The organism is Noviluteimonas lactosilytica (genome assembly GCF_020866925.1).
GTDB classification, from domain to species: domain Bacteria; phylum Pseudomonadota; class Gammaproteobacteria; order Xanthomonadales; family Xanthomonadaceae; genus Noviluteimonas; species Noviluteimonas lactosilytica.
On the sequence record NZ_JAJGAK010000001.1, the window covers coordinates 397,221 to 451,678 of the forward strand.

The following is a 54,458-nucleotide window of genomic DNA, read 5'->3' on the forward strand; positions in this document are numbered from 1 at the left end:
CTCGTGGCTGCCGAAGGCCGGCTTCGCGCTGCTCTTCGAGAACGGCGGCGCGCTCCACCAGGCCGAAGGCGAAGACTTCGACTCGCTGCTGGAGATCCTCGAAGAGTCCGCGCAGGACTGGGCCGAACGCGAGGTGCCGTTCTGGTCGTTCATCGCGCTGCCGGAGTCGGTGTTCGACGAGATCGATCAACAGGCGAGCGAGTAGTGCTTTTCCTCGGGTTCGACAGGAATCGTCGCTAGCTTCTTGAGTGGGCCGCTAATCGATCATCGATTCGAGACACTCGGCAAACACCCGGATCGGTTTGTCCCACATGAGCGCCATCGGCTCCTGCCGCCACGCGTTACAGCTCGCGGCGTTTTGTCTCGCACTTCTCCCGACACTGGCGCACGCCGACGATCTGGCTCCGATTCGCGTTCACCTTGAACAACGGGAGGAGAGAATCGACTACGCCGCAGTAAAAATGACCGTCGATTCGCTGACCGACCCAGCAACGGACCATTTGTCCGTCAATCGCCAGATCTCGCATTGGGAGCGCATGGTGCGAGCCAACGTTTCTGGCGACGCCGACGAGTGGAACACCTTCGCGGCGCTCATCAAGACGCTCTACGAGCCAGGTCCATGGAACGACAACAAGCCGTTTACGTACGACCTGGACGATCCAATGGGAGCGAACCCCGCGAACAAGCGGCTGTCCACGTACCTGGAAACCAGGAAGGGCAATTGCGTTTCCATGCCGATGTTCGTCTTGATCCTTGGGCAGAGGCTCGGTTTGCCGGTCACGCTCGCGAAGGCGCCGAAGCACTTTCTCGTGAAGTTCGGTGACGCCAGGCAAAACGCTTGGGTCAACTTCGAGGCCACGGCCGGCGGATTCAAAACGGACAGCAGCTACGAACGCGAGACTGGCATGACGGAGATCGCCGTTGCCAATCAGCTCTACCTCCGTCCGCTGAGGCCGCGCGAGAATGTCGTCGCCATCGCCAGCACGCTTGCAGAGGACTACTACAGGCGCAGGGACGGCGACGCGCTCATGGCGCTTGCCGACTTGGTGCTTGCCGAGAATCCGCGGAATCACAAGGCCATGCTCTGGAAGGGCACTGCCTATGCCTTCCAGATCGACGAGCGGATCAAGAAGCCCTACCCCAATATCTCCGACATCCCCATCCATTTGGTGGCGGAGTATCAACGCCTTGGCCGTTCGAACAACGAATGGTTCGAAAAGGCCGAGCAGTTGGGCTGGAAGGAGCAAACGCCAGAGCAAGAGGCCCAATACCTCCGGGCCATCGAACGTGAGAAAGCAAAGCGAGCGGCGCGGTAGCTCTTACGCCTTCAATGCCAACAGTCGATGACGATGTCCTTGTCGACCTCGAGCGTCACCCCATTTTCGATCGCCCATGGCTTGCATCGCTCCAGCAGATCGAAGGCGACGCGCGACGAATCCGGGTGAATGCAGACAATGAATTTCGTGTTGTCCACTGTGGCAACGCCGCTCTCGGCAACGAACTCCTGCGATTTCGTGAACCCGAAGTAGCGCTCGATTTTCAGCATCAAGCGCTCCAGCGATCGCACGTCGTCCTGCAACGGCGATGCGATGATGATCCTGAGGTCCGACCCGCCGCCCTTCTTGACGACCTGGATGTCCACCACCTCCAGGTTCGGTATCGGATGCTGGTCATCAAGGTCGAACATGCGCGTCGAGTCGAACGATATGGAAAGGGAAACAGCGAGGCGCAAGAGAAATGAGCTGCTTAGTGGGGCGGCGCGACGCCATTCGTCTCAACTTCGAGTACCACGTCGTTCTCGATCGTCCACGGCTTGCATCGCTCGAGCAATTCAAAGGCAACCGGCGAAGAATCCGGATGGATGTAGACGATGATTTTCGTGTTATCGATCGTCGACAATCCACTCTGCGCGCAAAACTCCGCGGATTTTGCGAATCCGAGGTACCGCTCGATCTTCTTCATGAGGCGTTCGAGGGAGCGAGTGTCATCCTGCAAGGGGGAAGCAATGATGATGATCAAGTCCGAGCCCCCGCCCTTCTTGACCACGTTGATGTCGACGACATCCAGGTCGGGGATGGGATGATCCTCATCTCGACGAAAGAAGTCGTCGGTTGGTGTCGAACTTGCCATCAGCAATGGTCCATTTGGACGCAGGTAATCGAACCTGCCATTTCGCCCAACGCGTCTTGGTACTTTTTGACCGTGTCCGAGGCGTTTTGCCGCGGCGATAGCACCTCCGTGACATCCACTTTTCCGTCCGTCCGAACGACTGCAACATCCGGCCGCACGGAGGCAGTTATTGTGCCTCCCGTGATGGTGGTCAGTGTCTGGTTCATGTGGACACTGCCCGCGTCGTTTCGTTCCGCATTCTCGTTGGCGACGCGCTGACTCGTTGGGGCGTGCGTCGTTTCCTTGCCGCCCGACCTGGTCACTTGCGGATTGCCGTAAACGGGCGCGACACCGAACGTGATCGCCCTGCCAAGTCCAACTGCGCGACCCGCCGGTAACGCACCGGAGAAGCCTTCGAAAGCATCGCCGGCCGACGTCGAGTACGTGGCACCGCCAGGCGCCGGCGCATTGGCATGCCCCGACGTGAGCATCCAGCCGATGCCCATGACGATCGGGATCGCGATGGGCAGTCGCCCATCCGGATCGACGTATCGATGGGGATTGTTGGCCGCGTAGGCGTAGCGGTTGAAGTTGCTGCCGCTCTGCGCATCCGGCGGCGCCGGGTCGACACTGACGAAGCGCGCATTCGCCGGGGCCGTCGTGGCAACCATGCCGACGGCCAGAACGAGCGCGGTCGCTCGCTGACAGAACTTGCGAATGAAGTTCACGTGCCGCTCCCTGACCCTTGGCCGGAGCGGGCACGCTATCTAGCGCTGTGATGTCGGTAATAGCGGAACGGTCGCTGCAATTCGCGGACCGTCGCGCTCAGAACGACGAGAATCTACGCCGTGGCAGGCAGATTCCTACCAAGGGCAATCAGCCCGCGTCGAGCTCCATCCACCGCGCATAGGCCACATCGAGCGCAGCCTGCGCTTCAGCGAGCTTCGTGTTGTGCGCGACGATCGCCGCGCTGTCGCGCTGATAGAACGCGGGGTCGTGCATGGCGTCGGTGAGCGTGGTGACTTCGGATTCGAGTTGCTCGATGCGCGCAGGGAGCGTCTCGAGTTCCTTCTGCTCCTTGTAGGACATGCGGCGCTTGGCGGGTTGCGCGGGTGTTTCGGCCTTTGAAGTCGACGGCTGCACGGCCTTCGCGGCCTGCGGCGCGGCTGGCGCAATCGCCGCCTGCGGCCGCTGCCGCAGCCAATCGCTGTAACCACCGACGTACTCGCCCACGCGACCGTCGCCTTCCATCACCAGCGTCGAAGTCACGACGTGGTCGAGGAAGTCGCGGTCATGGCTCACCATCAGCAGCGTGCCGGGATATTCGGCGAGCAACTCTTCCAGCAGTTCGAGCGTCTCGACGTCGAGGTCGTTGGTGGGTTCGTCCATCACCAGCAGGTTCGACGGTTGCGCGAACAGGCGCGCGAGCAGCAAGCGGTTGCGCTCGCCGCCGGAAAGGCGCGTGATCGGCGCGCGCGCGCGTTCGGGCGTGAACAGGAAGTCCTGCAAATAGCCGAGCACGTGCTTGCGCTTGCCGCCGATCTCGACGAAGTCCTGGCCGCCGGAGACGTTCTCCATCGCGTTCCAGTCTTCGCGCAGGCTCGCGCGTTGCTGGTCGAAGTACGCGATGTCCAGGCCGGTGCCGGGTTTCATCGTGCCCGATTGCGGTGCGAGTTCGCCGAGCAGCAGCTTGAGCAGCGTGGTCTTGCCGCTGCCGTTGGGCCCGATGAGGCCGACGCGATCGCCGCGCAGGATGGTCGTGGTGAAATCGCGAACCAGCACGCGATCGCCGTACGCGAAGTTCACGTCGCGCGCTTCGATCACCTTCTTGCCGGACGACTCGCCCTGCGCGACTTCCATGCGCACGCGGCCCATCTGTTCGCGCCGCGCGCCGCGTTCGACGCGCATCGCTTCGAGTCGCCGCACCCGGCCTTCGTCGCGCGTGCGCCGCGCCTTGATGCCCTGACGGATCCAGGCTTCTTCCTGCGCGAGCAGCTTGTCGAAACGCGCGGTCTCCTGCGCCTCGGCATTCGCGCGCTCCTCGCGGCGGCGCAGGTAGTTGTCGAAGTCGCCGGGCCAGCTCGTGACGCGGCCGCGGTCGATCTCGACGATGCGCGTGGCGAGCGAACGCAGGAAGCGACGATCGTGGGTGACGAAGACGAGCGCGCCGTTCCAGGACTTGAGGAACTGTTCAAGCCAGTCGATGGATTCGATGTCGAGATGGTTGGTCGGTTCGTCGAGCAGCAGCAGATCGGGTTGCGAGACGAGCGCGCGGGCGAGCAGCACGCGGCGCTTCATGCCGCCGGACAGGCGCGCGAACGCGGCATCGCCGTCGAGCGAGAGGCGGGTCAGCGTTTCCTCGACGCGCCGGTCGAGCGACCACGCATGCGCGGCTTCGACGCGCGCATGGATCGCGGCCAGCGCGCGCTGGTCGACGACTTCTGCGTGGCTGATGTGGTGGAACTCGGCGAGCAGTGCGCCCGCTTCGCCCAGGCCTGCGGACACGACATCGAACACGGTGCCGACCGCATCGCCGGGCACTTCTTGTTCCAACCGTGCGACGCGGCGGCCGCCTTCCAGGCGCACCTCACCATCGTCGGGCTTGAGGTCGCCGGAGAGCAGCTTGAGCAGCGTCGACTTGCCCGCGCCGTTGCGCCCGATCAGCGCGATGCGCTCGTTGGGTTCGATGGACAGGTCGACGTGGTCGAGGAGGAGCGGGCCGCCGACGCTGTAGTCGACGTTCTGGAGGGCGATCAGGGGCATCGCGACATTGTAAGCGGCGGATCAGGAGCTGCAGCTCAGCATCGAGCAACCGGCTTTCGTCTTCGCCCACTCCGGTCGCTTCGCCGCGAACCGCTCGCGGCCGGGCTGTTCGTCGTACGGCCGGCGCATCACGTCGAGCAATTCGATCACGCGGCTTTCGTCCCCCTGCTCCGCCAGGTCGATCGCTTCCTGCGCGAGGTAGTTGCGCAGGACGTATTTCGGGTTCGCGGCGTCCATGCGCGCGCGGCGTTCCTCCGCCGGGCGCGCGTCCTCGCGCAGGCGCTCGCTGTACCACTGGAGCCAGTCGGCGAAGCCCGGCAACGTCTGCGCGCGTTTCTCTTCGTCGTAGAAGGCGTGTCCGAACAGCACGTCGATCTGCGCGACGACAGGCGCCTGTGCATCGAACTTCGACAACGCGCGGAAGAACAGCGTCATGTCCACTTCGCCGATCTGCAGCAACGCGTTGAGCGTCTGCATCGCCTCGACGTCGGCGTCGCGCGCCTCGAGCAGGCCGAGCTTGGCCGCGACGTTGTCGCGATCGGCTTCGACGAAGCGATCCATGTAGCGCTGCAGGCCTTCCTCGAGCGGCAGCACATCGTTGAACAGGAGCGAGAGCGCGTGCGCCAGGCGCGTGAGGTTCCAGTACGCGATCTTCGGCTGCCAGCCGAAGCGGTAGCGGCGACCGCCGGCGTCGGTGGTGTTGGGTGTCCAGTCCGGATCGAAGGCGTCGATCCAGCCGTAAGGGCCGTAGTCGATGGTGAGCCCGAGGATCGACAGGTTGTCGGTGTTCATCACGCCGTGCACGAATCCCACGCGCATCCAGTGCGCCATCAGCACCGCGGTGCGTTCGGCGATCGTCGCGAACCAGTCGCCGTACAACGACTCCCCTTCGCCCTGCAGCTCCGGGAAGTCGCGCGCGATGCAGAAGTCCGCGAGCTTGCGCAGGCCGTCGGCGTCGTTGCGCGAATACGGCAGTTCGAAGTTGCCGAACCGGATGAACGACGGCGACACGCGGCACACGATCGCGCCGGGCTCTTCCTTCGGATGGCCGTCGTAAAACATGTCGCGCACGACGGGCTCGCCGGTCGCGACCAGGCTCAGCGCGCGCGTGGTCGGCACGCCGAGGTGGTGCATCGCTTCGGAACACAGGAACTCGCGGATCGACGAACGCATCACCGCGCGGCCGTCGGCGCTGCGCGAATACGGCGTCGGGCCTGCGCCTTTCAGTTGCAATTCCCAACGCTGCCCTTGCGCGTCGAGCGTTTCGCCGAGCGTGATCGCGCGGCCGTCGCCGAGTTGCCCGGCCCAGTGGCCGAACTGGTGGCCACCATAGTTCGCGGCGAACGGATCCATGCCGGGCAACAGCGCGTTGCCGCCGAACACCTGCGCGAACGCGGGAGAACGCACATCCGCTTCGCTGAATCCGAGGATGTCCGCCATCTCGCGCGAATACGCGACCAGGCGCGGCGCGGCGACCGGCGTGGGTTGCACGCGCGACCACGCCGCCTCGACCTGGCGGATGCCGGGCCCGGTCTCGGGATCGCCCGGCAGCTGCGCGAGGAATCGATTGTCGAACCGCAGGTTGTCGAAGCGCCGTTCGTCCATCGCGCCATTGTGCGCGAGACGGCGCGTGCGCGGCGTCAGAACGGCCGCGGCAGCCCCAGGAACGGCGCCGCGAGCCACCAAAGCCCGACGATCACCGCGCCCCACAACAGGACCTTGAACAACACGCCCACCACCTTGAAGGCCACCCAGATGCAGATGATCAGAAGCAGGATGCCGACCCAGGTCATGCGCGCTTTCGTGTGGTTGCGGGAGTGCCGTCGAGCTTAGCAGGTGGTTCCCATCCGAAGATGCTGCGTCCGCCGTAGTCGTGCGAGTGGCGGCGCTCCCCGGCGATGAAGTCCTCGACCGACGGGCCGGTCGCGGTGCGTTCGAGCGCGCGGGCCTGCGCATCGAGGCGGCGCAGCGCACCGAGTTCGTCCTCGCGCCCGAGCTTCGCGTTGCGCACGGCCGACTTCAGCACGCCGATGGTGTGGTCGTAGACCTTCGTCGGCACTGGGAACGGGTGGCGATCCTTGCCGCCGTGCGCGAGTGAGAAGCGCGCCGGATCGGTGAAGCGACACGGCGTGCCATGCAGCACTTCGGCGACCATTGCGAGTGCGCGAACGGTGCGTGCGCCGACGCCGGGCACCTGCAGCAGGTGTTCGAAATCCTTCGGGCCGTTCTCTTCGGCGGCGGCGAGCGCGCCGTGCAGGCGACGCGTGACGATGTTTTCGCTGCGCACGTCGTGGTGGTCGGGCATCGCGAGGTGCGGGAGGAGTTCGCCCTGCGCGGGTGTCGGCGCGCTTGCGCGGGTCGGCTCGGGTTGCTTGGTGCGCGCCTCTTCGTCGCGATACAGGCGTGCGTACTCGCTGGCGATCCTCGAAGCGCCGAGGTCCTGCAACATCGCGATCTGCGCATCGCGCGAGCCAGCGGCGCGACGATCGGCGAGATTCACGATGCGCCCCTGCCCCGGCCCGTCGATCGCGCTATGCGGCGCATCGACGAAACTCGTGAGGCCTTCCGACAACCAGTGGTAGCGGCGCGCCTGCCCGAGTTCGCCCTGCATGCCCTGCTGCACGACGGTCCACTTGCCGTCGTCGGCGACGATGAAGCCGTGCAGGTAGAGGTCGAACCCATCCTGCACCGCGGCGCTGTCGACTTTCGCGACGAGCCTCGACGCTTGCGCGAGCGCACCGCCATCGAACCCCACGCGTTCGCCGATCGCGTGCAGCTCCGCCGGCGTCGCGCGCGAATGCTTGCCGCGTCCGCCGCACACGTGCAGGCCGAGTTCGCCCGCCAGCGGCGTGAGCCCGCGCTTCAACGCACCGATGACGCTGGTGGTGATGCCGGAGGAATGCCAGTCCATGCCCATCACCGCGCCAAAGGACTGGAACCAGAACGGATGCGCCATGCGGCGCAGGAATTCGTCGCGACCGTATTCGTGCACGATCGCCTGCGTCATCACCGTGCCGAGCGCGGTCATGCGCGAGGCGAGCCATTGCGGGACGCGACCGCCGTGCAGCGGCAGATCGGCGGAGCCGCCGCGGCGCGTCATTCGTCGTCCATCGGCGGCCGCACGCGGAACGCCAGGCTGATGCGCGGACCGACTGCGTGCCTGGTCTTCGGGATGCCGTGGTCGTGCGAGTACTGCATCGCGTGGCTCATCGTCAGCAGGCTGCCGGATTCCAGGTCGATGCGGACGACGCGACGCGGCGGCTGCTTCTCGCGGATCTCCATGCGACGCGCATCGCCGAGCGAGAGCAGCACGATCGGATGGCCCGCGATCAGCGTCGCGAGCTTGTCGTTGTGCGGGGCGACGCTGTCGTTGCCGTCGCGGTAGAAGTTGCAGCCCACGTGCGTGAACGGCACGCCGGTGTGCGCGCGGATCGCTTCGCATGCAGCGGCAAGCGCAGGTGGCATCGCTTCGACGTCATTGACCGTGTAGCCGGACGTCAGCCGCGGCACGTCGACGACGCGGTCGTACATCGGTCGACTCCACTTGCGCCACTCGACTTCATCGCGCAACGCGGCGAACCACGCATCGGCGCGCGCGGCATCGATGAAGGCGGGGTGGTAGACGCACCCGCCTTCGTGGTCGTCGATGAGCGTGCGCGGCCCTTGGCTGAACAGGTCGGCGGCGAAGGAGACGGCTTGCATGCGCGCATTTTCGCGCGGCGCGTCTCAGGTCGTGCGATGCGGAGCTTGCTCGCGGATGAAGCGCGTGAACGGTTCAGCGTTGCGCGCCCCATGGACGCGCAACGCCTCGAACGTCAGCTGCCGTCGATCAGCCGCCCGCCGCCTTCTTCCGCGCCTCTTCCTTCTCGCGCTCGTCGCGGTCCTTCTGGAACGCGTCGACATGCGCGAGCTGGCGCAGCACCTTCGAGTGCGGATCGAGCGTGAAGCTCTGGTCCGCCGCGATCGGCACGCTACCGCGGCCGTTCGTCATCGCGACGGTCTCGACCTTGTTGCCGACGCGCACGTCGACCGGCATCGGGAACGGCTTGCCGCCGGTCTTCCACTCCAGGTTCAACTGTCCGTTCGCGCGCGTGGCGACCAGTTCCGGCAACGCGGGCTGGTACAGGTACACGTCGAAGAACCACTTGTAGTCCTTGCCGGTGACCTTGTTCACGGCGGCGATGTAGTCCTGCGTGTTCGCGTACAGCGGCTTGAAGTTGCCCGGCGCGGGGTCGGTGCGGCCGTACACGGCAAGGCGCGTCGCATCGAAGAACGCCTGGTCGCCGATCAGCTGGCGCAGCGTGTCCATCACCAGCGAACCCTTGTAGTAGATGTCGTGGCCGGGACCGCGCTCGTCGCTGTAGACGTCTTCTTCGCGCATCGACTTGCCGCTGACGACCGGATGCTTGTTGGCGAGCGTCGCGCGCTGCTTGAACAGGTTCGCGTGGTACTCCATGTCGCCGCGCAGCCACTGCATGTACAGCGGTTGCATGTAGGTGCCGAGACCCTCGTGCAGCCACATGTCGTCCCAGTCCTTGTTGGTCAGCTGGTTGCCGAAGTACTCGTGCGCGAACTCGTGCTGCAGCAGCCAGTCGTAGCCGTACTCGGACTTCTTGTACTCGTTGCCGTAGGCATTGATGGTCTGGTGCTCCATGCCCAGGTGCGGGGTTTCGACCACGCCCATCTTTTCGTCGGCGAACGGATACGGGCCGATGACTTCCTCGAAGAAGTCGAGCATCGGCGTGAATTCGGCGAACAGTTCCTTCGCCTTCGCGCCGCGGTCCTTCAGGTGCCAGAACTGCATCGGGAAGGTGTTGCCGTAACGCGACTTGTAGGTGCCTTCCAGCAGTTCGTACGGACCGATGTTGAGCGAGATCGCGTAGGTGTCGGGGTTCTTCGTGCGCCAGTGGTACGTGCGCCAGCCGTCCTTCTCGTCCATGCCCATCGCGATGCCGTTGCCCGCCGACACGAGCGGCGCGGGCACGGTGACGTGCTGGTCGACCTGCAGCGGCTCGCCCTGCGGATGGTCGATGCACGGCCAGAACAGGTCGCAGCCGTTGCCCTGGATCGCGCTCGCGACCCACGGCTCGCCGGTCGGCGCGGTGGCCCACACGAAACCGCCATCCCATGGCGCGCGCTTGGCGACGTGCGGCTTGCCGTCGTAGACGATGCGCAGCTTCGCGGCGTCGCCCGCGGCGAGCGGCTTGGCGAGCGGCACGGTCATGCGGCCTTCGGGGTTCTTCCAGTTGGTCACCGCTGCGCCGTCGACTTCGACGGAAGCGACCTTGAAGTTGCGATCGAGATCGACGACGAGCGCATCGACCGGCTTCGTCGCGCGGAACGTCAGCGTCGCGTCGCCGTCGAGGTGCTTGTTCGCCGGATCGACCTTGAACTTCAGGTCCGCGAGTTCGAACACGACGGCTTCCTGCTGCGGCGCGCGCGGCAGGCCCGTGTGATAGGTGAACTCGGTGAGCCCGGGCTGGTCGTCCTGTTGCTTCGGCACCGCAGCCTGGTCGGCCGCAAAGGCATTGGAGGTCAGGACGGCGGCCAGGGCGCAGGGCAGCAGGGCGACGCGGAAGGTCATGCTGGGGACTCGGTCGGCGAAAGGATCGCGCGACGATGCCACAGCGGCGGGCCGCGTGGCACCCTGCTTGAAGTCATTGCGGCGCGACGCGGGTCGCGCGTCGAGGGATTCAAACAAGGGCTGGTACTACGGGTCTTCCTTGCTCAATGCGCGAACAAGGCCGCCTGCGAGGCTTCTGCAGCGTCCACGTCGGCCTGCGTGCGCCAGCCGGTGGCGCCCAGCGCGGCGATCATCACGGCACACACCGTTGCACGGGCGGCAATGACGCGCAGCCGGCGGCGCAGTTTCCTGGTCATGATGGCGATCCCCCTGCATTGGAAGCGCAGCCTCGGGGAGCGACCGTCGCAGCGGCGTGAATCCGAGCCGCATCCGCACTACCCTCGCCCCCCATGAGTGGAATACGACGGATGGCGGCCGGGGCGGCCTGCGTTTTCGCGGCCCTCACGACTTCCCTTTGCTGCGGTGCGATGGCCGCGGAACGGCTGGAAGCGCGCGTCCCCACCCGCGCCGATCCCGCGCAGCAGTACGCCCTGTACCTGCCTGATGGCGCATCGCAACGCACGCCGCTGCTGATCGTGCTCGACCCGCGCGGCCGCGGCGAGATGGCGCGCGACCTGGTGCTCGATGGCGCGCGCGCACGCGGCTGGGCGGTCATGTCGTCGTGGCAGAGCCGCAGCGACACGCAGGAAGGCGTCACGCTGCGCGCGCTCGATGCGTTGCTGATCGAAAGCGCGAACGTGCCGCACGATCCGAAGCGCGTGTATCTGACCGGCATGTCGGGCACCGCGAAGACGTTGTGGGTCGTCGCGCCCGTGTTGCGCGGCAAGGTCGCGGGGTTGATCGGCAGCGCGGGTGGACGGCCGCCGGAGTTGCCGCCGCTGGCGTCCGATGCACCGCCCTTCTTCGGCTGGACCGGCACCACCGATTACAACTTCCAGGAAATGCACGCGCTCGACGAAGCGCTCGCGCGAAACGGCACGCCGCATCGACTCGAGGTGTACGACGGGCCGCACGGGTGGCCTGCGTCGCCGGGCTTCGCGAGGCGATCGCGTGGATGGACCTGCAGGCGATGCGTACGGGCGCGTTGCCGCGTGATGCGGCATTCCTCGACGCGTGCGTGGCGACCTGCGAGGCGGATGCGAAGGCGACGGCCGACCCGCTCGATCGCTGGCGCGTGTTCGACCACTGCGCGCGCGACCTCGACGGACTGCGTGACGTCGCGGCGTTCCGCAAGGACGCCGATGCGCTCGACCGCTCGCCCGAAGTGCGTCGGTTGCGTACGCTCGAAGCAAGGTTGCGCGACGAGGAAGCGCGCCATCGCAAGCGATTAGATGCGTGGCGCGAGCGATTCAATGCGCGTTACACCGAGGGGCGCGAACAACCACCGCCGTCGCATGCGACGACACTGCGCGAGTTGCGCATCGCATCGCTGCGCAAACGCGCGTCGGATACGGATCCACGCGTGGCGTGGTCCGCGCGCCGGCAACTCGCGTGGGTTCACGCGGGGGCGGCGTCGTATTTGCCGCCTGCCTTTGCAGCGCGCGGAGATACCGCGCGCGTCGAAGCGCTGCGCGCGCTGGCCGACGCGACCACCCCGCCCTGAGGAAAAGCAAAAACAGGGGTCAGAAAAACAGGGGTCAGAGCACCATTTCGGCCGAAATGGTGCTCTGACCCCTGTTTTTCTGACCCCTGTTTTTGCCCCTGTTTTTGCTCCTAGCGCTTCGTCGTGATCGCGCGGCGCAGGTTGGTGCGCGCCCGCGCGTCCAGGCGGCCCTGGAAGAAGTCGCTGAGGTAGATGCGTTCGCGGGACAGCAGCCCTTTCAGGAACCGCTTGCGATTGATCGCGAACAACCATCCCGGCACGACGCCGCGATACTCCGCCGCGATGCCGCGATCGTAGGCATCGAACACCGCCGTCTCCGCGCCGAGGATCGCCATGTCGCAATCGAGGAACAGGCGCGTTTCTTCATCGGGCACATCCTCGGGCGAAAGCGTGCCGTGTTTCGCGGTGAGTTCGATCAGCGTCGCCACGCGATCGGCGTCGACGCCGGCCATCGGCCATTGCGCAAGCTGTTCGCGCGCGAGCGCCGCCGAACGCGCTTCGTTGTCCTTCGCCCCCGCCACGTAGATCGCATCGTGGTACAGCACCGCGAACGCGACGTCGTGCGGATGCGTCCACCCCGGCCCCTGCGCGACGTCCGCGAAATGCCGCAGCACTTCGCCCACGTGGTGCAGGTCGTGGTAAGCGCGCGGCGGCGTGGCGTACGCGACGGCGATCGCCTCGCATTGTGCGGGTGGCAGGTCGAACGGCAGGTTGGCGAAGGGGTCGCTCATCGCGATGCACGATGCCAGCGCAGCACGGGGTCCGGCAACCAGGGCGCGAGGTCGATGTCCAAGGCGTCGAACGCGCCCAAGGCATCGCGCACGCTGCGCTGGGCCGGTGTCGCACCGAGGCCGCTCGGGCGCGGTGTGTCGAGGTCGTCGACGCTTAGCGCACTCGTCCAGTCGAACAACAGGTCGGCGCGTTTCGCCAACACCTCACGCAGCCACGGCCGCAGCGGCGCATGCACGCGATAACCCTCCGCTTCGAGCTCGCGCGCCGCCTGCGCAAGCGCGTCGTACGCGCCGCGATACCACTCGCGCGCGCCGCCCGCGTCGTCGCGCATCGTCAGCGGACGCGGCGCGTTGTGGTCTTCCAGCGCGCGGCGATAGCGCAACTCGAGCTTGCGCGCGTCGGGCACCGACTCGGTTTCGATCGCGAACGCGCGATCGAGGTCGAACTGTTCGTACCAGCGCGGATGCAACTGCTGCAGTCGCACCAGCGGATCGCGCGAGAACCCGAGCTTCAGCAGGTCCTCGACGACGACCGGCAGCACGTACAAGTGGCAGCGCCCACGACTCTGCGTGGGACCGGCGGGATCGCGGCGATCGACGGGCATGGCGCGATGCTCGCGCAGGCGGGATCGACGCGGCGTCAGCGCGTCCAGCGGTTCCGCCGGCGGTTCATCAGCGCGTCGCTTCCGCGCGACGCCGGAGGAATTCGGCTTCGCGTTCGTTGCGCGCGAGCGTGGCCGCACGTTCGAATTCCGCGCGCGCCTCGTCGAGGCGGCCGAGCTTTTCGAGCAAATCGCCGCGCACGCTCGGCAGCAGGTGGTACTCGCGCAGTTCGCGCGCGTCGACGAGCGCGTCGACGAGGTCGAGTCCCGCCTGCGGGCCGTAGGCCATCGCGAACGCGACCGCGCGATTGAGTTCGACCACCGGCGAGCCCATCACGCGCGCAAGCACGTCGTACAACGCGGCGATGCGCGGCCAGTCGGTGTCGGCCGCGGTCGGCGCGCGCGCGTGGCACGCCGCGATCGCCGCCTGCAGCGCGTACGGGCCTTCCGCGCCGCGCAGCTGTTCGGCGTGGCGCAAAGACGCGAGGCCGCGCTGGATATACAGGTGATCCCAACGCGTGCGGTCCTGTTCGAGCAGGAGGATCGGCGTGCCGTCCGCGCGCGTGCGCGCGCCGAGGCGCGAAGCCTGCAGTTCCATCAGCGCGAGCAGGCCGTGCACTTCCGGTTCCAGCGGCGCGAGCGCGACGAGGATGCGGCCCAGGCGCAGCGCTTCGTCGCACAACGCCGGGCGCATCCAGTCGCCGCCGCTGGTCGCCGCGTAGCCTTCGTTGAAGATCAGGTAGACCACGCCGAGGACCGTGGCGAGGCGCTCGGGCAATTCGTCGCGGCCCGGCGTTTCGAACGGCACGTTCGCTTCGCTCAGCGTGCGCTTGGCCCGCACGATGCGTTGCGCGATCGTCGGCTCAGGCACGAGGCAGGCGCGCGCGATCTCATCCGTCGTCAGGCCGCCGAGCAGGCGCAGCGTGAGCGCGACCTGCGCATCGACCGACAACACGGGATGGCACGCGGTGAACACCAGGCGCAACACGTCGTCGCCGATGACGTCGTCGGCCGCGGTTTCGGGATCGGCCGCCAGTTCCGCGGGTCGCCAATCGTCGTCGTGGTCGATGTCGTGCTGCCTGCTCGCATGCAACGCGTGCTGGCGCAGGCGATCGATCGCGCGCCGCTTGGCGGTGGCCACCAACCACGCGCCGGGCTTGTCGGGCACGCCGTCCTTCGCCCAGTGCTCGACGGCCGCGAGGAACGCATCCTGCGCGAGCTCTTCCGCCAGGCCGACGTCGCGCACCATGCGCGCGAGGCCCGCGATCAGTTTGGTGGATTCGATCCGCCACACCGCATCGATGGTGCGGCGGACGTGTGCGTCGGTGGTCGCCATGGGCGGCGATGACAACACCGCCGCCGCGCGATGGCAACCCGCTCCGCTTACCAGCAGCCCTGCGTGGCGGGCGTCTTGCGCGCGGTGTGGTTGAGGGACAGCGTCCCGCAGGTGTCCTTGGCCTGGCCGCCGATCGGCACCGCTTCCAGCGTGTACGTCGTTGCGGTCGGTTCGCCGGCGGCTGGGCGGATCGTGTAGTACGGCGTGACGTCCGATGAACACGCGGGGATCGCGGCGCCGAGATACGTCATCGTCGTCGTGTAATGCCGCTCCATCGCCTGCGCCTGTTGCGTGAGGCAACCGGTCGCCGCCGCGCGCCGCGTCTTGCGCGTCGCGAAGTCGTAACCGGCGAGCGCCAGCGAGGCGAGGATCGCGACGATCCCCACCGTGATCATCAGTTCGAGCAGCGTGAATCCGAATACTTTGCGCATTGGGTCAGTCCTGCAGGATTTCGCGCCACATCACGCGGCGCGGATTGCCGCCGGGCGCGTTGGTCTGGAGGCTCCCGCGCTTGCCGTCGGTCATGCCGTAGAAGAAGCGGTTGCCGACGAACACACCTTCGGTCGGGCTGCCGCCGCCGGTGCTCACCGAACCCGCACCCACCTTCACGGTCGTGCCGTCGGGCAAGGTGGCGGTGATCGTGTCGTCGTCGTTGAAGCTGCCCTCGCCCGTCTTGTCGAAGAACGGTTGGGGCATCGCGGTGCCGGTGAAGGCCTGGATCGCGTTGATGTAGCCCGTGCCGCCGGCGTCGCACGACAGCGCGGTCGGCGGCACCATCGTCGACGTCACCACCGCCCCGCCGCGCATCTGCGGACGCACGACCATGCGTTCGCCGGCGGTCGGGTTGTCCCAATCGAGGAACCAGCCCTTCTTGCCTGCCGGCAACGGCGCGGTGCGCTCGAACACGCGATACGTGAGGCCGTTGTAATCCTCGGTGGCCGCGATGTCGCGCGACTGCAGGTCGGCTTCGGTGAGCGTCGCGTTCTCGTCGATGATCCCGTAGAGCGTCTGGATCGTCATGTCGCTCGCATCGCCCAGCGTCATGTAGCTGCCGGTGCCGAAGTACACCCACGGCTTGTTGTCCATCGGATTGCGCGCGATCGCCAGGCCCGAGGTGATCGGCTGGCCGGTGCGCGTGCGATACAGCGGCTGGCCGCCCGCGCCGAGCACCCAGCTCGCCCGCGTGTCGCCGGCGAGGTCGAACTTCCACAGGTTGCCGTGGCGATCGCCCGCGTAGACGTAATCGACCGTGCCGTTGTTGTCGACGTCGCGGCCGCGCGGATCGAACAGCGCGTTGTCGGCGCCCACGCCCGTGTCGATCTTCTTGAGCAACTCGCCGGTCAGCACGTCGATCACGAACAGCACCGCGTTCCCGTTCGTGCTGTTGATGCCGTTGGGCACGAGCACCGCCCGCGTGCGCGCGGCGTCATTGAGCGTGACGATCAGCGGCTCGCCGATCACGTGGCCCATGTCGCCGTTGTCGTCGCGCAGTTCCCACAGCGCGTTGCTCGCGCCGAATCCCGACGGGGACGTGACATCGAGGCCGAACACGCCCTTGCCGCCGCGACCGAGCGCGCCGACCAGCAGGTTGCGGCCGGGCGTCTGCGACAGGCTCGACACGACGATCGGGCCGTCGACGAAATGCTTGTGCGAATACTGCGGATCGCTGAGCGTCGACAGTGCCGCGAAATCCAGCCCCGCGGGCACGAAGGCGAACAGTTCCGCGCCGGTCAGCGAGTTGAACGCGTGCAGCATGCCGTCGTTGGCGCCGACGAACAGCGTGCGCGTGTCGCTCAAATACGCGGGCGACGAGTTGACGATGTCGCCCAGCAGCGACTCGCGGTTGCGCAGCGTGCCGCCGATGCGGCGTTCCTGGCCCCAGTCGCCCTTGATGTAGTTCGCGTTGGTCGCGCCGTCGATCGGCGCGATGCCATTGGTGCGAGTCAGTGCGCCGACCTGCCCCGCGGTCGGAAACGTCGCGCCCGCGGTGCCCGTCCACGTGAACACCTTGCGGCCGGCGTAGGCGATCTGCGGCGAGGCGCGCCACGCCGGCTCCGGCGCCAAGCCTGCCTCGGAGGCGTCGTACGCCGCGAGTTCGCCGACCCATTGGCCCGACACGTACGTCGCCTGGTACACGCGCGAGTCGGTGGAGAACGACGTCGAGTTCGCGGTGACGTTCGACGCCGAGCCCAGGCGCGCGGCGACGGTCTTGAGCGCGTCGACCATCGCCTGCGCGAACTCGTTCGGGTCCTTCGCCGCGACGAAGTCGCCGCGTCCGTTGACCGCCGCGTGCCACAGATCGTCGATGCGATCGGCGTCTTCGTTATCGGTCGGATCGCCCCAGCGCTTGGAGCCGTTGGTGATCGAGACCAGGTCGACGTTCGGATTGAGCCTGCCCTGCAGGCCGATCGACACGCCGAAGGTCACCATGTGCTGCCAGAACGCCGGATCGTTCAGCGATGTCGGCACGTTGTTCTCGAGCGTCGAAACCAGGTCGCGTTTCCAGTAATGCATCGCCACGTCGGCGAGCGTGTTGCCGCGCGTGTCGTTGCGTCCGGAGAAGTTGTCGATGTAGGGCCGCTCGGGCGCGTACGTGTAGCTCGCATCGCTCGGGCCGAGGATGGTCGGGCCTGCTTCGTTGTCCGCATCGCCGACCGGGTTGCCGTAGCCGCTGTTGTCGTTCCAGTAGCCGTCGGTGGTCAGGATCGCGAAGTTCTGGCGGCAGCTGAGCTGGTCGTCGCCGGTCAGCGGGCCCCAGGGACCGGTCGCCGATGCGTCGCTGAAGTATTCGCCCGCGCGTTGCAGCGCGCCCTTCAGCGGCGTGCCGCTGTTGCCGTTCGCCGCGTGCAGGTGGCTGAACCAGTCGGTGCGGTTCTGGCCGCTGAACACGCCGTTGTCGTTGCCGACGGGGATGTTGTACGGGTTGCGGTTCCAGATCGAGTCGTAGCCCACGCGCAGCGTGCTGCCCGCGAGACGGCTGAACGCTTCGCTCGCGCCCGCCTTGGCGAGCTTGATGCGCGTGCGGTGGTAGGAATACCAGGTCGCGTAGTTGACGAGTTCGGCCGACAACGAGCGGCTGGTGAGCACGTTGTTCGCATCGAGGAATTCGGGCCGCGCCGACGTGCAGTTGATCCAGTCGTTGGCGCCGCTGCCGCCGCCGCAGCGATTGGTCGTGCCGAGCGATGCGGTCACCTGCACGTTGCGGAACGAGGAGTTGGCGTACATCGCCACGTACCAGGTGCCCGGCGTCGGGTTGTCGATCGTGCACGACTCGACGTTCGCATCGTTGCGCGAGCGGCAGTCGTAGCGGTTGCCGTTGGTGTCGGGGTGGGCGTTGTAGCGCAGGTAGAGCTGCGCGCCGTCGCCGTCGTTGTTGTTCGCGTTGCCGTTGTCGCCGTGCGTGCCGCCGGCGCTCGAGACCACCAGTTGCGCCGTGCCCGCAGGCACGTTGATCGCCATGGCGCCGGCCATGTTGCCGGTATTGGCATCGGCGGAAGACTGCGGGAAGCCGGCGATGACGTTGGTCGTCGTGCCGACCGTGCCGTACTCGCTGCGGATCATGTCGCCGCCGCCGATCGTGATCTGGTAGCGGTAGTACGACGACGTCGCGCCCATGTTCGTCGCGCCGGCCTTCGGCGCGTAGAACGTGCGCGTGTTGCTGCCGAGGTTGATCGAATCCTGCAGCAGGCTGTCGTGGCTCCACGCGCCGTCGTACGCCGTGCCCGAGGTGTAGCGCGTGTCGTCCGCGCGGATCCACGGTTGGTAGGCGATCGACGGGTTGTAGTACAGCGTGTTGCGCGTGTACGCGTTGAGCGCGATGTTCACCGGGCTCACCGACGGCACTTCGCTCGACGATTCGGCGCCGGGCATGAAGTCCCATTCCATCGACCCCGAGTCGTCGAGGATGAACATCACGTTCGCGGGTGGATACGCGGTGCCGGACTGCAGCGGCACGTCCGGGAAGTTCACCGCGGCGCCGGGCAGCGCGAGGAGCGTCGCGCAGAACGCCAGCGACGTCGCGACCAGACGCGAACGCGCGATGCTGCGGCGGACAGGATGGGAGGCCATGGCCATGACTCCGTTCAGGGCACTGCGAAATTGGACTGGAGCATCACGACCGCGCGGCCGGCGCCCTGGCTGCGGGCGGTGATGCGATAGCGACTCTCGGTGCCGGAGCACGCGGCGTCGGGCGAGACGTCTTCGTGTTCGAGGCACGAGTTCTCGGTGGGCACGTTGTCGGCGAGCAGTTCGACGATGAACTGCGGACTCGCGGTCACGCCGCCGACGTCGACCGTCGCGGTGCGCGCGCCGGCCCACACGGCGGCGTCCTGCCAGCGCGGCGTGCCGGTGGCGAGGGGAATCGCGCAGAGGCCTGCGTTGCAACCGCTCGCGGGCAGCGCGGGCTTCGACGCGGCGAGTTGCTCGCCTTCGCGCAGTCCCGCTTCGGCGGCCTGGAAGCTGAGGCTGCGATCCATCATGTTCGCCGCCATCCGCTCTTCCATCAGCGTGCTGCGCAACGAAAACACTGCCAGCAACGACATCACCAGCAGCAGGATGAGCACCACGACCAACGCGATGCCGTGTTGATGGCGCGGCGCGGGGAGGGAATGGCGTTGGCGTGGTGTGTTCATGGGACTCGGTTCCGCAAGGTCACGGTGTGTTCGAGCGTGCGTTGCACGGCGTCGCCGCCTGCGTTCGCCTGCTCGCCCTGCAGGGTGAGCAGCACGCGCACGGCGATGACGCCGGTGCCCGCCCACTGCGCGGGGGTGATGGCGTCTGCGTCGGCATAAGCGGTCGCGCCGGCCACGAGGTATTGCAGCGACATGTCCTGCACGCCTTCGGCGATTTCCTGGCGCTGCACGGCGAGCACGCCGCCGGTGTTGACCACGGTGGCCTCGAACAGCGAAGGACGGCCGCGCGAATTCGTGCCGATGTACCAGCGGTGCATGCGCGCGCGGGCGATGACCGAATTCGGGCCGAACGCGTACTGCGCGCCGAGCGCGGACGAACAATCGGTCGGGAAGCCCAGGCCCTTGCTGCAGTTGCCCGGTACGTTCGCGCCGCCGTTGTTGTGGACGATCGTGTCGTTGATGCCCGGGTTCGCGTTGGTGACCTGCAGCAACACCGCGTGGTCGAAGTCGCAGACCATCACGATGTCGCCGATCGACAGGCCGTGGTTGATCGTGTTGACCTTGAACTGCGCCGACGGCGCGTTGTGCGACACGATCGTCACGCCGTCGTTGACCGCGGACTTCAACTCCATCGCGTCGGTGCCGTTGATGCGATCGCCGGTCGCGGTGCCGAAGGCCAGGCCCGGCATGGCGGTGGCGCCGTCGTAGCCCTGCAACGTGGTGTCGAAGTTCCACCACCAGTTGCTGGCCGGATTGCGCAGCACGTTGGCGGTGCGCAGGTGCGCTTCGCAGGCGTTGCCGGTGGCTTCGCGCATGTCGCGCGCCATCAGCTCGTACGCGGTGCGCACGGTTTCCTGCACGCGCCCGAGGTTTTCCGTCGTCTCGTAGACCTGCCGGTTGGAGAGGAACATCGCCAGCGCCGCAGCGGTGACGATCAGTCCCAGCACCAGCGACACCATCAACTCCACCAGCGTGAAGCCCGCCATCGCGCGCGGCGATGGTCCCCTGCCCGTCCGTGTGCGCATGTGTCCGTTCACAACATGGTCCTCGTGGTGACCTGCTGCTCGTCCTCGCCCCCGTGGGCGCGCGAGTCGTCCCATTGCACGGTGATCACGCAGGCCGCCGCGCCGCACGCGATCGTCCCGCACGCGCTCGGTCCGAGGACCTGCGCCTGCTGCATCGACTGGATCCAGTGCCGCAGGTCGTTGGCGACCAGGTCGCCCGTCGCGGGCGCGACGCACGTCTGCGGGATGTTGTAGGCGCCGGTGATCGCCGAGGCGCGGTTGGCGCGCATCGTGTCGAGGATCGCGTAGGTCTGTGCGGTGGCCTGGCTGCGTTCGAGCGCGCTCTGGCTGTTGCGCAGCGAGGTCAGCTGCATCGCGGCGATCCCGAGCAGGCCGAAGGCCAGCACGACGACGGCGACGAGCACTTCGACCAGGCCGACACCGCGCTGGTGGCGCTTCGACGACGTGGGCATTGCGCGATGGGCGTGCATGCGTGCGGTCCTTCTCATGGGTTCGCCGGCGTTGCGCACGCGCCGTTGGTGTTGGCGCGTTCGATCTCGAGCCGGCTGCCGTGGCCGAACTCGATGCGGCGGACGTTCTGGAGCGGGCGATTCGTCGGCAGGCACACGTCGATGCGCGCACTCAACATCGCGGAGCCCGCGAGGTTCCTCGCGAAGCCGTCGGCGTTGTAGGTCACGCGCACGCGGTTGGGCACGTTCGCGCTGGGCAGCACGCGGACCTTCGGCGGCACGGTGCTCTGTCGCAGGAGCGTGTCGGAGGCGACCTGGAAGGTCCCGTCCGAGTTGGCGTCGACGAAGGTGATCCAGCCGGTCGCGTCGGTTGCGTTCGCCGGCGCGCAGGTCGGCGCGGCGTCCTGCGCGTTGCGGCTCAGGCACAGGGCGGTGCGGTGGTTATAGCGGATGGCCTCCATCCGCGCGGTCTGCAGCGAGGCCAGCAGTTCGTTGGAGGCGGCGGCCAGGCGGCTGCCGTTGATCGTCGACTCGAAGCTCGGGACGGCGATGGCCAGCAGGATCGCGGCCACGACGACGCCGATCATCAACTCGATCAGGGTGAAACCGGTCGCGCGGCCGCGCCCGGCCGGACGCGCCATCGCGCGCCTGCTTCCATGCAGTCGTATCGACACGAGCTCCCCCACGGCTGCCTTCCCCCTAAGGCCAGCTGATGAGGTTTATTTAGCAGACGAGCGGTCCGAATGGGAAGACGGGCGGCAACCTTTGGTCGGAAAGGTGACCGAAAGCCCGCTCAAACCCTGAAAAAGATCACTCTGCGGGCGCCAGATCGCCATTTGTCGCCCCGACCGTCTGTCGGGTGCGGATGACCGTCCACCCGATCAGCGCCGCCGCCGCGGCACACCCGGCGCCCAGCACGAACGCCAGGTGATAGCCGGCGTTGATCGCATCGACGGTGGCCGCGCCGGTCGCCGCGACGCTCGAAGTCCGCGCCGCCGCGAGGCTCGCGAGCACCGCCAGGCCGAGCGCGCCGCCCATCATGAAAGACGTGTTGACCAGCCCCGACGCCAGGCCCGAGTCGGCCGGCGACACATCACTCATCGCCGCCAGCAAGACCGGGTTGAACGCGAGACCCGCGCCGATGCCGAGCAACAACATGCCGGGCAGCACGTGGACGACGAACGTGCCATCGACCGGCGCCATCGCGAACGACGCGAGCCCCGCGGCGGCGAGCAGCAATCCGATCGCGAGCGGCCCGCGGATCCCGAAGCGCATGACGATCTTCGCCGACAACCCGAGCGAGAACGCCGCCATGATCAGGTTCGCCGGCAGGAACGCGAGCCCGACCTGCATCGGCCCGTAACCGAGCACGAGTTGCATGTAGAGCGCCGAGAGAAAGAACCACGCGAACATCGCCGCGGCCCACAACACGCCGACCACGTTCGCCGTCGCGACATTGCGCAGGCGGAACAACCCCAGCGGCATCAGCGGTTCGCGCACGCGCGCTTCGATCGCGAGGAACATGCAGAGCAACACCAGCGCCGCCGCCAGCAGGCCGAGCGTGCGCGGCGATGTCCAACCGATCTCGTTGCCGCCGACGATCGCGTACACCGCGAGCATCATGCCGAGCGTCACCGTCACCGCGCCTGCGACATCGAGCTTGCCGCCCGCCGCGTGTCCGCTGCCGCCGGGCAACAGGCGCAGGCACAGCGCGAACACCAACGCACCGATCGGGATGTTGACCAGGAAGATCCAGTGCCAGTTGAGCGCACTCGTGAGCAGGCCGCCGAGCAACACGCCGACACTGCCGCCGCCCGCGCACACGAAGCCGTACACACCCATCGCCTTCGCGCGTTCGGCCGGTTCCTGGAACAGCATCATGATCAGCGACAGCGCGACCGCGGTGACGACCGCGCCGCCGAGACCCTGCACCGCGCGCGCGGCGATCAGCATGCCCTGCGACGTCGACAGACCGCACCACAACGACGCGAGCGTGAACAACACGATGCCCGCGAGGAACAAACGCCGGTGTCCGAACAGGTCGCCCAGGCGGCCGCCGAGCAACAGGAAGCCGCCGAAGGTGAGCAGGTACGCGTTGACGACCCAGACGAGCGAGGCGTCGTCGAACGCCAGGTCTTGCCGGATGGAAGGCAGCGCGACATTCACGATCGTCGAGTCGAGCACGATCATGAGCACGCCCATGCACAGCACGACGAGGGCGAACCAGCGGCGACGGGCATCGAGTTGCATGCGGTGTGTCCTGTGGGTGTCCGATAGGCGCGCGGTTACTGGCGCGACTGGTTGCGCGCGTCGTCGAAGACCTGCTTTTCGCGATCGCGCAGGTCTTCCGGGAACGCATCGCCGAAATCCTCGGCTTCGTACAGCGGGCGGATTTCGATATCCGAATCCTCCCCGGGCATCGGGTTCGGGCAACGCTTCACCCATTCGACCGCTTCTTCGAGCGAACGCACCTGCCACAGCCAGAAGCCTGCGACGAGTTCCTTGGTTTCGGCGAACGGACCGTCGGTCACCGTGCGTTGCTTGCCGGAGAAGCGCACGCGCGCGCCCTGCGACGACGGCTTGAGGCCATCGCCCGCCAGCAGGATGCCGGCCTTGGCGAGTTCCTCGTTGAAGGCGGTCATGTCGCGGAAGAGTTCTTCCGACGGCAGGGTGCCGGCTTCGGAGTTCGGGGTGGCTTTGACGAAGACCATGACGCGCATGATGTGCTCCTGTTGGTGGGTTACAGGCAGGACGACGAACGAGCGGGCCGCCGATCGACATCGGCCCGAAAAAAAACAGGGGTCAGAGTACCTTTTCGCGGAAAGGTACTCTGACCCCTGTTTTTATCGCCGACTTATTGCCAGACAAAAAAACGACGGCGGCCGAAGCCGCCGTCGCTGATGCTGCTTTGTCGCGAACCGATTACTCGGTCGGCGGGGCGCCAGCGGCGTCCGAAGCGGCCTGCGCGGTGCTCGACGGCGCCGGCTCCATCATCGTCGTGGCCGACGGGACGGTCGTGGCGTCGGTCGGCATCGCGGCCGTGGCCGGCATCGCCGGGGTCATCGGCTCGGTCGGCATCGTTTCAGCCGGGGCTTCGACGGTCGCCGGGGCCGGCGGCGCAGCGGCTTCGTCGGCGGGCTTGTTGCAGCCGACCAGGCCAACCGCGATCAGCGCGCCAAACGCCAGGGCGAGCTTCGTCTTGTGCATCGTGTTGCGCATGCGTCCTCCTCGTCCGGGCTTGGTGCCCGAGGGTGATCGAACTAGGAATACGGGAAACATCGTGATGACTGCGTGCCCGCTGTTCAGGGTCGCTTCCACCCATGCTCTGCCATGCAATCGTCGAACGCGTCCTCGCGGGGCTTCCCCGCTGCAAGGTCGCGCGTCTTCGCATCACACTGTGCCTGGGCCGTGTCGAAGGGCGTTGCGCCTTCGCCGGTCCAGCCGCGCTCGTGGGCGCAACCGGCGGCAAGGAACGCGAACACCACGACGGACAGCAAACGCAGGCGCATCGGCAGGGTCCGGGTGAATGGGGCGGCCGGCGCGCATCCTGCCGGAATACGCGGCGTTTGTAACCTCCCCCTCCCCTTAGCGGCCCGGCGTCGCGACGACCGGTGCGAACATCGCGTCGAACCGCGCGCGTTCGATCGCGCCGGCGCCCGGTTCCCGGCTGATGAACATCTCCTCGACGAAGCTGTCCATCCGCAACCCGACCGCGGCATACGCGGGGCGAATATCGAAGTCGCCGGTGCTTTCCACGGCCTGCGCAAGGAACGGGCGGAAGTCCGACCCGGTGAGCGCGTGCGCAATGCGCGCGATGTCGTCGAGGGTGTACGTGCGCCCCGGCGCGGCGAACTCGCGCATCATCGCCTGCAGCAATTCCGGCAGTCCGACGCGATCGTCGCTGCGCTTGCGCAGTTCGACATCCAGGGCCAGCGCGGCCAGGCTGCCGCCGCCGTACACGAGCTGGCGATTGGGCTGCTTGTTCAACCCCGCCTCGCGCACCGTCATGTCCAGGCCCTGCGCGTGGCGCGCGATCAGCGCGCGGCGCGGCACGTTCTCCAGGCGCTTGAACAACAGCGTTTCGTCGATCAGGCCGTTGCGCGCGAGCGTCGCGATGGTCAGGTAATCGGTCGCGCCTTCCTTGAACCACTCTTCGTTCGCATCCTTCGGCACCAGCGTCAGGCCATTCCAGAAGTGCAGCAGCTCGTGCGCCATCACGTAGCCCCAGATCACCTCGTTGCGCGCATCCGCGTCGCCCTGGATGAAGAGGCTGAAGCTGCTCGCGAATGCGCCGCCGTCGCCGCTCGGATCTTCGTTGATCACGATGAGATAGCGCTTCGCGCGCGGCGGACCACCGAACAGGCGCAGGTAGCTGTCGAGTTGCGTGCGCAGCAAGCGCTCGAAGCGATCGCGCGCGGGCACGTAGCGCTTGCCGAGCACGAGCGTCAGTTCCACCCCGCCGGCTTCGAAGGTGTTCGTCGCCGCCGTGCCGAGGAACAACGCGTTGCTGGTCAGTTCGCGCCGCGAAGCGACGTCGAAGGTCGTGCCGGAGGCATCGATCGGCGTCCACGGCGTGCGCGCACGCCAGCCCTCCGGCAAGTCGAACGTCACGCGGATCGGCCCCGCATACGGCGCATCGCCGTCGGCGAAGAACAGCGCCGCGCCGGTGAGCATCACGCCTTCGTCGGTGCGATAGCCGACTTCCTCCGCGCCCGCGGGCCACGCGTACTGCTCGTGCGTCAGGTTCACCGTGTAGTCCAGGTGCAGTCGGCGTCCGCCCTGCACTTCGAAGTCGCCTTCGCCGAGGTTCTTCAGCGCGACCGGTTTGCCCGCGGCATCGGTGACGCGCATGCCGTCGACCAGGTCGGCCTGTCCGTTCGCCAGGCCTTCGACCGGCATGACGTTGAACATCGCGAGCACGCCGCTTTCCTGCCAGACATCGGCGACGACGTGCGCACGCGATGCCTTCGCATCGACGCTCACGCGATAGGTGTTGGGCTGGCCATCGCCCTTCGCGGGCTCGGCGGCGGAAGCGGCAGTGCCGGCGCACGCCAACGCGGCGGCGAGCAACAGGCGGAAGAGCTGCGTGCGAAAGCGCATGGTCGGCGGCGTGTCCGTTCGGTCGGGTTCCTGCAGCGGATACCGCGCCCGGCGCGCCGGTTGCACGCCCTCACCGGTCGGGATCGACGAGCGTCTCCGTTCCCAGCACGCGACGCACCGCCAGCGATTCCCACAGGGCGACGATCAGCAGCACCGAATTCGCGAGCAGGGCCAGCTCGAGCGGCGTCACCTCGTGCGTCCACGCAGGCCAGGCCAGCAGGGCCATGAAGGCCAAACCCGTCAGGTGCGACAACGGCGGCATGCGCCGATCGTTGGTGATCCACTTGAACAACGCATTGCCGAGCACGTAGACGGTCGGCCCGCCGAGCACGACCGCAAGGCCGAGGCCCTTCGCATGTTCGGGATGCGCGATCACGATCTCGTCGGCGACCGCGCAGAAAATGATGCCGGCGACGATCACCGCATGCGCGTACGTCCATGCCGAACGCGCTTCGCGCCCCGGGTCGCGCGCATGTTCGATGCGTTCGGTGGCGCGCTTCACGCCGGTGTCGAAGTAGATCCACCACATCAGGATCGTGCCGAGCACGGCGTTGGCGAAGCCGATCGACGTCGGCGCGTCCCACGTGCGTTCGGCGAAGGTCATGCCGGTGACGAGCAGCGATTCGCCGAGCGCGATGATCACGAACAACGCGCAGCGCTCCGACAGGTGCGAGCCTTCGACGTCCCATTCCTCGATCGACGAACGCCCGAGCCCCGGCACCCAGAAGAACGCCATCGGCCCCAGCGTTTCGATCGCCAACGCGAGCAGCCACCACGCGAAGCGCGCGTCGTGCGTGTTCAGGCTGCCGATGATCCAGCAGGTCGCGCCGATCGAATACCACACGAGGATGCGCTGGAAGTTGCGCCGTCGCTGCACGTCTTCGTGGCGCACCGCCCACAGGAAGAACAGCGTGCGCCCGATCTGCAGCGTCGCGAACGACAGCGCGAACAACAATCCGCGCGAATCGAACGCCTTCGGAATGGCCACCGACATGCCGAGCCCCGCGAGCATCAGCGCGAGCAATGCGACGCGCACGGGGATGCGTTCCGGGTCGAGCCAGTTGGTCACCCACGAGGTGCTGATCCACACCCACCACACCGCGAGCAGCAGCAGCCCGACGCGCGCAAGGCCGGTCAGCGTGAGGTCGGCGAGCAATGAATGCGAGAGCTGGGTGACGGCGAAGACGAAGACGAGGTCGAAAAACAGCTCGATCGTCCCCACCTTGCCGCTGTCGCGCCCGCCCCGTGTACGCAGCAGCGAAAGGCGGGACGGGGTGCGACGGGCCATCGATCGGGCTCTGCATCGGAAGGTGCGCCGATCATGCCGCACAATCCCCCTCGAACGGAGTCAACGCATGGCCGCCACCGATTTCCCCCGCCGCACGCTCGGCCGCAACGGCCCGACCGTTTCCGCCCTGGGCCTGGGCTGCATGGGCATGTCGGACTTCTACGGGCCGAGCGAGGAAGCGACCAACCTCGCGACGCTGCACCACGCGCTCGACATCGGCATCGATTTCCTTGACACCGCCGACATGTACGGCGTCGGCGAGAACGAACGCCTGCTGGGCAAGGTGCTGCGCAAGCGCCGCGACGAGGTCGTGCTCGCGACCAAGTTCGGCAACGTGCGTGCGCCCGACGGCCGCTTCCTGCGCATCGACGGCAGCCCCGAATACGTGCGCGAAGCGTGCGATGCGAGCCTGCAACGGCTCGGCGTCGACCACATCGATCTGTATTACCAGCATCGCGTGGATCGCAGCGTGCCGATCGAAGAGATCGTCGGCGCGATGGCCGAACTCGTGCAGGCGGGCAAGGTGCGCCATCTCGGATTGTCGGAGGCGTCGGCGGCGACGATCCGCCGCGCCGCGAACGTGCATCCGATCGCCGCGCTGCAGAGCGAGTACTCGTTGTGGTCGCGCGATGTCGAAGACGAGATCCTGCCGACGCTGCGCGAACTCGGCATCGGCTTCGTCGCGTACAGCCCGCTCGGCCGCGGCTTCCTCACCGGCAAGATCGCCGACGCCCACGCACTCGCCGACGACGACTGGCGCAGGCAGAACCCGCGTTTCCAGGACGGCAACGTCGAAGCCAACCGCACGCTCGTCGATGCGGTGACCGAGCTGGCGACCGCGCGCGGCGCCACGCCCGCGCAGCTCGCGCTCGCATGGTTGCTGCACCGGGGTGAGGACATCGTGCCTATTCCCGGCACGCGCAAGCCTGCGCGACTCGACGAGAACGCCGCCGCCGCGCGCATCCGCCTGGATGCGGCGGAACTCCAGCGCATCGACGATGTGCTCGCGACGCACGCCGTCGCCGGCACGCGCTATCCGGCCGCCGGGATGAACTCGGTCAATGCGTGACGCAGACGCAAGCGCGCGGCTCGCCGATTGGTTGCATGCGCATCCGCGCGTGTTCGTGCTGACCGGCGCGGGATGCAGCACCGCGTCGGGCATTCCCGACTATCGCGATCGCGACGGTGCGTGGAAGCGTTCGCCACCGGTGACGTACCAGGCGTTCGTGCGCGAACCCGCGACGCGCGCGCGGTACTGGGCCCGCAGCCACGCGGGCTGGCCGATGGTGGCGCGCGCCCGACCGAACGCCGCACACCACGCGCTCGCGCTTCTCGAGCGCGACGGCCGCATCGGCAAGCTCGTCACCCAGAACGTCGACGGCCTGCACCAGCGCGCGGGCAGCCGCGACGTGATCGACCTGCACGGACGCATCGACGCGGTGCGTTGCCTCGCATGCGGCGCGACGTCGACGCGCGACGACGTGCAAGCGCAGCTGGCCGCGCGCAACCCCGAATGGATGCACGCGGTCGACGCCGCCATCGCACCCGACGGCGACGCGGACCTCGATGCGATCGACACGTCGACCTTCATCGCCCCGCATTGCGACGCCTGCGAAGGCCTGCTGAAACCCGACGTCGTGTTCTTCGGCGAGAACGTGCCGCGCGATCGTGTGTTCGAAGCCCAATCCGCGTTGCACGCGAGCGACGCGATGCTGGTCGTCGGTTCTTCGTTGATGGTGTATTCGGGCTACCGCTTCGCGCTGCTGGCCCGCGAGGCCGGCCTGCCGCTGGCGATCCTCACCGCGGGCGCAACGCGCGCCGATGCGCTCGCCACCATGAAGCTCGACGCCGAAAGCGGAGAAACGCTTTCCAACGCATTGGAAACCCTGGGGATTCCCCGGGAAGCCGCGAGCGCATAGGCCGCTCCGGCCCATGACTTACGACCTAGACAAACTGGTCTAGACAAACCGGTCTAGCAGGCGTAGCGTGCCGTGCCATGACCGATCGCAAGCCCACCGCCGCCGAACTCGACCTGCTCCGCACGCTCTGGCGCCTCGGACCTTCCACCGTGAAGGACGTGCACCAGGCGATGCAGGAGGAGAAGTCCACCGCCACCTACGCCAACGTGCTGCGCCTGATGCAGGTCATGCACGGCAAGGGCCTGTTGCTGCGCGACGAAAGCCAGCGTTCGCACATCTATGCGGCGGCACAGGAACAGGACGCGCTGCAGACGCACCTGCTCAACGACTTCATCCAGAAGGCCTTCGCCGGTTCGGGCAAGGGGCTCGTGCTCGCGGCGCTCAACGCGCACGTGACCGATTCCGAGCGCGAGGAGATCCGGCGCCTGCTCGACGAACCGCACGACGACGAGGAATCTCGCAATGCCTGAGTCCTTCGACCTGTTGATTCCCGGGATCGGCCAGGCGCTGCTCCACTTCACGTGGCAGGGCGCGGTCATCGGGCTGCTCGCCGCCATCGCACTGCGCGGTGCGCGCCACGCGAAGGCGCAGGTGCGCTATGCGATCGGATGCGTCGCATTGCTCGCCTGTGCAGTCGCGCCGGTGCTCACCGTCGCGGTGCAATTCATCGACGCGGCACCGGTTGCGTCTGTCGACTTCGCGAGTTTGAACGACGCCGGCGCCGTGTCGCTTGCCGGCAACGACGCATCGTCCGACTGGCACGCGCGGCTCGCCGCATGGCAGCCGCTGATCGTCGCGCTCTGGGCCGCGGGCGCGAGCGTGTTCTGCATGCGCACGCTGTTCGGCGTCGCGTGGGTCCGCCGCATGCGCATCGCGCCGCAGCCGCCGTTGCAGGCGCGCTGGCAGGCGACGCTCGATCGCCTCAGTGAAAAGTTCGGCGTGCGCGACGTCGCGCTGCGCCTGGTCGACTCGCTCGATTCGCCGGTGGCCGCCGGTTGCTTGCGCCCGGTCGTGTTGCTGCCGATGTCGGTCGCGCTGCGCATGCCCGTCGAACTCGTCGAGGCCTTGCTCGCGCACGAACTCGCGCACGTGCGTCGCCACGACTATCTCGTGAACCTGCTGCAGCGCGCGGTCGAAGCGCTGCTGTTCTACCACCCCGTCACCTGGTGGTTGTCGCACCGCATCCGCGTCGAGCGCGAACTCGTCGCCGACGCACTCGCGGCCGACGCCATCGGCGATGCGCGCCGGCTCGCCGTCGCACTCGCCACGTTGTCCGATCTCACCTCGCGTCGCCCCGCCCTTCCCCATCTCGCGCATGCCGCCCACGGAGGCCACCTGATGTCCCGCATCCAGCAACTCGTCCGCCCGCAGGCGGGTTCCAGAAAGTCGCGCCATGGCCTGCCGGCCGGACGCGTTGCGCTCCCGTTGATCGGCGTCGCCGCGGCCTGCATCGCGTTCTACGCGCAAGCCCAGATCGGCAAGAACGATGTCGTGACGATCGCTGCAATGCCGGTCGTGGCCGCGACGCCCGCGGTTGCACCGGTCGCCGCGCCCTCCGCTATCGCCGCGCCTGCGGCGGCGCCCGCGACGCCGGCGGTGTCCGCGACCCCCGCCGTCGCGCCGACGCCACTCGTGCAAGCCGCGCCGCTCGCGCAGAAGAGCATCCACAAGTTCGGCGACGATCACGACGCGTGGGCCATCGTGCGCAAGGGCACGGATGGTTACTCGATGTCCGGTTCCACCGACGACCTGGACGAAATCGACGCCGCCAAGCGCAGCCTGACGCGCGATTTCATCTGGTTCCGCCGCGACGGCAAGGCCTACGTGATCGACGATCCGTCGATCGTCGCCCGCGCGCAGGATGCGTGGAAGGACACCGAGGCGATGGGCCAGAAGATGTCCAAGCTCGGCAAGGAGATGGACGTGCACGGCAAGAAGATGGAGAAGCTCGGCAAGCAGATGGAAGCGCTGGCCGAACTCCACCGTCCCTCGCCCGAGATGATGGCGGCGCAGAAGCAGATGGGCGCGCTCGCGCAGCAGCAACAGGAAATCGCGGGCCGCCAGCAACTGTTGGCGATGAAGCAGCGCAAGGCCGGCGACGCCGCCGAAGAGCGCAAGCTCGACGCCGAGATGGACAAGCTCGGCGCCGAAATGGACGCGCTCGGCAACCAGATGGAAGCGCAGGGCGAGATCCTCGAGCGCGAATCGAAGAAGCTCGAAGCGAACAGCGCGCCGATGGAAAACCTCGGCAAGCAGATGGAAGTCGCCTCCGCCCCGATGAACGCCCTCGGCGACGAGATGGGCGAGATGGGCAAGCAGCAGGAACGCCTTGCCAAGAAAGCGCAGCGCGATCTCGACGCGCTGATCGCCGAAGGCATGCAGAAGGGGTTGGCGAAGCCGGCGCCGGGTGCGCGCTCCGCGCAGTAAGACAACAAAACGCCGCACGAAAAAAAACGCCAGCCGCGAGGCTGGCGTTTTTCATTACCGCGGGTTCGACGATTAGGCGCGCGAGTCGCGTCGACCGCCCTGCTTGTTGTTGCCACGACCGTCGCGCGAACCATGCTGCTTCGGACCGGCATGCGCGTGACGCGGCTGCGCCTGCGCCGGCTTGCCGTGCGGACGATGGCCGCGCTGCGGACGCTGCGGCGGACGCGGGCCACGCTTCTGGTCGAACGGCGCACTGTCGGAACGCACCGCGCGCGTCGGCTCGAAGCCACGCACGACTTCCGTCTCGACGTCCGCCTTCAGCATGCGCTGGATCTGGCGCAGCAAGTGCGCTTCGTCCGGCGACACCAGCGACAGCGCTTCGCCGCTCGCGCCGTTGCGGCCGGTGCGGCCGATGCGGTGCACGTAGTCTTCCGCGACCATCGGCAGATCGTGGTTGATCACCAGCGGCAGGTTGGGGATGTCGAGGCCGCGCGCGGCGACGTCCGTCGCCACCAGCACGCGCGCCTTGCCCGACTTGAACTCGTTGAGCGCACGCTGGCGCGCGGCCTGGCTCTTGTTGCCGTGGATCGCGACCGCCGACAGGCCCGCTTCGACCAACTGTTCGGCCAGGCGATTGCAGCCGTGCTTGGTCTTGCCGAACACCAGCACCTGCTCGGTGTGGCGCTTGGCGAGGATGTCGATCAGCAGTTCGCGCTTGCGCGGACCGTCGACCGGATGCGCGCGATGCACGATGGTTTCGGCGATCGTGTTGTTCGCCGCGACCTGCACCTGCACCGGGTTGCGCATGAACTCGAGCGCGAGCGCCTTGATCTGCGATTCGAACGTCGCCGAGAACAACAGCGTCTGGCGATTCGCCGGCACGCGGTTGAGCACGCGCTTGATCGCGGGCAGGAAGCCCATGTCGAGCATGCGGTCGGCTTCGTCGAGCACGAGCAGTTCGACGGCGTCGAGCTTGGCGCTGCCGCGCTCGAGGTGGTCGAGCAAACGACCCGGGCACGCGACGAGGATGTCGACGCCGCGACGGAACGCGTCGATCTGCGGCTGCATGCCGGCGCCGCCGAAGATCGTGGTCACGTTGAGGCGCAGGTGGCGGCCGTAGGCCTTGAGGCTGTCGCCGACCTGCACCGCGAGTTCGCGCGTCGGCACGAGGATCAGCGCGCGCGGCTTGCGCGGGCCGTTGCCGGCCGGCTTGCCTTCGGCCAGCTTCTGCAGCAGCGGCAAACCGAACGCGGCGGTCTTGCCGGTGCCGGTCTGCGCGCCGCCGAGCACGTCCTGCCCGGCGAGGACGAGCGGAATCGCGTCGGCCTGGATCGGCGTGGGCGTGGTGTAGCCGTTATCGGCGAGCGCGCGCAGCAGCGCGGGCGCGAGCCCGAGGGTTTCGAACGTCATTGGTGGAGCTCCGATGTGGAAGCACGCCTGCATGCGGCGTGCACTCGAAGCTTTCCCTGGAACCGCGCTGTCGAGTCTTTTTGTGCGCCCCGGCAGGAAGCCGGCGCGTGTCGCGCGACGAAAGAGGTACGGGGTTGGTCTGGGACCAAAGGGCCGGGAAAACGCTACGGCCGTGCGCGAGCGGGGCGCAGTCTAGCACGAGACGCTGAATGGCGGGCCATAAAAAAGCGGCGCCCCGAGGGACGCCGCTTTGAAAACCCGGTTCTGACGCCGGGTTGATATCGCTTACTGGTACTTGTTGGTGCCGATGGTCAGCGAGTAGTTCGAACGACGCAGGATGTCGCGCTCGATCTTCGTCGACCAGCCGGTCAGCGTGAACGGCGTACGCGTCTTGGTGCCCAGGCGCGTGTAGTTGCCGTACGACAGGTTGCCGCTGTGGGTCACGTAGCGGGTGCCGTCGTTGTAGACCACGCCCGTCGCCGAGTTGTAGCGGATGGTGTTGTTGGTCACCTTCAGCGTCGAAATGCCGTTGGTGCCGATGCCCAGGCTGCCGTTGCGCTCGATCGTGGACGAGGTGATCGTCACGTTGGTCGTGCGCTTCCAGATGTTCAGGCCGTACTTGGCGTTGTTGTTCAAGCGGCAGTTCTGGATCAACACGTTGGTGCAGCTACCGCCTTCATCCGGCTCGATGTCGATGCCGCACTCGGGCGAGGTGCCCTTGGTGTAGCTGAACTCGGAGTCGTAGACGCGGACGTAGGAGCACTGCGTGAGCGAGAGGCCCTGGCGGCGGTTGTTGGTGGAGACGATGTTCGCGATCACCAGGTCGTAGGCGCTGCCGCCGACGCAGACGCCGTCGCCCGTGCACTTGGACACGCGCAGGTCGCGGATGGTGATGCGCTTGGCGCTGCCACCGACCGAGATGCCGTGGCCCCATTCGTGCGTGCCCGAACCGAAGCGGTGCGTGTCGCGGTCGCCGACGAGTTGGCCGCCTGCGATTTCGACGTCCGTATCGCTGCTGATGCGGATGATGTAGTAGCGCGAAAGCCCGTTGGTCTTCGCCTTCAGGATCGTGCCCGGCTCCATCTTGAGCAGCATCTTGCTGCGCGTGTTGATCGACTTGGAAACGTCGATCATGTACGTGCCGGCCGGGATGTACACCGTTCCGCCGGTCGAGGGCAGCGAGTTGATTGCGGCCTGGATCGCCGCGGTGTCGTCGTGGCTGCCGTTACCGAGCGCACCGTAGTTCTTGACGTTGCGATAGGTCGTACCGCGGGCGCGGGTAGGCGGCGTCGTAAGCGCGAATGCGGGCATCGACACACCGCCGATGACGAGCGGCGCGGCGAGGACCAGCGAGTTGCGGAGGAATTCGCGACGAGGCATTCCTGCCCCGTGCACGGCGTGCACGAGATTCGTATCGTTCAAGGCTTAGGCCCCTTTCGTTGGCGATCGGCAAGTGCGGCTTCGAAAAAAACAGCGGCCGATCAAGTCAATGGAAAGTTACGCAGCAATCACGGTGGAGCGTTCGATCTATGCGTCGACGTCTCGTGATGGCGTGGAGGGACTGTAACCGCTCCCGTCGGGTTTTCACCCACTCGTCACCGCACTCCCACACATTCGGACGCGATTTGCGCATTCACGTTGCGTATTGTTCAGATGCATCAAAGCGACAGCGGAAAACAAGGGGTTTTTTTAACGTTGCGATAACGTTTCGATGCTTCTGCAGAGTTCCATTCGCGATTATGCAGAGTTCGCACCGACGCATTCAGTCGCAAATGGACGCTGTTGCGCGGCGCAACAAACGTGCCGACCTCATCACACGGCCGCTGCACGCGCAGTGTCACGTTCACTCACAAGCCGTTGCCGACACTCCCCCGGGTCCGCATGCGTCTTCATCGACTCAACTGCATCAGCACGCGACTGCCCGGCGGGCGGTTGCTCCATGGCGACGCCGCGACGCCGGGGCTGTGCACGAGCCATTGCCTGCTCGTGGACACCGGCGACGGCCTGGTGCTGGTCGATACGGGCCTGGGTCTCGGCGACGTGCTCGATCCGGAGCAGCGCCTCGCGCCCATCGTGCGCTCGCTGCTGAAGCCCGACCTGCGCGCCGAGATGACCGCGCTGCGCCAGATCGAACGGATGGGCTTCCGCTCCGACGACGTGCGCGACATCGTGCTGACCCACCTGGACTTCGACCAGGCCGGCGGCCTCGACGATTTCCCGCGCGCCCGCGTCCACCTGCTCGCGCGCGAACACGACCACGCGCTCTCGCAGCGCGGCTGGGGCGCGAAGCAGCGGTATCGGCCGTCGCAATGGTCCACGCGCAATCGCTGGGTCGCCTACGACCGCATGTCGATCGCGCCGTGGCTGGGCCTGTCGTGCGTGCGCGAACTGAGCGGCGTGCCCGAAGGCATCGTGCTCGTGCCCCTGCCCGGCCACACGCCGGGCCATTGCGGCGTGGCGGTGCGCGCCGACGATCGCTGGTATCTGCACGCGGGCGACGCGTATTGCGACGCGCGCGAACTCGACGCCGATCCGCAGTGCGGTTTCGGCATGCGCGTGTATCAATCGATGACGCAATCCAACGCGCGCGCACGCCTCGCGACGCAGCGCGTATTGCGCAAGCTGCACGCCGATCACCCGGACGTGATCATCTCCTGCACGCACGACGCGCGTGAGTTCGAGCGCCTCGCCGGCCGCCCCGCGAATGCGTTGCCCGATCCGGTGGCGACCTCCGCCGTCGACGATCCCTACACCCGCAAGATCGTGCGCGCGCCGCGCGACGTCACGCTCGCACCGCGCAGCGTGCCGGGCATCGAAGTGGTCGATCACGAAGGCGATCCCGGGTTCGACTTCGACGCACTGGCGCAATCCGCGATCGACCCGCCATCGCCTCCGAGGGCGTGATGGCGGCGAGGAAAAGCGTCGCTCGATCGCTCCGCATCGCGACGTTCAACGTCAACGGCATCCGATCGCGCCTGCCGCACCTGCTCCAATGGCTGGCGAAGGAACAGCCCGACATCGCGTGCCTGCAGGAATTGAAGGCGGTCGACGAAGGTTTCCCGATCGATGCGATCCGGGACGCGGGTTACGGCGCGCTGTGGCACGGCCAGCGGTCCTGGAACGGCGTGGCGATCCTCGCGCGTGGCGGCGATCCGATCGAAAGCCGCCGCGGTTTGCCCGGCGCGCGCGACGACGTGCAATCGCGTTACCTGGAAGCCGCCGCGCACGGCGTGCTCGTCGGTTGCCTCTACCTGCCGAACGGGAATCCGCAGCCGGGGCCGAAGTTCGACTACAAGCTCGCGTGGTTCGACCGCTTCCTCAAGCATGCGCAGGGCTTGTTCGACAGCGGCCACCCCGTCGTGCTCGCCGGAGACTACAACGTCGTGCCCACCGACGAACTCGACATCTACGATCCGAAGCACTGGAAGAAGGACGCGCTGCTGCAACCCGAAAGCCGCGATCGCTACGCCGCCCTCCTCGACCAGGGTTGGACCGACGCGTTGCGCACGCGCTTCCCCGACGAGAAGGTCTTCACGTTCTGGGATTACTTCCGCAACCACTGGCCGCGCAACGCGGGCCTGCGCATCGATCACCTGCTATTGAGCCGCGACCTCGCACCGAAGCTGCGCGGCGCCGGTGTCGATCGCTGGGTGCGCGACTTGCCGAGCGCGAGCGACCACGCGCCGACGTGGGTCGAGCTGGGCCCGAAGCGCGCAGCGAAGAAACAGGGGTCAGAGCACCCTTCTCGGGAAAAAGGTGCTCTGACCCCTGTTTCTGCTCCCAGGAAGGCGCGCGCCGTCAAGAAGGCGCGCGCCTGACAGCGATCACTTCAACTCGATCTCGCGCAGCAACTCCTCGCCCAGCAACTGGCGCATCACGACGCGCTTGCCCGAAGCCTCGTCGGCCTCGCGATAAGTGAGCTTGGTGACCTTCTGCTGGATCGGCTGCATCTTCTCGAACATGCCGTCGAGCGTGGCCATGTTCGGATAGGTCACGACGAGATACAGGTCCGGCTCCTGCGGGGTTTTCGGCGCCGCGCTGAAGACCGCGTAGCTCAGCACGTACCCGGCCTTCTTGGCCTCTTCCATCACCGGCTTCCAGTTCTTCGACAGGTAATCCATGTAGTTCTCGAACTGCCCGTCGACCACCCGGATGGACGAGACGTTGGTCACCGGGCCTTCGGACCACGCGCGGTCCTGGGCGACGGCAGGGGCAGCGAGCGACAGCAACAGCAGCCCGGCAGCGAGCCAGGCGATGCGGCGTTTCATGGGCCTCACTCCTCGAATCCGATACCCCTGACGCTCAGCGTGAACGCGGGTCACCGGCCGTGGCGGACAGCGCGCGCGGTGAGTTCAGCCGAACGGCAACGGATGCTCCCTGAGCAGGGAGCGGAGATTGGCCAGCTTCACCCGGGCTTCCATCGTGAGCGCCAGGCCGCCGTCGGGGGTGCGTTCGACCAGGCCCATTCCCGCGAGCGTCTCGACATGTTCGTCGGCGGGGACCTCCCCGCCCTCGAGCGCTTCCAACAGGAACAGGTAGTCGAAGTCCAAGTCTTGACTCTTCATACCGTGGGCAAGAGTAGCGGGCACCGCCGTGAAAAGACTTTCACGATTCGCGTCACATGCGTCGCTTCATCGCGATTTCACCGCGCAGGTTCGACCTTCGCCAATGCAACGGAACGCACGGACTTATTCGATGATCAGCGCCGCCGACATCCTCGCCGCCCGCATCCTCGTCGTCGACGACGACCTCGATGCGCTGCGCACGCTCGAACAGAGCCTGACATCGGCGGGCTACAGCACGCTGACCTGCACGACCGATCCGCGCCGCGTCGCCGCGCTGCACGCCGAGCACGATTTCGACGCGATCCTGCTCGACGTGCTGATGCCCGGCATGGACGGCTTCGAAGTGATGGAAGCGCTCAAGCCCGGCGAGCGCGGCGGTTACCTGCCCGTGCTCGCGCTGACCGCCGAACCGGGTCATCGGACCCAGGCGTTGCGATACGGCGCCAAGGATTTCCTGCGCAAGCCGTTCGATCCGGAAGAACTGTTGCTGCGCGTGCGCAACCTGGTCGAAGTGCGGCTGCTGTACAAGGACGCGGCCTCCGCGGTGTCGATCGACCGGGCGGTCGCGGCCGCCTGAGGGCGGCACGATGGCGGAAACCAGCTGCGGCATCCTGTTGTACCGACGCGATCCCGACGGACTGCGCGTGCTGCTCACCCATCCCGGCGGACCGTTCTGGCGCAATCGCGACGATGGCGCGTGGACGATCCCGAAAGGCGGCCCCGACGGCGACGAATGCCACGAAGCCACGGCGATGCGCGAGTTCGAGGAGGAACTCGGCAAGCCGGTCGACGGTGCATTGACGCCACTCGGCATGATCCGCCAGAAGGGCGGCAAGCGCGTGCATGCGTTCGCCGTCGAAGGCGACTTCGATGTCGCCAAGGTGCGCAGCAACCTGTTCGCCTGCGAATGGCCGCCGAAGAGCGGACGCGTGCAGGCCTTCCCGGAAGTCGATCGCGCCGAATGGTTCACGCTCGAACAGGCGCGCACGAAACTGCTCGCGTCGCAGTGCGACTTGCTGGATCGACTGGACGCCTTGCTGCGCGAGACTACTTGAGGCCGGCGAGGAAGGCCTCGGTGCGCCGCAACGCTTCCGCGCCTTCCGCGGAATCGAGATCGAACTGGTATTCGTGCGGCAATGCGGGCGCGTGGTCGCGCGGCCAGAACAGCACGTCGACCGGCACGCCCTGCGCGCGCAACTGGTCGGCCATCAAGTACGAATGCGCCTGCAGCGGATCGTCGTTGCCGACGCTGATGAACGCCGGCGGGAAATCCTTCGTCACGAAGCGCGCGACCGAATAGCCCGCCACGCGCGGATCGCTGCGGAAATCCTTGCGGCCCATGTAGGCCCACATCACCGAGCGGATGAACCACGAAGGCTCGCCGCCGTCCTGCGGGATCGTGAGCTGCGCGTCGAACGGACCGCAGAACAGCACCGCGCCGACCAGGCGCGCGGGATCGATCGATGGGCGGATCGACAGGTCGCGCGCGTACTTCGGCGAGGTCACGATGTTGGCGAGTTGCGCGGCGATCTGCGCGCCCGCCGAATCGCCGGCCAGCACGAAGCGATCGCGCGAGAGGCCGTAGCGCGGCGCGTTCGCGGACAACCATCCGAGTGCGCGGTTCGCCTGCTCCACCGGCACCGGGTAGTGCGCATCCGGCGCGCGCGTGTATTCGATGCCGACGACGCCGTACCCCTTCGACGCGAGGATGCGCAGGTAGTTGGCGATCTCTTCCTTCTTGCCGGCGACGTGGCCGCCGCCGTGGATCCAGACGATCGTCGTGCGCGGCACGGCGCCCTGCGGGTGGAAGATGTCGAGCTTCGCGTCGCGATCGGTCGCGTCGTATTGCACGTCGCGCGCTTCGGCGAGGCCCTGCTTCGGCACGTGCGGCGCGAGCTTGCGCGCGATCGTGCGTCCGCCTGCATCGAACACCGTGCGGATCACGTACGTCGAGGGCCATGGCGAAACATTCGCCCACACGAGCAACGCAACCGCGAGCGCGACGAGCAACACCAATGCGCGCAGCACCCAGCGCCATCGACTGCGTGTCGGCCTGTCCTTCGGCATCCCCTGCTCCCCTTCAACGCAACTGGCTGTCCTTGCTCCCGCGACGGTTGTATCCGCTGTACGCCTGCTCTTCCGCGTCGTGCGCTTCCTGGCACGGCACGCACAGATGCACCCCGGGCACCGCGACGCGGCGCGCTTCCGGGATCGCCGCCCCGCATTCCTCGCATGCTTCCAGTGACGGCCCGGTGGGCATGCGGCTACGCACGCGCTGGATCCCGTCCTTCACGGTCGCATCGATCTGTTCGTTGACGGCGTTGTCGCCCGCCCAACCGGTGGCCATGGCGAATCTCCTTCGCGAAAACCGGCACAGCTTACGCGCGGTCCCATGAATGCCACGCGCCCGTGATCGCCGCGTAACGATGGCGGGTGCATCTTCACGCCTCCCCCACGCGTGGAGCCCCTGCCAATGGCCGTTCCGTTCATGCCTGCCGGATACCACTCCCTGACGCCGTCCGTCGTCGTCGACGATGCGAAGAAGGCGATGGATTTCTACAGCACCGCGTTCGGCGCCAAGGAAACCTTCCGCATGCCGATGGGCGACAAGATCGCGCACGCGGAGATGGATATCGACGGGTCGCGTTTCATGCTCTCCGACGAATTCCCCGAATGGGGCGCGCTCTCGCCCAAGTCGCGCGGCGGCGCGACCGGCGGGATGCTGATCTACGTCAAGGACGCCGATGCGTCGATCGACCGCGCGGTGAAAGCCGGCGCCACCGTCGTGCAACCCGCCGAAGACCAGTTCTGGGGCGATCGCATGGGCACGGTCGTCGATCCCTTCGGCCACAAGTGGATGCTGGGCACGCACAAGGAAGAGGTGAGCCCCGAGGAGATGCAGCGTCGCGGCGACGCCTGGATCAAGGAAATGGAGCAGATGGGCAGGCAGTGAGCCTGCGCATTCATCCACGACCCCTCCCCTGCACCGCCGGGGAGGGGTTAATTTTTTTGAACGCCACCCCTTAAACCAACGCACGCATCCCGGAATCCATCCCCTCGAACTTTTCGACCGGGGGTATTTCCAGATGCAGTCCAGGGTGCGCGGAGTCGCGCTGTGCGTGGCCATGTTGCCGTTGTGTATTTCCCACGCGCTCGCGCAGGATGCTGCGCCGCCGCAAGCCGCGCCCGTCGCGGACGTCGAGGCCTCGCGCACCTTCACCCCCGACGACTTCAAGCGCTTCGCGCCGGTCAACGCGCTCGACATGCTCGAGCAGGTGCCGGGCTTCGTGATCCGCCAGCAGGTGGTCGAACGCGGCCTCGGCCAGGCCACCGGCAACGTGCTGATCAACGGCCAGCGCCTCTCCGCGAAGTCGAGCGACGTGCTCAGCCAGCTATCGCGCATTCCCGCCGGCAACGTCGTGCGCATCGAACTCGTCGACGGCGCGACGCTGCAGATCTCCGGCCTCTCGGGCCAGGTCGCCAACATCGTCACCAAGGCCGCGGGCGTGAGCGGCCAGTGGGAATGGCGACCGGACTGGCGTTCGTACTACACCAACCCGCAGCTCACGCGCGGCAACGTGTCGGTCAGCGGCACGAAGGGCCGCATGGACTGGACGGTCGGCTTCACCAACAACGCCAACCACAGCGGCGCGGGCGGCCCGACCGTGATCTACAACGCCGACGGCACCGTGCGCGAAACGCGCCAGGACGAATGGACCGGCGAGTTCGACGCGCCCACGCTCAGCACCGAACTCGCGTGGACCGGCGCGACCGGAAGCAAGGCGAACTTCCATGGGAACTACCAGAAGGTCTACTTCGATTACGTCGAGAACGGCGTGCATGCCGGCGATCCCGCGTTGCCCGATCGCTACCACACCGTGCTCGGCGAAGAAGGCGGACACAACTACGAGCTCGGCGGCGACTACGAGTTCGCGCTCGGCGTCGGCCGGTTGAAGCTGATCGCGCTCGATCGCTTCACGCGCACGCCGTTCACCGACACCGAATACATCGAATATCTCGACGGCTCGCTGCCGCGCGACGGCGCGCAGTTCTCGCGCAAGGGCGACGAGAAGGAACGCATCGCGCGCACCGAATATCGCTGGAAGGGCTGGGGCGGCGACCTGCAGGTGTCGGGCGAGTACGCGTTCAACAGCCTCGACAGCACCGCGATCCTCTCCTTCCTCGACGCGGACGGCGTGTTCCAGCCCGTGCCCCTGCCCGGCGCCGATGCGACGGTCGAAGAAGACCGCTACGAAGTCATGGGCACGTACGGCCGCGAGTTGACCGAGGCGTTGCAGCTGCAGGTGAGCGCGGGCGGCGAGTACTCGCAGATCGCACAGGTCGGCGCGGGCGGACTGACGCGCACGTTCACGCGGCCCAAGGGCTTCGTGTCGCTGGCGTGGAAGCAATCGCCGAAGGTGGACTGGAACTTCAAGCTCGAACGCCGCGTCGGCCAGCTCGACTTCTACGACTTCCTCGCGTCGGTGAACCTGCAGGACAACCAGTCGAACGCCGGCAACCCCGACCTCGTGCCGCCGCAGACGTGGGAACTCTCGTTCGAAGGCAACCGCAATCTCGGCGCGTGGGGCTCGACCACGTTGCGCGTGTACGGCCAGCGCATCGACGACATCATCGACACGATCCCGATCGGCGAATTCGGCCAGAGTCCGGGCAACATCGACCAGGCGACGGTGTACGGCTTCGAATGGAAGGGCACGTTCAACCTGGATCCGATCGGCTGGAAGGGCGCGAAGATCGATACGCGCTGGGCCATGGAAGAGAGCGAGGTCGAAGATCCGCTCACGTTCGAGAAGCGCCCGATCAGCAACAACCTGCAATCGGAGGCCTCCGTCAGCCTGCGCCACGACATCCCCGACACCGACTGGGCGTGGGGCGGCGCCGTCGACTATAGCTACTACGAGCAGGACTATCGCCTGACCGAAGTCGGCCGCCAGTGGGAAGGCCCGATCTGGGCGAACCTGTTCGTCGAGAACAAGAACGTGCTCGGCATGACGGTGCGCTTCACCGCCTCGAACCTCGCCGATGCGATGTCGATGTGGGACCGCACGGTGTTCGCCGACCGCCGTACGGGCCCCATCGACTTCCACGAGATGCGCAACCGGAAGATCGGGCCGATCTTCCAGGTCACGTTCACGGGCAAGTTCTGAGCTAGGCCGCCTTGCTGCAGTCGGCGTCCATGTCCTCGAGCTGGCGCACTTCGCACTCGACGTTCCATTCGTCGCCGTGCACTTCGAGGAAGCGATTGGTCAGGGCGATCGCTTCCTCCATCGAATCGGCCTTGAGGATCGCGTAGCCGCCGATCACTTCGCGCGCTTCGGCGAACGGCCCGTCGGTGCGGCTGAACTTGCCGTGGTTGTTGCGCAGGCGCACGCCTTCGTGCGTCGGGCGCAGGCCGGCGGTGTCGACCAGCGCGCCCTTGGCGCTGAACTCCTGGATGAGCTTGCCCATTTCGGCCATCAGCCGCTCGCTGGGGACCTGTCCGGTGTTCTCGGCGACGCGGACCATGGAGAGGAAACGCATGGTGATGCTCCTTGTTGGTTGGATGGGAACCGGGCCTGTTCCGCCCGCTTCACCCATCACGACGAACGAAGGACCCGCCGATCGACATCACCCGCGAATTTTTTTCCAGACCGCCCGGATGGCCGCCACGCTGCGCTCGGCGTCCTCCCCGCTGGTCGCCCAGTTGGACACCGAGATGCGCATGGCCGCCTTGCCCTGCCAGTTGGTGCCGCTGAGCCAGCAGGTGCCGTCTTCCTGCACGCCGCTCACGACGCGGCGGGTCATCTCGTCGTCGTCCCCGAAGCGCACGAGCACCTGGTTGAGCACGACGTCGTTGAGGATCTGCACGCCCTGCTCTTCCGCCAGGCCCGCGGCCATCTGTCGCGCGCGTGCGCACAGGCGATCGACGAGATCGGCGACGCCCGCGCGGCCGAGCGCGCGCAGGTTCGCGTAGACCGGCACGCCGCGCGCGCGGCGGGAGAAGTCGGGGACCCAGTCGACGGCGTCGCGTTCGGCGCCCTGGGTCTGGATCAGGTAGGCGGCCGAACTGGTCATCGCCGCGCGATGATCCTCGCGCGATTTCACCAGCGCGACGCCGCTGTCGTACGGCACGTTCAACCACTTGTGCGCATCGGTCGCCCACGAATCGGCGAGTTCGATGCCGTCGGCCAGGTCGCGCGTGCGTGCGTTCGCGCTCGTACGCGCCCACAGGCCGAACGCGCCGTCGACGTGCAACCACGCGCCCTTCGCATTGCAGGCCTCGCCGATCTCGCGCAGCGGATCGAACGCGCCGGTGTTCACGTTGCCGGCCTGCGCGCAGACGATCGTCGGACCCTCGAGCGTGTCGAGCAACGCGCGCAGCTTGTCGGGCTTCATGCGGCCCTGCGCATCGGACTCGACGCGCTGGACGCACTTCGTTCCCATGCCGAGGTAACGCAGCGCGACGTCGATGGTGATGTGCGATTCGGCGGACGCGACGACGTTGATGCGCGGCGCGCCCTGCAGGCCGTCGGCTTCGACATCCCAGCCGACGCGGCGCAGCACGCCATGACGCGCAGCGGCCAGGCACGTCAGGTTGGCCATCTGGCAACCGGTGACGAAGCCGACGCCGGATTCGCGCGGCAGGTCGAAGAGGTCGAGCAACCAATCGCCCGCGACTTCCTCCATCACCGCGACCATCGGCGAGATCACGTAGATGCCCGCGTTCTGGTCCCACGTCGACACGAGCCAGTCTGCCGCGAGCGACACCGGCGTCGCGCCACCGATCACGAAGCCGAAGTAACGCGGCGAGTTGCATGCGGTCGCGCCGCGCAGCGCTTGCGCGGCGAGCAGGTCGATGACGGATTCGGGCGATTCGCCGTCCTGCGCCAGCGGCGTGCGGAATGCCGCGATCAGTTCATCGCGCGATGCGGTGGATCCGACCCGGCGCGTCGGCAAGGCATGCAGGTAATCGAGCGCGTGCGCCCGGGCGCGGGCGAGGATGGCGTCGTAGCGATCGTCGGTCATGGCTTCAGGCCTTGGTCATCGCCGCGACCACATGGTCGCTCATGCCATCGGCCAGTGCCACTTCGCCGAGGAACACCTTGCCCACCCCTTCCTTCTGCAGCATCGCCGCCTCTTCCTCGTTGTGGCTGCGCACGAGGATCTGGATGTCGGGGTTGAGCATGCGCGCGGTCTCGACCATCTGGCGCACGCTGAAGGTGTCGGGGATCGCGGAGACCAGCCACTTCGCGCCGGTGACGTGCGCCTGCACGAGCGTGCCGGGTTCTTCGGCGTCGCCCGACACCGCGGCGAAGCCTTCCTCGCGCAACTGCTCCACGCGTTCGCGGCTCTGTTCGACCACGACCACGGGCAGGCCCTGTTCGGTGAGTTGCTGCGCGATGCGCTTGCCCACGCGACCATAGCCGACCAGCACGACGTGGCCCGCGAGGTACTTCGCGTCGGTCGTCATCGGCAGCGTCGCGGTGGGATCGACCGGCATCTCCAGGCGACGCGCGAGCGCGGAGTGTTCGCGCAGCCAGCGCTGCAGGGGTTCGATCAGGCCGAACAACAGCGGATTGATCGCGATCGAGATCAGCGCACCGGCCAGGATCAGGCTGTTGCCTTCCTGCGGCAGCAGGCCGAGCGACACGCCGAGGCCCGCGAGGATGAAAGAGAACTCGCCGATCTGCGCCAGGCTCGCCGACACCGTGGACGCCGTGTTGAGCGGATAGCGCAGCAGCAGCACCAGCACCGCGGCGGCGACGGTCTTGCCGACCACGATGATCGAGACCACCGCGAGCACGCGCAGCGGTTGGTCGACAAGGATCATCGGGTCGAACAGCATGCCGACCGATACGAAGAACAACACCGCGAACGCATCGCGCAACGGCAACGACTCGTGCGCCGCCCGATGCGAGAACTCCGACTCGCGCAGCACCATGCCCGCGAAGAACGCACCGAGCGCGAACGACACGCCGAACAGTTCCGCCGCGCCGAACGCGATGCCAACCGCGCAGGCGATGACCGCCAGCGTGAACAACTCGCGCGACCCGGTTTCGGCGATCCACCACAACAGGCGCGGCAGGATCTTGCGCCCGGCGACCAGCATGACGACGAGGAAGGCGCCGACCTTCAGCAACGTCATCGCCAACGCGAGCCAGACGTTACCCTCCCCGCCCTCGGCGCGTCCGCCCAGTGCGCCCGCGAGCGGCGGCAACAGCACGAGCACGAGCACCATCGCGAGGTCTTCGACCACGAGCCAGCCGACGGCGATGCGCCCGTTCATCGAATCGAGCACGCCGCGCGCCTCCAGTGCGCGCAGCAACACCACGGTGCTGGCGACCGAGAGGGCCAGGCCGAACACGATCGACTGGCCCCACGTCCAGCCCCACGCGTGCGCCATCACCGCGCCGAGCGACGTGGCCGCCACGATCTGCAGGACCGCGCCGGGCAACGCGACCTTGCGCACGTCGAGCAGGTCGTCCAGCGAGAAGTGCAGGCCCACGCCGAACATCAGCAGCATCACGCCGATCTCGGCGAGCTGCGCGGCGAGTCCCGAATCCGCGACGAAGCCGGGCGTGAACGGCCCGATCAACATGCCCGCCACCAGGTAGCCCACGAGCGCGGGCAATCGCAGCTTCGCCGCGATGAACCCCAGGATCAGCGCACCGCCGAAAGCGGTCGCCAGCGTCGAGATCAGGGCTACTTCGTGGGGCATCGGCACCTCGCTTTCGGGGATGTCCATCCTACAACTGAACGGGGAGTGGCCTTCACGCCATTTCTCAGAATGCATTCAGCACTACAGCCGCCAACTGCACGCATCCCGACAACACAAGAAGGTGTGTCATGCGTCTCCATCGCACCGCAGTCCTCGCAGGCGCCCTCGGCCTCGCCTTCGCAGGCGGCGCGTTCTCGCCCGACACCTGGGCGCGCCAGAACGACGCGCAACAGCAGGACAAGCACCACGACAAGGGCAAGTCCGACAAGGCGAAGGCCGACAAGGGCAAGTCCTCCGACAAGGGCCACGCGCAGAAGCAGCGCGAGGACCACGGCAAGGCGCAGGCCGACCGTGCGCGCCATGAAGCGCAGCGTCGCGACGAGCAGGTGCGTCGTGATGGCGAACGTCGCAACGAGCAGGCGCGTCGTGATGCCGAACGTCGCAACGATCAGGCACGTCGCGACGCCGAGCGTCGCGATGACGCGCGCCGCGCGGATGCCCGCCGCGACGCCGACCGTCGCGAAGCCGCGCTTCGCGCCGACGCCCGCCGCGATGCGGAACGTCGCGCCGACGCCCGCCGCGACGCGCAGCGCCGCGATGCCCACGTCGAGCGCGAGAACGTCTATCGCGAAGCCCAGCGCCGCGCCGAAGCCGAACGCGCCGCCGATCGCCGCAACGACGCACGCCGCAACGCCGAACGCCGCCGCGTCAGCGAACAGGAACGCCAGCGCCGCTATTCGATGCAGCGCCAGCGCGACGCCGAGTACCAGCGCTACCTGTCCGCGCGCCGCGCCGCCGAACAACAGCGCATCGCCGCGCTGCGCGCCGAACGCCGCGCCCAGCAGTACGCGTACCAGCAGTGGTACTGGCGCGAGCAGAACGCCCTGCGTTCGCGCTGGTCGGCCCCGCGTTACGCGAACGACCCGTACTACTACGCGCCGGTGAGCTATCGCTATGCCCGCGACGGCCGCTACTACGACATCAACCGCTATCAGGCCGACCTGCTTCGCCAGGCCGTGCGTTACGGCTACGAGATGGGCGCGCGCGCGGGCATCGCCGACCGTCGCGACGGCTGGCGCAGCGACTGGCGCAACAATTACGCCTACCAGGACGCGAGCTATGGCTACAACGGTTACTACGTCGATCGCCGCGAGTACAACCATTACTTCCGCGAAGGCTTCCGTCGCGGCTACCAGGACGCGTATCGCAACGACTACCGCTACGGCACGTACTCCGGTCGCGACGATTACTACAACAACGGCAACTACTACGGATCGAACGATCCGGTCGCCGTGATCCTGACCAGCGTGCTGCAGTCGATCCTGGGGTTCCAGCAGTACTGAGTGCGCCGGCCTTGCAAGGCCGGCCGTCCGAAGCGAATCAGTCGTCGTCGTCGATGTCGTCGAACCCGGCATCTGCGACGGCGTCTTCGCCCGGGTCGACCGGATCGAGCAACGTGTAGTCGTCGACATCGGGCGAGCGGATGCGCCGCGATACCGGATACGCCTCCAGCGCCGGTTGCGGCATGTTCGACAGGAAGCGCTGCGCGAACCACGGCCCTTCGATCCAGTCCGCGATCTTGTCCGCGCGCACGAACACCGGTCCGTCGGGCCACAGCGGCGATGGAATCGCATCGTTCGGCGCCGTCAGCACCGCGAACGAATACACGTGCGGTTCCTCGCGATGCCAGAAGTCCCACAACCCGGCGGCGAACAACACGTGCCCCGCCTTCGCCTGGATGAAGTACGGCTGCGGCCCCGACGCGCTGCGATCCCACTTGTAGTACCCGTTCATCGGCACGATGCAGCGCCGCGTTTCCCACGGGCGCTTGAAGATGCGACTGCGCGGCGCGCGTTCCAGGCGCGCGGTGACGGTCGTGTACTTCGTCTCCGGCAGCTTCGACCAACTCGGGATCAGGCCCCAGTCGAAGTCCTCCACCACCAGGCCTTCGCCGCGATCGAGCACGACGGCCGCGGGTTTGCGCACGGCGACGTTGTAGCGATCCGGCGACTCCGCGAGCGCACGCGCGATGTCCTGCGGCACGCCACGCGGCATGCCTTCCTGCGAAAACGACTGCACGAACCGGCGCATGGGCCGATCGTCACCCGTGTCGCGTCGTCACGAAGCCAAGACAGGGCCGGGCGCTGAATCGTTCACCCCCGGCCGAGGCATGACCTTCGGCTTGTTGTGATGGACCCCGCACGACGCGAACGCGTGCATGCGGGACCCTTGTATCGCCAACCCCCGAGGCGCTGCATGTCCGTCCGTCGTTCGATCGCCTGCCTGTTGCTCGCGTGCGCGCCCGCGCTCGCGTTCGCGCAGTCGGGCGCAACGTCGGGCGCGCTTCGCATCGGTGCGACGGTGCCGCCGCGCGCGCCCGCGATGCGATCGTTCACCGATTTCCCCGCGCCCGCGCAGGCCACGCAACTCACGGCGAATCGCTTCGGCGGCAGCTGGCTCGTGCCCGGCGAATTGCGCGCGACGGCGGCGTTCTATCGCGACGCGATGGCGCAGCGCGGCTACCGCAAGCTCGTCGACGCCGCGAGCGCCGACGTCGTGCAGCTGCACTGGCAGCGCGGCGACGAACGCATCGAGATCCGCCTGCAACCCGTGCTCGGCGCGGTGCCCGCGGCGCGCATGATCGTCGTCGCGGGCACGTCGAGCGCCGGCTGATCGACAGCAGGCCGAGCCGACTACATCGCCATCATCATGCCGATCGCCCATGCGTTGTTCAGCGCATGCAGCGCGAACGCCGGCGCGACCGAGCCGGTGCGCCTGGCCAGCCATCCGCAAGCCAACCCCATCACGAGGTAGAACACGAAGCGCGGCGGATCCATGTGCAGGCACGCGAACGCGACGGCCTGGATGCCGTTCGCCCACTTGAAGTCGAGATGGCGCGACAAGCCGCCGAGCAGCAGGCCGCGGAAAACGAACTCCTCGACCATCGGCCCCAGCAACGCAATGACGCCGAACGTCACCAGCACGCCGCCCGCGTCGCGCGCCTCGTCGGCCATCGCCGCGACCATGCGCACTTGCTCCGTCGACGTATCGGCGTCCATCCCCGCGTACAACGCCCCCAGCACCGTCGTGATCGCGAGCAGCACGAGCCACCAGCCGACGATCGACTTCCAGGTACCTCGCCAGATCGCGCGATCACCGAGCAGCGCACGACGGTCGAACACCGGCACCATCGGCAGGAGGAACAGCGCGCTCCCGATCATCGACCACGACGCCAGGCGCATCATCGTGGCGCCCCGGAGTTCGCCGCCGTCCAGCAATTCCGGCGCCAGCATCAACGCGGCGAAGGTCTGCACGACCACGATCGTCGCCACGCCGTACCACGTGTGCCACAACGTCACACGCGGGAACGGCGACTTCGACGCGCGATGCTGCAGGCGCCGCGCGAGCCCGCGGTAGTGCACGGGCACGAACACCAAGCCCATGGCCAGCGCCATGGCCATCGCCACCATCAGCAACACGATCGCGGTGCCGAGCATCGTCGGCTGCGCCATCGACGCCGGATGCGCACCCGCCAGTTTCACGAAGCGCTGGAGCCTGGTGCCGAAGTCTTCGGTTTCCTGCTCGACCTGCGCCAGCGCGGTCGGCCAGTCCTTCGCGGCCACCGCGACATCGAACCGCAACGCGCGCCACGACGCCGCCTGCGCCGGCGCATTCGCCATTGCGGCCTGCGCGGCCTGCGGCTTCCCCGCGCGCAGCAGCGCACGCACGCGTGCGTCCTGGTAGACCTCGACGCCTGCGCGCGCGTGCCGTTCGACCTCGCGTTGCGCGGCCTGCGTGTCCGGCAACAGCATCGCGGCCTTGACGCGCCGGGTTGCGCGCCAATCCAGGTCATCCGGCGGCGTGCGTTCGAGCAGTGCCTGCGCCTTCGCGTATTCCTGCTTGCCGGCGAGATGCGTCACGGCTTCGGCGGTCTGCGTCGCATCACCCAGTTCGACGGCACGGAGCGCGTAATCGCCCTTGTCGTCTTCTTCGGCATGTTCGGCCAGCGATGCATACAGCTGCGCCTGCTGCGGCTTCGGCCACGCCTTCGCTGCGTCCAGCAATGCTTCGCCCTTCTCCAGTGCATCGCCGTCCCAGTCGTTGCCGAGCTCGAACAACGCCACGTCCGGCGACGCCGGCCAACGCTTGGCCAACATCTGCGTGCAGGCCTCGTAGTCGGCGGGCGCGGACTCGACCCAGTCGTATTCCGAGTCGGTGTAGCGGCTGATGAAGTCGCAGCGCGCCACGCCGATCGACGCATCGCCCGGCGCCGCGGCCTGGGCCGCATCGAAGCGCGAGAGCGCATCGCGATACGCCGCTACCTTGCCCGCCTGCACGGCGCCGGCCGCCGCTTCGGCATCCGGCCTGTCCGCCGCGCAAGCGCCCCCGACCCACAGCGCGAGCAAGCACGCCGCCACCTTCCCCATCCGCATCACCGAACTCCCCCGTCCAACGTCGGGCCAGATCTTACGCGACGCTTTCCAAAACGCTGACACGCCCGGCCGCGCAAGCGTTTACCTTTGGACTTCCCCCACCCGGAAATCCCCCGCATGCGTTGTCCCCATTGCCCAGACGCCACCCTGCTGATGACCGATCGCCAGGGCATCGAGATCGACTACTGCCCGACGTGCCGCGGCGTGTGGCTGGATCGCGGCGAACTCGACAAGCTGATCGAACGCGGCGCCACGCAGGCCGCGGCCCCCGCGCAGGGGCAGACGTACACGCCGCCGTCGTATCCGCCGCAGCAGCACCAGCAGCCGCAGTACCAGGGCAAGCACCACTACAAGAAGCCGAAGAGCTGGCTGAGCGACATCTTCGACTGACCCGGAGTCGCCGATGCGCACGACGTACACGGGAAGTTGTCATTGCGGCGCGGTGCGTTTCGAGGCCGACATCGACCTCGAACAACCGACGTATCGCTGCAACTGCTCGATCTGCTCGCGCACGCGCTTCTGGCCCGCGATCGTGAAGTCCGAAGACCTCCGTGTTCTCGACGGCGCGAGCGAGCTCATCGAGTACCGCTTCAACTCGATGAACAACTCGCACCACTTCTGCCGTCGCTGCGGCGTGCGTCCGTGGGGCATCGGCGCAATGCCCGATGGCGCGCGCATCTACGGCGTCAACATCGGCTGCCTCGAAAACGTCCCGCCCGAAGTGCTCGCCGCTGCGCCGATCGTCTACGTCGACGGCGCGCACGACCGCTTCGAGCCGCCCCCCATCACCGCATACCTCTGAAAGGAAGAAGCACATGGCCGTCAATGCCGTCGGTTGGTTCGAGATCTACGTGCAGGACATCGATCGCGCGAAAGCGTTCTACGAAGGCGTCTTCCAGGTGACGCTGGACAAGCTGCCCACCGGCGACGCCGGCGAGATGTGGGCCTGGCCGATGGACCCCGAAGGCGAAGGCGCCGCGGGCTCGCTGGTGAAGATGGAAGGTGTCCCGTCCGGCGGCATGGGCACGTTGGTGTACTTCAACTGCGACGACGTCGCGGTGGAGGCCAAGCGTGCGGTCGGCCTCGGCGGGAAGATGTTCAAGGACAAGTTCTCCATCGGCGAGTACGGCTTCATCGCCCTGCTGCACGACACCGAGGGGAACATGATCGGGTTGCATTCGTTGAAGTAAGCTCGGCCACGCCCACTACCGGAGCCACACCATGCGCACCGCCTGCTGCTGTCCGCCATGCTCGTTTCCGGTGCGTTCGCCGCCGCGCCCGCCGCGGCGTCGGACGCGAAACTCGACCCGCGCTTCGAACCGATCGCCTTTCTCGTCGGCCACTGCTGGGAAGCCGAATTCCCCGGCGGCAAGATGCGCGACGTGCAGTGCTTCGACGCCCTGTTCGACGGCAAGCTCGTGTCGAACTGGCACGCCGTCGAAGGGTCCGACCCGCTGTACCAGGGCCGCTCGATCTTCAGCTGGGACGACGCCAACAAGCGCGTGCGCTACCACTACTTCACCAGCACCGGCGCGGTGAGCGAAGGCTGGTTCGAGAAGAAGGACGAGGGTTACGTCATCCCCGAACGCCATGTCTCGCCGGACGGCAGCGTCATCGAACTCGAAAGCCTGTATCGCGCCGAAGGCAAGGACGGCTATCGCGTCACCACGCGCGAGAAAACCGGCGACGGCTGGGTCGAGCGGCGCAACATGCTCTACAAGCAGATCGAGCGCCGCGAGCCGCCGAAGTAATCGCAGCAACAGGGGTCAAGAAACAGGGGTCAGAGCACCTTTTCGCGGAAAAGGTGCTCTGACCCCTGTTTCTTGCCCCGCCCCCTCACAGGCCCCTGCAGGCCTCGTAGACCGCGTCGTCCAGCGCCCGCAGCATCTCGAAGTCCCGCGACAGGCCGACTTCGCGCAGCGTCGCTTCGCGGTGCGACTTCGCGTCGTTGCAACGGGCGCGCTTGATGTCGCGTTCGCTCAGGCGCTGGCCGCCGTAACTCGCGTACGCGGCGTCGTAGGCGGCGCGGTACTCGCGTGCGTCGGTCGCGCGTTCGATCTCCCGCTGGCGTTCGACGTCGCGCGGGATGACGGGCGTGGTGACGAGCGTGGCGTCCGTGGACTGCGATTGCGCCCATGTGGCGGGCGCGAGGAGAACGAGGGCGACGGCGAACAGACGGGGGGACATGGCAGGCTCCTTCCAGGTGATCGACATGCCGACGATAACGGCGACGCCCCGCCGCGGTTGACGCGAAAACAGGGGTCAGAGCACTTTTTCGGAAAATGGTGCTCTGACCCCTGTTTTTTGCTCACGGGGAGACTTCGATTCACCTGCCCGGGAGACGACAGGCGGTGACCGTTCCCGCGATGCGCGGGCGTTGGCGTCAACGTCCCCATCTGCGGTTCGACGCCATGAACCTCGACGACCAAGTCGGCAAGACGATCTCCGACTTCTGCGGCAACCATTTCAACGACGCGGCGCAGAACCACTGCGCGCACTTCGTCTCGCACGTGCTCGGCGTGGACGCGGGCTACGACTGCAAGCTGCACATGGGCGGCGGCAGCCCGGGTGCGTCGCTGCGCGTGCACGAATTGTTCGCGGCATGCCCGACGGTCGGCAAGTTCGACGCGGCGCCGAATGCGCGCTGCCTGGTCTTCGTCACCCGCAAGGAATACGTCGACGTGGGGCGCCATTCGATGCGCAACCACCCGCAGAAGCACGTCGGCATCCTCGACAACGGCGCGGTCTACCACTACTCGAACACCGGCGACGTGGTGATCAAGCAATCGCCGCAGGAGTTCCTCGAACGTTTCGATCGCGTTTACGCGGGCCAGCAAGCGTTGTTCTACGGCACGTTGCCGGGCGACGCGCAGGCGCCGACGGCCGTCACGCCAGCTGCTGCCGACACGCGTCCGGTCCTCGCCACGCGCGCGCAGCAGGTCGGCGGCAAGACGCAGTGGCTCGCGACGATCGACCGCGGCGCGGAATACCTCGTCGGCACCGCCGCCAAGTACGGCACGCGCAAGGGCCTGTCGAAATCCACCGGCACGAAACGCTACGCGCCGGCCGACCACGCCGACCGCATCGGCGCCGAAGTCGCCGACCTGCTCGGCATCATCGCCCTCGGCGAAAGCAACCTCACCTTCGACTGCATCAACAGCTACGACCGCGCGGCGTTCACGTTCGGCTTCTTCCAACTGGCCGCGCACACGCCCAACGACAACCTGATCCTGCTGTTCCGCAAGCTCGTCGCGGACCACGCGGGCTTCCGCAAACAATTCCCCGAACTCGCCGTCAAGGACGGCCGCCTCTGGCGCACCCTGCCCGGCGGCGCGCTGTTCAACCTCGAACGCCCCGTGCCGCGCTTCGACGGCGCGGACGAACACAACCTCAAGGACTTCATGGCGTGGCTCAACCCGGATCCGGCGAAGGTCGACGACGTCGAACTCGACCGCGCCGCGCGCATGGTGTGGCTGGCCAACAACGACGACGCGTTCAACGCGATCCAGGTCGACGTCGCACGCCACATCACGATGTCGAAGCTGCGCGAGTACTACGACCGCAAGCTGGAACTCGATGGCGTCAACGGCCTCGTGTGCGCAGCGATCTGCGACATCCTCCACCAGGGGCGCGGCACGTTCCGGGCGATGAAACCCATCGTGCACGGCAACGCCAGCGTCGCGGACAAGTGCAAGGCGCTGTCGCGGATCGGCGAGGCCGACTATCCGCAGCGCTGCAAGACGCTGCGCCTGGCGTTGCAACGC

At 67.2% G+C, this 54,458-nt stretch carries 58 protein-coding genes (2 of these 58 cut by a window edge); 21 read left to right on the forward strand and 37 right to left on the reverse strand.

Annotated elements, in window-relative coordinates:
• Together LK996_RS01895 and LK996_RS01900 are read left to right on the forward strand one after the other, a co-directional pair.
• Nucleotides 1-205, forward strand: partial view of a barstar family protein gene (locus tag LK996_RS01895; protein WP_230525483.1) — the 3' portion only. Its footprint begins 245 nt before the window's first position; only the last 205 of its 450 coding nucleotides appear in the window; its start codon lies off the left edge, out of view; its stop codon occupies nucleotides 203-205.
• Nucleotides 206-311: 106 nt separating this feature from the next.
• Entirely contained in the window at nucleotides 312-1,316 is a 1,005-nt protein-coding gene (locus LK996_RS01900; RefSeq protein WP_230525484.1) for a transglutaminase-like domain-containing protein, read from the forward strand.
• Nucleotides 1,317-1,327: 11 nt separating this feature from the next.
• Here the strand turns inward: LK996_RS01900 and LK996_RS01905 are convergent, their stop codons facing one another.
• The 10 genes from LK996_RS01905 to LK996_RS01950 all read right to left on the reverse strand — a co-directional run bounded on the left by LK996_RS01905 (nucleotide 1,328) and on the right by LK996_RS01950 (nucleotide 10,752).
• On the reverse strand, nucleotides 1,328-1,687 hold the full coding sequence (locus tag LK996_RS01905; RefSeq protein WP_230525485.1) for a hypothetical protein: 360 nt from the start codon (nucleotides 1,685-1,687) through the stop codon (nucleotides 1,328-1,330).
• A 59-nt stretch (nucleotides 1,688-1,746) separates the two neighbouring features.
• The gene (locus LK996_RS01910) at nucleotides 1,747-2,130 is read right to left on the reverse strand and encodes a hypothetical protein (RefSeq protein ID WP_230525486.1); all 384 of its coding nucleotides are present in this window, start codon (nucleotides 2,128-2,130) and stop codon (nucleotides 1,747-1,749) included.
• On the reverse strand, nucleotides 2,130-2,837 hold the full coding sequence (locus LK996_RS01915; protein WP_230525487.1) for an RHS repeat-associated core domain-containing protein: 708 nt from the start codon (nucleotides 2,835-2,837) through the stop codon (nucleotides 2,130-2,132). Before LK996_RS01915 ends, LK996_RS01910 begins: the two co-directional genes overlap by 1 nt.
• A 148-nt stretch (nucleotides 2,838-2,985) precedes the next feature.
• Nucleotides 2,986-4,872 (reverse strand): ATP-binding cassette domain-containing protein, encoded by a 1,887-nt coding sequence (locus LK996_RS01920; protein ID WP_230525488.1) that lies wholly within the window; start codon nucleotides 4,870-4,872, stop codon nucleotides 2,986-2,988.
• Nucleotides 4,873-4,893: 21 nt separating this feature from the next.
• A complete protein-coding gene (locus LK996_RS01925) occupies nucleotides 4,894-6,477 on the reverse strand; it encodes a protein adenylyltransferase SelO (RefSeq protein ID WP_230525489.1) in 1,584 nt (527 codons plus the stop codon).
• Nucleotides 6,478-6,512: 35 nt separating this feature from the next.
• Nucleotides 6,513-6,665: a hypothetical protein gene (locus tag LK996_RS01930; RefSeq protein WP_230525490.1), complete on the reverse strand. Its 153-nt coding sequence runs from the start codon at nucleotides 6,663-6,665 to the stop codon at nucleotides 6,513-6,515.
• On the reverse strand, nucleotides 6,662-7,972 hold the full coding sequence (locus tag LK996_RS01935) for a DUF763 domain-containing protein (protein ID WP_230525491.1): 1,311 nt from the start codon (nucleotides 7,970-7,972) through the stop codon (nucleotides 6,662-6,664). The genes LK996_RS01930 and LK996_RS01935 overlap by 4 nt, the downstream gene beginning before the upstream one ends.
• Nucleotides 7,969-8,574, reverse strand: coding sequence for an alpha-ketoglutarate-dependent dioxygenase AlkB (locus LK996_RS01940; protein WP_230525492.1), 606 nt, complete (start codon nucleotides 8,572-8,574; stop codon nucleotides 7,969-7,971). The genes LK996_RS01935 and LK996_RS01940 overlap by 4 nt, the downstream gene beginning before the upstream one ends.
• A gap of 127 nt (nucleotides 8,575-8,701) precedes the next feature.
• Complete coding sequence (locus LK996_RS01945) at nucleotides 8,702-10,456, reverse strand: M1 family metallopeptidase (protein ID WP_230525493.1); 1,755 nt, start codon at nucleotides 10,454-10,456, stop codon at nucleotides 8,702-8,704.
• Nucleotides 10,457-10,599: 143 nt separating this feature from the next.
• Nucleotides 10,600-10,752 carry a hypothetical protein gene (locus LK996_RS01950; RefSeq protein ID WP_230525494.1) on the reverse strand — a complete coding sequence of 51 codons (153 nt, stop codon included), beginning with the start codon at nucleotides 10,750-10,752 and terminating at the stop codon, nucleotides 10,600-10,602.
• 171 nt (nucleotides 10,753-10,923) lie between these two features.
• Here LK996_RS01950 and LK996_RS01955 point away from each other — a divergent pair, with 171 nt between their 5' ends.
• Both LK996_RS01955 and LK996_RS01960 read left to right on the forward strand, forming a co-directional pair.
• Entirely contained in the window at nucleotides 10,924-11,787 is an 864-nt protein-coding gene (locus LK996_RS01955) for a dienelactone hydrolase family protein (RefSeq protein WP_230525495.1), read from the forward strand.
• Nucleotides 11,751-12,059: a hypothetical protein gene (locus tag LK996_RS01960; protein ID WP_230525496.1), complete on the forward strand. Its 309-nt coding sequence runs from the start codon at nucleotides 11,751-11,753 to the stop codon at nucleotides 12,057-12,059. The genes LK996_RS01955 and LK996_RS01960 overlap by 37 nt, the downstream gene beginning before the upstream one ends.
• Nucleotides 12,060-12,169: 110 nt before the next feature.
• Here the strand turns inward: LK996_RS01960 and LK996_RS01965 are convergent, their stop codons facing one another.
• From LK996_RS01965 to LK996_RS02035, 15 genes are all read right to left on the reverse strand, one after another.
• Nucleotides 12,170-12,790 (reverse strand): HD domain-containing protein, encoded by a 621-nt coding sequence (locus tag LK996_RS01965; protein WP_230525497.1) that lies wholly within the window; start codon nucleotides 12,788-12,790, stop codon nucleotides 12,170-12,172.
• Nucleotides 12,787-13,395, reverse strand: a complete 609-nt coding sequence (locus LK996_RS01970; RefSeq protein ID WP_230525498.1) for a GIY-YIG nuclease family protein — start codon at nucleotides 13,393-13,395, stop codon at nucleotides 12,787-12,789. The genes LK996_RS01965 and LK996_RS01970 overlap by 4 nt, the downstream gene beginning before the upstream one ends.
• A gap of 67 nt (nucleotides 13,396-13,462) precedes the next feature.
• Entirely contained in the window at nucleotides 13,463-14,728 is a 1,266-nt protein-coding gene (locus LK996_RS01975) for an RNA polymerase sigma factor (RefSeq protein ID WP_230525499.1), read from the reverse strand.
• Nucleotides 14,729-14,775: 47 nt separating this feature from the next.
• Nucleotides 14,776-15,159: a type IV pilin protein gene (locus LK996_RS01980; protein ID WP_230525500.1), complete on the reverse strand. Its 384-nt coding sequence runs from the start codon at nucleotides 15,157-15,159 to the stop codon at nucleotides 14,776-14,778.
• Between the two features lie 4 nt (nucleotides 15,160-15,163).
• The gene (locus LK996_RS01985; RefSeq protein ID WP_230525501.1) at nucleotides 15,164-18,796 is read right to left on the reverse strand and encodes a PilC/PilY family type IV pilus protein; all 3,633 of its coding nucleotides are present in this window, start codon (nucleotides 18,794-18,796) and stop codon (nucleotides 15,164-15,166) included.
• 14 nt (nucleotides 18,797-18,810) lie between these two features.
• Nucleotides 18,811-19,359 (reverse strand): pilus assembly PilX family protein, encoded by a 549-nt coding sequence (locus LK996_RS01990; protein WP_230525502.1) that lies wholly within the window; start codon nucleotides 19,357-19,359, stop codon nucleotides 18,811-18,813.
• Complete coding sequence (locus LK996_RS01995) at nucleotides 19,356-20,384, reverse strand: PilW family protein (protein WP_230525503.1); 1,029 nt, start codon at nucleotides 20,382-20,384, stop codon at nucleotides 19,356-19,358. The genes LK996_RS01990 and LK996_RS01995 overlap by 4 nt, the downstream gene beginning before the upstream one ends.
• 8 nt (nucleotides 20,385-20,392) lie before the next feature.
• Nucleotides 20,393-20,854, reverse strand: coding sequence for a type IV pilus modification protein PilV (gene pilV / locus LK996_RS02000; protein WP_230525504.1), 462 nt, complete (start codon nucleotides 20,852-20,854; stop codon nucleotides 20,393-20,395).
• 14 nt (nucleotides 20,855-20,868) lie between these two features.
• The gene (locus LK996_RS02005; RefSeq protein WP_230525505.1) at nucleotides 20,869-21,474 is read right to left on the reverse strand and encodes a GspH/FimT family pseudopilin; all 606 of its coding nucleotides are present in this window, start codon (nucleotides 21,472-21,474) and stop codon (nucleotides 20,869-20,871) included.
• A 169-nt stretch (nucleotides 21,475-21,643) separates the two neighbouring features.
• On the reverse strand, nucleotides 21,644-23,083 hold the full coding sequence (locus LK996_RS02010; RefSeq protein ID WP_230525506.1) for a DHA2 family efflux MFS transporter permease subunit: 1,440 nt from the start codon (nucleotides 23,081-23,083) through the stop codon (nucleotides 21,644-21,646).
• 35 nt (nucleotides 23,084-23,118) lie between these two features.
• On the reverse strand, nucleotides 23,119-23,553 hold the full coding sequence (locus LK996_RS02015) for a YciI family protein (RefSeq protein WP_230525507.1): 435 nt from the start codon (nucleotides 23,551-23,553) through the stop codon (nucleotides 23,119-23,121).
• A 202-nt stretch (nucleotides 23,554-23,755) separates the two neighbouring features.
• Nucleotides 23,756-24,052, reverse strand: coding sequence for a hypothetical protein (locus LK996_RS02020; protein WP_230525508.1), 297 nt, complete (start codon nucleotides 24,050-24,052; stop codon nucleotides 23,756-23,758).
• 83 nt (nucleotides 24,053-24,135) lie between these two features.
• A complete protein-coding gene (locus LK996_RS02025) occupies nucleotides 24,136-24,342 on the reverse strand; it encodes a hypothetical protein (protein WP_230525509.1) in 207 nt (68 codons plus the stop codon).
• 76 nt (nucleotides 24,343-24,418) lie between these two features.
• Nucleotides 24,419-25,933 carry a M61 family metallopeptidase gene (locus LK996_RS02030; RefSeq protein WP_230525510.1) on the reverse strand — a complete coding sequence of 505 codons (1,515 nt, stop codon included), beginning with the start codon at nucleotides 25,931-25,933 and terminating at the stop codon, nucleotides 24,419-24,421.
• Between the two features lie 70 nt (nucleotides 25,934-26,003).
• The gene (locus LK996_RS02035; RefSeq protein WP_230525511.1) at nucleotides 26,004-27,221 is read right to left on the reverse strand and encodes a low temperature requirement protein A; all 1,218 of its coding nucleotides are present in this window, start codon (nucleotides 27,219-27,221) and stop codon (nucleotides 26,004-26,006) included.
• 67 nt (nucleotides 27,222-27,288) lie between these two features.
• Here LK996_RS02035 and LK996_RS02040 point away from each other — a divergent pair, with 67 nt between their 5' ends.
• The 4 genes from LK996_RS02040 to LK996_RS02055 all read left to right on the forward strand — a co-directional run bounded on the left by LK996_RS02040 (nucleotide 27,289) and on the right by LK996_RS02055 (nucleotide 31,567).
• Nucleotides 27,289-28,290, forward strand: a complete 1,002-nt coding sequence (locus LK996_RS02040; RefSeq protein ID WP_230525512.1) for an aldo/keto reductase — start codon at nucleotides 27,289-27,291, stop codon at nucleotides 28,288-28,290.
• Nucleotides 28,283-29,140 (forward strand): NAD-dependent protein deacetylase, encoded by an 858-nt coding sequence (locus LK996_RS02045; protein ID WP_230525513.1) that lies wholly within the window; start codon nucleotides 28,283-28,285, stop codon nucleotides 29,138-29,140. The genes LK996_RS02040 and LK996_RS02045 overlap by 8 nt, the downstream gene beginning before the upstream one ends.
• 77 nt (nucleotides 29,141-29,217) lie before the next feature.
• Nucleotides 29,218-29,610, forward strand: coding sequence for a BlaI/MecI/CopY family transcriptional regulator (locus tag LK996_RS02050; RefSeq protein ID WP_230525514.1), 393 nt, complete (start codon nucleotides 29,218-29,220; stop codon nucleotides 29,608-29,610).
• Nucleotides 29,603-31,567, forward strand: a complete 1,965-nt coding sequence (locus tag LK996_RS02055) for a M56 family metallopeptidase (protein ID WP_230525515.1) — start codon at nucleotides 29,603-29,605, stop codon at nucleotides 31,565-31,567. The genes LK996_RS02050 and LK996_RS02055 overlap by 8 nt, the downstream gene beginning before the upstream one ends.
• A 72-nt stretch (nucleotides 31,568-31,639) precedes the next feature.
• On the opposite strand, the gene LK996_RS02060 is transcribed toward LK996_RS02055, so the two are convergent.
• Both LK996_RS02060 and LK996_RS02065 read right to left on the reverse strand, forming a co-directional pair.
• The gene (locus LK996_RS02060; protein ID WP_230525516.1) at nucleotides 31,640-32,977 is read right to left on the reverse strand and encodes a DEAD/DEAH box helicase; all 1,338 of its coding nucleotides are present in this window, start codon (nucleotides 32,975-32,977) and stop codon (nucleotides 31,640-31,642) included.
• Nucleotides 32,978-33,262: 285 nt separating this feature from the next.
• Nucleotides 33,263-34,357 carry a right-handed parallel beta-helix repeat-containing protein gene (locus LK996_RS02065; RefSeq protein ID WP_230525517.1) on the reverse strand — a complete coding sequence of 365 codons (1,095 nt, stop codon included), beginning with the start codon at nucleotides 34,355-34,357 and terminating at the stop codon, nucleotides 33,263-33,265.
• Nucleotides 34,358-34,858: 501 nt separating this feature from the next.
• Between LK996_RS02065 and LK996_RS02070 the strand changes: the two genes are divergently transcribed.
• Nucleotides 34,859-35,881 carry an MBL fold metallo-hydrolase gene (locus tag LK996_RS02070; protein ID WP_230525518.1) on the forward strand — a complete coding sequence of 341 codons (1,023 nt, stop codon included), beginning with the start codon at nucleotides 34,859-34,861 and terminating at the stop codon, nucleotides 35,879-35,881.
• Complete coding sequence (locus tag LK996_RS02075; RefSeq protein ID WP_230525519.1) at nucleotides 35,881-36,795, forward strand: exodeoxyribonuclease III; 915 nt, start codon at nucleotides 35,881-35,883, stop codon at nucleotides 36,793-36,795. The genes LK996_RS02070 and LK996_RS02075 overlap by 1 nt, the downstream gene beginning before the upstream one ends.
• Nucleotides 36,796-36,801: 6 nt before the next feature.
• On the opposite strand, the gene LK996_RS02080 is transcribed toward LK996_RS02075, so the two are convergent.
• Both LK996_RS02080 and LK996_RS02085 read right to left on the reverse strand, forming a co-directional pair.
• Nucleotides 36,802-37,245 carry a hypothetical protein gene (locus LK996_RS02080; protein WP_230525520.1) on the reverse strand — a complete coding sequence of 148 codons (444 nt, stop codon included), beginning with the start codon at nucleotides 37,243-37,245 and terminating at the stop codon, nucleotides 36,802-36,804.
• An 84-nt stretch (nucleotides 37,246-37,329) separates the two neighbouring features.
• Nucleotides 37,330-37,527, reverse strand: coding sequence for a hypothetical protein (locus tag LK996_RS02085; protein WP_230525521.1), 198 nt, complete (start codon nucleotides 37,525-37,527; stop codon nucleotides 37,330-37,332).
• 145 nt (nucleotides 37,528-37,672) lie between these two features.
• Between LK996_RS02085 and LK996_RS02090 the strand changes: the two genes are divergently transcribed.
• A complete protein-coding gene (locus tag LK996_RS02090) occupies nucleotides 37,673-38,119 on the forward strand; it encodes a response regulator (protein WP_230525522.1) in 447 nt (148 codons plus the stop codon).
• Nucleotides 38,120-38,129: 10 nt separating this feature from the next.
• The gene (locus tag LK996_RS02095; RefSeq protein WP_230525523.1) at nucleotides 38,130-38,597 is read left to right on the forward strand and encodes an NUDIX hydrolase; all 468 of its coding nucleotides are present in this window, start codon (nucleotides 38,130-38,132) and stop codon (nucleotides 38,595-38,597) included.
• Here LK996_RS02095 and LK996_RS02100 read toward each other — a convergent pair.
• Together LK996_RS02100 and LK996_RS02105 are read right to left on the reverse strand one after the other, a co-directional pair.
• Nucleotides 38,590-39,609: an alpha/beta hydrolase gene (locus tag LK996_RS02100; RefSeq protein WP_230525524.1), complete on the reverse strand. Its 1,020-nt coding sequence runs from the start codon at nucleotides 39,607-39,609 to the stop codon at nucleotides 38,590-38,592. The two genes, LK996_RS02095 and LK996_RS02100, sit on opposite strands and share 8 nt — an antisense overlap.
• A gap of 13 nt (nucleotides 39,610-39,622) precedes the next feature.
• Nucleotides 39,623-39,889, reverse strand: a complete 267-nt coding sequence (locus LK996_RS02105; RefSeq protein WP_230525525.1) for a DksA/TraR family C4-type zinc finger protein — start codon at nucleotides 39,887-39,889, stop codon at nucleotides 39,623-39,625.
• A 126-nt stretch (nucleotides 39,890-40,015) separates the two neighbouring features.
• Between LK996_RS02105 and LK996_RS02110 the strand changes: the two genes are divergently transcribed.
• Nucleotides 40,016-40,495, forward strand: coding sequence for a VOC family protein (locus tag LK996_RS02110; RefSeq protein WP_230525526.1), 480 nt, complete (start codon nucleotides 40,016-40,018; stop codon nucleotides 40,493-40,495).
• A 172-nt stretch (nucleotides 40,496-40,667) separates the two neighbouring features.
• Nucleotides 40,668-42,710: a TonB-dependent receptor plug domain-containing protein gene (locus tag LK996_RS02115; RefSeq protein WP_230526805.1), complete on the forward strand. Its 2,043-nt coding sequence runs from the start codon at nucleotides 40,668-40,670 to the stop codon at nucleotides 42,708-42,710.
• A 1-nt stretch (nucleotide 42,711) separates the two neighbouring features.
• On the opposite strand, the gene LK996_RS02120 is transcribed toward LK996_RS02115, so the two are convergent.
• From LK996_RS02120 to LK996_RS02130, 3 genes are all read right to left on the reverse strand, one after another.
• Complete coding sequence (locus tag LK996_RS02120) at nucleotides 42,712-43,083, reverse strand: YciI family protein (RefSeq protein WP_230525527.1); 372 nt, start codon at nucleotides 43,081-43,083, stop codon at nucleotides 42,712-42,714.
• 87 nt (nucleotides 43,084-43,170) lie between these two features.
• Complete coding sequence (locus LK996_RS02125) at nucleotides 43,171-44,568, reverse strand: pyridoxal phosphate-dependent decarboxylase family protein (RefSeq protein WP_230525528.1); 1,398 nt, start codon at nucleotides 44,566-44,568, stop codon at nucleotides 43,171-43,173.
• A gap of 4 nt (nucleotides 44,569-44,572) precedes the next feature.
• Complete coding sequence (locus LK996_RS02130) at nucleotides 44,573-46,261, reverse strand: cation:proton antiporter domain-containing protein (protein WP_230525529.1); 1,689 nt, start codon at nucleotides 46,259-46,261, stop codon at nucleotides 44,573-44,575.
• Between the two features lie 128 nt (nucleotides 46,262-46,389).
• Between LK996_RS02130 and LK996_RS02135 the strand changes: the two genes are divergently transcribed.
• Entirely contained in the window at nucleotides 46,390-47,604 is a 1,215-nt protein-coding gene (locus tag LK996_RS02135) for a hypothetical protein (RefSeq protein WP_230525530.1), read from the forward strand.
• A gap of 37 nt (nucleotides 47,605-47,641) precedes the next feature.
• Here LK996_RS02135 and LK996_RS02140 read toward each other — a convergent pair whose 3' ends face one another.
• Complete coding sequence (locus tag LK996_RS02140; RefSeq protein ID WP_230525531.1) at nucleotides 47,642-48,352, reverse strand: SOS response-associated peptidase; 711 nt, start codon at nucleotides 48,350-48,352, stop codon at nucleotides 47,642-47,644.
• Between the two features lie 165 nt (nucleotides 48,353-48,517).
• Here LK996_RS02140 and LK996_RS02145 point away from each other — a divergent pair, with 165 nt between their 5' ends.
• On the forward strand, nucleotides 48,518-48,934 hold the full coding sequence (locus LK996_RS02145; RefSeq protein WP_230525532.1) for a hypothetical protein: 417 nt from the start codon (nucleotides 48,518-48,520) through the stop codon (nucleotides 48,932-48,934).
• A 20-nt stretch (nucleotides 48,935-48,954) separates the two neighbouring features.
• Here the strand turns inward: LK996_RS02145 and LK996_RS02150 are convergent, their stop codons facing one another.
• Nucleotides 48,955-50,694: a CPBP family intramembrane glutamic endopeptidase gene (locus LK996_RS02150; RefSeq protein WP_230525533.1), complete on the reverse strand. Its 1,740-nt coding sequence runs from the start codon at nucleotides 50,692-50,694 to the stop codon at nucleotides 48,955-48,957.
• A gap of 117 nt (nucleotides 50,695-50,811) precedes the next feature.
• Here LK996_RS02150 and LK996_RS02155 point away from each other — a divergent pair, with 117 nt between their 5' ends.
• From LK996_RS02155 to LK996_RS02170, 4 genes are read left to right on the forward strand one after another with little or no spacing between them, the layout of a single operon-like run.
• Nucleotides 50,812-51,084, forward strand: a complete 273-nt coding sequence (locus tag LK996_RS02155) for a TFIIB-type zinc ribbon-containing protein (protein WP_230525534.1) — start codon at nucleotides 50,812-50,814, stop codon at nucleotides 51,082-51,084.
• 13 nt (nucleotides 51,085-51,097) lie between these two features.
• Complete coding sequence (locus tag LK996_RS02160) at nucleotides 51,098-51,496, forward strand: GFA family protein (protein WP_230525535.1); 399 nt, start codon at nucleotides 51,098-51,100, stop codon at nucleotides 51,494-51,496.
• Between the two features lie 13 nt (nucleotides 51,497-51,509).
• Nucleotides 51,510-51,884 (forward strand): VOC family protein, encoded by a 375-nt coding sequence (locus LK996_RS02165; RefSeq protein ID WP_230525536.1) that lies wholly within the window; start codon nucleotides 51,510-51,512, stop codon nucleotides 51,882-51,884.
• 57 nt (nucleotides 51,885-51,941) lie between these two features.
• On the forward strand, nucleotides 51,942-52,445 hold the full coding sequence (locus LK996_RS02170) for a hypothetical protein (protein WP_230525537.1): 504 nt from the start codon (nucleotides 51,942-51,944) through the stop codon (nucleotides 52,443-52,445).
• Nucleotides 52,446-52,530: 85 nt separating this feature from the next.
• On the opposite strand, the gene LK996_RS02175 is transcribed toward LK996_RS02170, so the two are convergent.
• Nucleotides 52,531-52,881, reverse strand: coding sequence for a hypothetical protein (locus LK996_RS02175; protein WP_230525538.1), 351 nt, complete (start codon nucleotides 52,879-52,881; stop codon nucleotides 52,531-52,533).
• 224 nt (nucleotides 52,882-53,105) lie between these two features.
• Here LK996_RS02175 and LK996_RS02180 point away from each other — a divergent pair, with 224 nt between their 5' ends.
• Nucleotides 53,106-54,458: the 5' portion of a hypothetical protein gene (locus LK996_RS02180; protein WP_230525539.1), read on the forward strand. Its footprint extends 81 nt past the window's final position; only the first 1,353 of its 1,434 coding nucleotides appear in the window; the start codon lies at nucleotides 53,106-53,108; its stop codon lies off the right edge, out of view.

Bases quoted from the DNA above. Each gene is read 5' to 3' on its own strand.
- LK996_RS02165 (WP_230525536.1), top strand. From the start codon at position 51,510: ATGGCCGTCAATGCCGTCGGTTGGTTCGAGATCTACGTGCAGGACATC.
- LK996_RS02140 (WP_230525531.1), bottom strand. From the start codon at position 48,352: ATGCGCCGGTTCGTGCAGTCGTTTTCGCAGGAAGGCATGCCGCGTGGC.
- LK996_RS02100 (WP_230525524.1), bottom strand. From the start codon at position 39,609: ATGCCGAAGGACAGGCCGACACGCAGTCGATGGCGCTGGGTGCTGCGC.
- LK996_RS01945 (WP_230525493.1), bottom strand. From the start codon at position 10,456: ATGACCTTCCGCGTCGCCCTGCTGCCCTGCGCCCTGGCCGCCGTCCTG.
- LK996_RS02110 (WP_230525526.1), top strand. From the start codon at position 40,016: ATGGCCGTTCCGTTCATGCCTGCCGGATACCACTCCCTGACGCCGTCC.
- LK996_RS01985 (WP_230525501.1), bottom strand. From the start codon at position 18,796: ATGGCCTCCCATCCTGTCCGCCGCAGCATCGCGCGTTCGCGTCTGGTC.
- LK996_RS02070 (WP_230525518.1), top strand. From the start codon at position 34,859: ATGCGTCTTCATCGACTCAACTGCATCAGCACGCGACTGCCCGGCGGG.
- LK996_RS01940 (WP_230525492.1), bottom strand. From the start codon at position 8,574: ATGCAAGCCGTCTCCTTCGCCGCCGACCTGTTCAGCCAAGGGCCGCGC.
- LK996_RS02055 (WP_230525515.1), top strand. From the start codon at position 29,603: ATGCCTGAGTCCTTCGACCTGTTGATTCCCGGGATCGGCCAGGCGCTG.
- LK996_RS01955 (WP_230525495.1), top strand. From the start codon at position 10,924: ATGGCCGCGGAACGGCTGGAAGCGCGCGTCCCCACCCGCGCCGATCCC.
- LK996_RS02065 (WP_230525517.1), bottom strand. From the start codon at position 34,357: ATGCCTCGTCGCGAATTCCTCCGCAACTCGCTGGTCCTCGCCGCGCCG.
- LK996_RS02060 (WP_230525516.1), bottom strand. From the start codon at position 32,977: ATGACGTTCGAAACCCTCGGGCTCGCGCCCGCGCTGCTGCGCGCGCTC.
- LK996_RS02015 (WP_230525507.1), bottom strand. From the start codon at position 23,553: ATGCGCGTCATGGTCTTCGTCAAAGCCACCCCGAACTCCGAAGCCGGC.
- LK996_RS01970 (WP_230525498.1), bottom strand. From the start codon at position 13,395: ATGCCCGTCGATCGCCGCGATCCCGCCGGTCCCACGCAGAGTCGTGGG.
- LK996_RS01975 (WP_230525499.1), bottom strand. From the start codon at position 14,728: ATGGCGACCACCGACGCACACGTCCGCCGCACCATCGATGCGGTGTGG.
- LK996_RS02005 (WP_230525505.1), bottom strand. From the start codon at position 21,474: ATGGCGCGTCCGGCCGGGCGCGGCCGCGCGACCGGTTTCACCCTGATC.
- LK996_RS02025 (WP_230525509.1), bottom strand. From the start codon at position 24,342: ATGCGCCTGCGTTTGCTGTCCGTCGTGGTGTTCGCGTTCCTTGCCGCC.
- LK996_RS02160 (WP_230525535.1), top strand. From the start codon at position 51,098: ATGCGCACGACGTACACGGGAAGTTGTCATTGCGGCGCGGTGCGTTTC.
- LK996_RS01910 (WP_230525486.1), bottom strand. From the start codon at position 2,130: ATGGCAAGTTCGACACCAACCGACGACTTCTTTCGTCGAGATGAGGAT.
- LK996_RS02145 (WP_230525532.1), top strand. From the start codon at position 48,518: ATGTCCGTCCGTCGTTCGATCGCCTGCCTGTTGCTCGCGTGCGCGCCC.
- LK996_RS02150 (WP_230525533.1), bottom strand. From the start codon at position 50,694: ATGCGGATGGGGAAGGTGGCGGCGTGCTTGCTCGCGCTGTGGGTCGGG.
- LK996_RS02170 (WP_230525537.1), top strand. From the start codon at position 51,942: ATGCTCGTTTCCGGTGCGTTCGCCGCCGCGCCCGCCGCGGCGTCGGAC.
- LK996_RS02050 (WP_230525514.1), top strand. From the start codon at position 29,218: ATGACCGATCGCAAGCCCACCGCCGCCGAACTCGACCTGCTCCGCACG.
- LK996_RS01920 (WP_230525488.1), bottom strand. From the start codon at position 4,872: ATGCCCCTGATCGCCCTCCAGAACGTCGACTACAGCGTCGGCGGCCCG.
- LK996_RS02035 (WP_230525511.1), bottom strand. From the start codon at position 27,221: ATGGCCCGTCGCACCCCGTCCCGCCTTTCGCTGCTGCGTACACGGGGC.
- LK996_RS02155 (WP_230525534.1), top strand. From the start codon at position 50,812: ATGCGTTGTCCCCATTGCCCAGACGCCACCCTGCTGATGACCGATCGC.
- LK996_RS02040 (WP_230525512.1), top strand. From the start codon at position 27,289: ATGGCCGCCACCGATTTCCCCCGCCGCACGCTCGGCCGCAACGGCCCG.
- LK996_RS02090 (WP_230525522.1), top strand. From the start codon at position 37,673: ATGATCAGCGCCGCCGACATCCTCGCCGCCCGCATCCTCGTCGTCGAC.
- LK996_RS02130 (WP_230525529.1), bottom strand. From the start codon at position 46,261: ATGCCCCACGAAGTAGCCCTGATCTCGACGCTGGCGACCGCTTTCGGC.
- LK996_RS02120 (WP_230525527.1), bottom strand. From the start codon at position 43,083: ATGCGTTTCCTCTCCATGGTCCGCGTCGCCGAGAACACCGGACAGGTC.
- LK996_RS01925 (WP_230525489.1), bottom strand. From the start codon at position 6,477: ATGGACGAACGGCGCTTCGACAACCTGCGGTTCGACAATCGATTCCTC.
- LK996_RS02030 (WP_230525510.1), bottom strand. From the start codon at position 25,933: ATGCGCTTTCGCACGCAGCTCTTCCGCCTGTTGCTCGCCGCCGCGTTG.
- LK996_RS02020 (WP_230525508.1), bottom strand. From the start codon at position 24,052: ATGCGCAACACGATGCACAAGACGAAGCTCGCCCTGGCGTTTGGCGCG.
- LK996_RS02075 (WP_230525519.1), top strand. From the start codon at position 35,881: ATGGCGGCGAGGAAAAGCGTCGCTCGATCGCTCCGCATCGCGACGTTC.
- LK996_RS01965 (WP_230525497.1), bottom strand. From the start codon at position 12,790: ATGAGCGACCCCTTCGCCAACCTGCCGTTCGACCTGCCACCCGCACAA.
- LK996_RS01905 (WP_230525485.1), bottom strand. From the start codon at position 1,687: ATGTTCGACCTTGATGACCAGCATCCGATACCGAACCTGGAGGTGGTG.
- pilV (WP_230525504.1), bottom strand. From the start codon at position 20,854: ATGCACGCCCATCGCGCAATGCCCACGTCGTCGAAGCGCCACCAGCGC.
- LK996_RS01990 (WP_230525502.1), bottom strand. From the start codon at position 19,359: ATGAACACACCACGCCAACGCCATTCCCTCCCCGCGCCGCGCCATCAA.
- LK996_RS01900 (WP_230525484.1), top strand. From the start codon at position 312: ATGAGCGCCATCGGCTCCTGCCGCCACGCGTTACAGCTCGCGGCGTTT.
- LK996_RS02115 (WP_230526805.1), top strand. From the start codon at position 40,668: ATGTTGCCGTTGTGTATTTCCCACGCGCTCGCGCAGGATGCTGCGCCG.
- LK996_RS02125 (WP_230525528.1), bottom strand. From the start codon at position 44,568: ATGACCGACGATCGCTACGACGCCATCCTCGCCCGCGCCCGGGCGCAC.
- LK996_RS01935 (WP_230525491.1), bottom strand. From the start codon at position 7,972: ATGACGCGCCGCGGCGGCTCCGCCGATCTGCCGCTGCACGGCGGTCGC.
- LK996_RS02095 (WP_230525523.1), top strand. From the start codon at position 38,130: ATGGCGGAAACCAGCTGCGGCATCCTGTTGTACCGACGCGATCCCGAC.
- LK996_RS02010 (WP_230525506.1), bottom strand. From the start codon at position 23,083: ATGCAACTCGATGCCCGTCGCCGCTGGTTCGCCCTCGTCGTGCTGTGC.
- LK996_RS01995 (WP_230525503.1), bottom strand. From the start codon at position 20,384: ATGCGCACACGGACGGGCAGGGGACCATCGCCGCGCGCGATGGCGGGC.
- LK996_RS01980 (WP_230525500.1), bottom strand. From the start codon at position 15,159: ATGCGCAAAGTATTCGGATTCACGCTGCTCGAACTGATGATCACGGTG.
- LK996_RS02135 (WP_230525530.1), top strand. From the start codon at position 46,390: ATGCGTCTCCATCGCACCGCAGTCCTCGCAGGCGCCCTCGGCCTCGCC.
- LK996_RS02045 (WP_230525513.1), top strand. From the start codon at position 28,283: ATGCGTGACGCAGACGCAAGCGCGCGGCTCGCCGATTGGTTGCATGCG.
- LK996_RS02105 (WP_230525525.1), bottom strand. From the start codon at position 39,889: ATGGCCACCGGTTGGGCGGGCGACAACGCCGTCAACGAACAGATCGAT.
- LK996_RS02080 (WP_230525520.1), bottom strand. From the start codon at position 37,245: ATGAAACGCCGCATCGCCTGGCTCGCTGCCGGGCTGCTGTTGCTGTCG.
- LK996_RS01930 (WP_230525490.1), bottom strand. From the start codon at position 6,665: ATGACCTGGGTCGGCATCCTGCTTCTGATCATCTGCATCTGGGTGGCC.
- LK996_RS01950 (WP_230525494.1), bottom strand. From the start codon at position 10,752: ATGACCAGGAAACTGCGCCGCCGGCTGCGCGTCATTGCCGCCCGTGCA.
- LK996_RS02175 (WP_230525538.1), bottom strand. From the start codon at position 52,881: ATGTCCCCCCGTCTGTTCGCCGTCGCCCTCGTTCTCCTCGCGCCCGCC.